This window comes from Shewanella sp. UCD-KL21, from assembly GCF_001957135.1.
Lineage (GTDB): Bacteria > Pseudomonadota > Gammaproteobacteria > Enterobacterales > Shewanellaceae > Shewanella.
Map to the genome: position 1 here is coordinate 1 of NZ_MPHK01000025.1, position 55,617 is coordinate 55,617.

General features: G+C 41.5%; 43 protein-coding genes, 3 pseudogenes and 1 other annotated feature. Of the genes and pseudogenes, 13 read left to right on the plus strand and 33 right to left on the minus strand.

The annotated features are described in order from the left end of the window. Positions 1-797 (plus strand): annotated as a pseudogene (locus tag BM739_RS17465) (group II intron maturase-specific domain-containing protein); the annotation flags it as partial. Positions 798-975: 178 nt separating this feature from the next. Here the strand turns inward: BM739_RS17465 and BM739_RS20285 are convergent. The 11 genes from BM739_RS20285 to BM739_RS17525 all read right to left on the minus strand — a co-directional run bounded on the left by BM739_RS20285 (position 976) and on the right by BM739_RS17525 (position 18,496). Continuing rightward, complete coding sequence (locus BM739_RS20285; protein WP_175609546.1) at positions 976-1,128, minus strand: hypothetical protein; 153 nt, start codon at positions 1,126-1,128, stop codon at positions 976-978. Between the two features lie 414 nt (positions 1,129-1,542). Continuing rightward, positions 1,543-2,343 (minus strand): alpha/beta fold hydrolase, encoded by an 801-nt coding sequence (locus BM739_RS17475; protein ID WP_076542935.1) that lies wholly within the window; start codon positions 2,341-2,343, stop codon positions 1,543-1,545. 1,130 nt (positions 2,344-3,473) lie between these two features. Beyond that, complete coding sequence (nagP, locus tag BM739_RS17485) at positions 3,474-4,778, minus strand: N-acetylglucosamine MFS transporter NagP (RefSeq protein ID WP_076542937.1); 1,305 nt, start codon at positions 4,776-4,778, stop codon at positions 3,474-3,476. Between the two features lie 304 nt (positions 4,779-5,082). Continuing rightward, positions 5,083-6,294: a transmembrane glucosamine N-acetyltransferase NagX gene (nagX, locus tag BM739_RS17490; RefSeq protein ID WP_076542938.1), complete on the minus strand. Its 1,212-nt coding sequence runs from the start codon at positions 6,292-6,294 to the stop codon at positions 5,083-5,085. A 3-nt stretch (positions 6,295-6,297) separates the two neighbouring features. After that, the gene (gene nagA, locus BM739_RS17495) at positions 6,298-7,458 is read right to left on the minus strand and encodes an N-acetylglucosamine-6-phosphate deacetylase (protein WP_076542939.1); all 1,161 of its coding nucleotides are present in this window, start codon (positions 7,456-7,458) and stop codon (positions 6,298-6,300) included. Positions 7,459-7,524: 66 nt separating this feature from the next. Then, entirely contained in the window at positions 7,525-8,523 is a 999-nt protein-coding gene (gene nagB-II, locus BM739_RS17500; protein ID WP_076542940.1) for a glucosamine-6-phosphate deaminase NagB-II, read from the minus strand. Between the two features lie 121 nt (positions 8,524-8,644). Continuing rightward, the gene (nagK, locus tag BM739_RS17505; RefSeq protein WP_076542941.1) at positions 8,645-9,556 is read right to left on the minus strand and encodes an N-acetylglucosamine kinase; all 912 of its coding nucleotides are present in this window, start codon (positions 9,554-9,556) and stop codon (positions 8,645-8,647) included. 286 nt (positions 9,557-9,842) lie between these two features. After that, complete coding sequence (locus tag BM739_RS17510; RefSeq protein ID WP_076542942.1) at positions 9,843-12,581, minus strand: family 20 glycosylhydrolase; 2,739 nt, start codon at positions 12,579-12,581, stop codon at positions 9,843-9,845. Positions 12,582-13,254: 673 nt separating this feature from the next. Then, positions 13,255-13,959 (minus strand): SapC family protein, encoded by a 705-nt coding sequence (locus BM739_RS17515; RefSeq protein ID WP_076542943.1) that lies wholly within the window; start codon positions 13,957-13,959, stop codon positions 13,255-13,257. Between the two features lie 284 nt (positions 13,960-14,243). Next, entirely contained in the window at positions 14,244-15,776 is a 1,533-nt protein-coding gene (locus BM739_RS17520; RefSeq protein WP_076542944.1) for a tryptophan halogenase family protein, read from the minus strand. A 122-nt stretch (positions 15,777-15,898) separates the two neighbouring features. After that, entirely contained in the window at positions 15,899-18,496 is a 2,598-nt protein-coding gene (locus BM739_RS17525; RefSeq protein ID WP_076542945.1) for a TonB-dependent receptor, read from the minus strand. A 439-nt stretch (positions 18,497-18,935) separates the two neighbouring features. Between BM739_RS17525 and BM739_RS17530 the strand changes: the two genes are divergently transcribed. After that, complete coding sequence (locus BM739_RS17530) at positions 18,936-19,946, plus strand: LacI family DNA-binding transcriptional regulator (protein WP_076542946.1); 1,011 nt, start codon at positions 18,936-18,938, stop codon at positions 19,944-19,946. Positions 19,947-20,034: 88 nt separating this feature from the next. Here BM739_RS17530 and BM739_RS17535 read toward each other — a convergent pair whose 3' ends face one another. Beyond that, a complete protein-coding gene (locus tag BM739_RS17535; RefSeq protein ID WP_076542947.1) occupies positions 20,035-20,373 on the minus strand; it encodes a P-II family nitrogen regulator in 339 nt (112 codons plus the stop codon). A 233-nt stretch (positions 20,374-20,606) separates the two neighbouring features. Here BM739_RS17535 and BM739_RS17540 point away from each other — a divergent pair, with 233 nt between their 5' ends. Together BM739_RS17540 and BM739_RS17545 are read left to right on the plus strand one after the other, a co-directional pair. Continuing rightward, complete coding sequence (locus tag BM739_RS17540) at positions 20,607-21,131, plus strand: GspH/FimT family pseudopilin (protein ID WP_076542948.1); 525 nt, start codon at positions 20,607-20,609, stop codon at positions 21,129-21,131. Between the two features lie 126 nt (positions 21,132-21,257). Beyond that, the gene (locus tag BM739_RS17545) at positions 21,258-21,755 is read left to right on the plus strand and encodes a GspH/FimT family pseudopilin (RefSeq protein WP_076542949.1); all 498 of its coding nucleotides are present in this window, start codon (positions 21,258-21,260) and stop codon (positions 21,753-21,755) included. Between the two features lie 83 nt (positions 21,756-21,838). On the opposite strand, the gene BM739_RS17550 is transcribed toward BM739_RS17545, so the two are convergent. The 12 genes from BM739_RS17550 to murJ all read right to left on the minus strand — a co-directional run bounded on the left by BM739_RS17550 (position 21,839) and on the right by murJ (position 35,644). Beyond that, positions 21,839-22,141, minus strand: a complete 303-nt coding sequence (locus BM739_RS17550) for a TapY2 family type IVa secretion system protein (protein ID WP_076542950.1) — start codon at positions 22,139-22,141, stop codon at positions 21,839-21,841. After that, positions 22,138-22,530, minus strand: a complete 393-nt coding sequence (locus BM739_RS17555) for a type IV pilin protein (RefSeq protein ID WP_076542951.1) — start codon at positions 22,528-22,530, stop codon at positions 22,138-22,140. The genes BM739_RS17550 and BM739_RS17555 overlap by 4 nt, the downstream gene beginning before the upstream one ends. Positions 22,531-22,532: 2 nt before the next feature. Continuing rightward, on the minus strand, positions 22,533-26,042 hold the full coding sequence (locus tag BM739_RS17560; protein ID WP_076542952.1) for a pilus assembly protein: 3,510 nt from the start codon (positions 26,040-26,042) through the stop codon (positions 22,533-22,535). Positions 26,043-26,101: 59 nt separating this feature from the next. Beyond that, positions 26,102-26,530 (minus strand): PilX N-terminal domain-containing pilus assembly protein, encoded by a 429-nt coding sequence (locus BM739_RS17565; RefSeq protein ID WP_076542976.1) that lies wholly within the window; start codon positions 26,528-26,530, stop codon positions 26,102-26,104. Between the two features lie 13 nt (positions 26,531-26,543). Then, complete coding sequence (locus tag BM739_RS17570) at positions 26,544-27,542, minus strand: PilW family protein (RefSeq protein WP_076542953.1); 999 nt, start codon at positions 27,540-27,542, stop codon at positions 26,544-26,546. Further along, entirely contained in the window at positions 27,543-28,061 is a 519-nt protein-coding gene (gene pilV / locus BM739_RS17575; RefSeq protein ID WP_076542954.1) for a type IV pilus modification protein PilV, read from the minus strand. A 255-nt stretch (positions 28,062-28,316) separates the two neighbouring features. Further along, entirely contained in the window at positions 28,317-29,276 is a 960-nt protein-coding gene (gene ispH, locus BM739_RS17580; RefSeq protein ID WP_076542955.1) for a 4-hydroxy-3-methylbut-2-enyl diphosphate reductase, read from the minus strand. Between the two features lies 1 nt (position 29,277). Continuing rightward, on the minus strand, positions 29,278-29,709 hold the full coding sequence (gene fkpB / locus BM739_RS17585) for an FKBP-type peptidyl-prolyl cis-trans isomerase (RefSeq protein WP_303046103.1): 432 nt from the start codon (positions 29,707-29,709) through the stop codon (positions 29,278-29,280). Positions 29,710-29,719: 10 nt separating this feature from the next. Beyond that, positions 29,720-30,217 (minus strand): signal peptidase II, encoded by a 498-nt coding sequence (lspA, locus tag BM739_RS17590; RefSeq protein ID WP_076542956.1) that lies wholly within the window; start codon positions 30,215-30,217, stop codon positions 29,720-29,722. A 12-nt stretch (positions 30,218-30,229) separates the two neighbouring features. Continuing rightward, complete coding sequence (ileS, locus tag BM739_RS17595; RefSeq protein ID WP_076542957.1) at positions 30,230-33,052, minus strand: isoleucine--tRNA ligase; 2,823 nt, start codon at positions 33,050-33,052, stop codon at positions 30,230-30,232. A 32-nt stretch (positions 33,053-33,084) separates the two neighbouring features. Next, complete coding sequence (gene ribF / locus BM739_RS17600) at positions 33,085-34,020, minus strand: bifunctional riboflavin kinase/FAD synthetase (RefSeq protein WP_076542958.1); 936 nt, start codon at positions 34,018-34,020, stop codon at positions 33,085-33,087. A gap of 64 nt (positions 34,021-34,084) precedes the next feature. Next, the gene (gene murJ, locus BM739_RS17605) at positions 34,085-35,644 is read right to left on the minus strand and encodes a murein biosynthesis integral membrane protein MurJ (RefSeq protein ID WP_076542959.1); all 1,560 of its coding nucleotides are present in this window, start codon (positions 35,642-35,644) and stop codon (positions 34,085-34,087) included. A 256-nt stretch (positions 35,645-35,900) separates the two neighbouring features. Here murJ and rpsT point away from each other — a divergent pair, with 256 nt between their 5' ends. Then, a complete protein-coding gene (gene rpsT / locus BM739_RS17610) occupies positions 35,901-36,167 on the plus strand; it encodes a 30S ribosomal protein S20 (protein ID WP_076542960.1) in 267 nt (88 codons plus the stop codon). Between the two features lie 233 nt (positions 36,168-36,400). On the opposite strand, the gene BM739_RS17615 is transcribed toward rpsT, so the two are convergent. Further along, complete coding sequence (locus tag BM739_RS17615) at positions 36,401-36,697, minus strand: metalloregulator ArsR/SmtB family transcription factor (RefSeq protein ID WP_076542961.1); 297 nt, start codon at positions 36,695-36,697, stop codon at positions 36,401-36,403. A 135-nt stretch (positions 36,698-36,832) separates the two neighbouring features. On the opposite strand from BM739_RS17615, the gene BM739_RS17620 reads away from it, so the two are divergent. Beyond that, positions 36,833-38,269: a M20/M25/M40 family metallo-hydrolase gene (locus BM739_RS17620; RefSeq protein WP_076542962.1), complete on the plus strand. Its 1,437-nt coding sequence runs from the start codon at positions 36,833-36,835 to the stop codon at positions 38,267-38,269. 80 nt (positions 38,270-38,349) lie between these two features. On the opposite strand, the gene yaaA is transcribed toward BM739_RS17620, so the two are convergent. Together yaaA and BM739_RS17630 are read right to left on the minus strand one after the other, a co-directional pair. Beyond that, the gene (yaaA, locus tag BM739_RS17625; RefSeq protein ID WP_076542963.1) at positions 38,350-39,129 is read right to left on the minus strand and encodes a peroxide stress protein YaaA; all 780 of its coding nucleotides are present in this window, start codon (positions 39,127-39,129) and stop codon (positions 38,350-38,352) included. Between the two features lie 165 nt (positions 39,130-39,294). Next, complete coding sequence (locus BM739_RS17630) at positions 39,295-40,731, minus strand: sodium:alanine symporter family protein (protein ID WP_076542978.1); 1,437 nt, start codon at positions 40,729-40,731, stop codon at positions 39,295-39,297. Between the two features lie 573 nt (positions 40,732-41,304). On the opposite strand from BM739_RS17630, the pseudogene BM739_RS17640 reads away from it, so the two are divergent. The 5 genes and pseudogenes from BM739_RS17640 to BM739_RS17660 all read left to right on the plus strand — a co-directional run. Beyond that, a pseudogene (locus BM739_RS17640) lies at positions 41,305-41,836 on the plus strand (hypothetical protein); the annotation flags it as partial. A 440-nt stretch (positions 41,837-42,276) separates the two neighbouring features. Then, positions 42,277-43,374, plus strand: coding sequence for an OmpA family protein (locus tag BM739_RS17645; protein ID WP_076542965.1), 1,098 nt, complete (start codon positions 42,277-42,279; stop codon positions 43,372-43,374). Positions 43,375-43,678: 304 nt separating this feature from the next. Next, positions 43,679-44,632 (plus strand): transaldolase, encoded by a 954-nt coding sequence (gene tal / locus BM739_RS17650; protein ID WP_076542966.1) that lies wholly within the window; start codon positions 43,679-43,681, stop codon positions 44,630-44,632. A 17-nt stretch (positions 44,633-44,649) separates the two neighbouring features. Then, complete coding sequence (gene pgi / locus BM739_RS17655) at positions 44,650-46,287, plus strand: glucose-6-phosphate isomerase (protein ID WP_076542967.1); 1,638 nt, start codon at positions 44,650-44,652, stop codon at positions 46,285-46,287. Between the two features lie 197 nt (positions 46,288-46,484). Further along, positions 46,485-46,670 carry a DUF3545 family protein gene (locus BM739_RS17660; RefSeq protein WP_076542968.1) on the plus strand — a complete coding sequence of 62 codons (186 nt, stop codon included), beginning with the start codon at positions 46,485-46,487 and terminating at the stop codon, positions 46,668-46,670. Positions 46,671-46,791: 121 nt separating this feature from the next. Here BM739_RS17660 and BM739_RS17665 read toward each other — a convergent pair whose 3' ends face one another. From BM739_RS17665 to thrA, 4 genes are all read right to left on the minus strand, one after another. Further along, the gene (locus BM739_RS17665; protein WP_254843579.1) at positions 46,792-47,346 is read right to left on the minus strand and encodes a hemerythrin domain-containing protein; all 555 of its coding nucleotides are present in this window, start codon (positions 47,344-47,346) and stop codon (positions 46,792-46,794) included. A 174-nt stretch (positions 47,347-47,520) separates the two neighbouring features. Next, positions 47,521-48,804 carry a threonine synthase gene (gene thrC / locus BM739_RS17670; RefSeq protein ID WP_076542969.1) on the minus strand — a complete coding sequence of 428 codons (1,284 nt, stop codon included), beginning with the start codon at positions 48,802-48,804 and terminating at the stop codon, positions 47,521-47,523. Positions 48,805-48,836: 32 nt separating this feature from the next. Next, on the minus strand, positions 48,837-49,793 hold the full coding sequence (gene thrB / locus BM739_RS17675; protein WP_076542970.1) for a homoserine kinase: 957 nt from the start codon (positions 49,791-49,793) through the stop codon (positions 48,837-48,839). After that, entirely contained in the window at positions 49,790-52,258 is a 2,469-nt protein-coding gene (thrA, locus tag BM739_RS17680) for a bifunctional aspartate kinase/homoserine dehydrogenase I (protein WP_076542971.1), read from the minus strand. Before thrA ends, thrB begins: the two co-directional genes overlap by 4 nt. Before the next feature lie 48 nt (positions 52,259-52,306). Next, positions 52,307-52,426, minus strand: a sequence feature (Thr leader region). 633 nt (positions 52,427-53,059) lie between these two features. Between thrA and BM739_RS17685 the strand changes: the two genes are divergently transcribed. Next, positions 53,060-53,611, plus strand: coding sequence for a peptidylprolyl isomerase (locus tag BM739_RS17685; protein WP_076542972.1), 552 nt, complete (start codon positions 53,060-53,062; stop codon positions 53,609-53,611). A gap of 696 nt (positions 53,612-54,307) precedes the next feature. Here BM739_RS17685 and trpR read toward each other — a convergent pair. After that, positions 54,308-54,586 (minus strand): trp operon repressor, encoded by a 279-nt coding sequence (gene trpR, locus BM739_RS17695; RefSeq protein ID WP_076542974.1) that lies wholly within the window; start codon positions 54,584-54,586, stop codon positions 54,308-54,310. A gap of 204 nt (positions 54,587-54,790) precedes the next feature. Here trpR and BM739_RS17700 point away from each other — a divergent pair, with 204 nt between their 5' ends. Next, positions 54,791-55,240 carry a cytochrome c gene (locus BM739_RS17700; RefSeq protein ID WP_076542975.1) on the plus strand — a complete coding sequence of 150 codons (450 nt, stop codon included), beginning with the start codon at positions 54,791-54,793 and terminating at the stop codon, positions 55,238-55,240. Positions 55,241-55,340: 100 nt separating this feature from the next. On the opposite strand, the pseudogene BM739_RS17705 reads toward BM739_RS17700, so the two are convergent. Next, a pseudogene (locus BM739_RS17705) lies at positions 55,341-55,617 on the minus strand (IS4 family transposase); the annotation flags it as partial.

Consider the following 55,617-nt stretch of genomic DNA (forward strand, 5'->3'; position numbering starts at 1 on the left):
TGATGAGGGCACGCCACAAGGAGGGGTTATATCCCCAACCTTGATGCTAATGACCCTTGCAGGACTTGAGCAGCGCATAAAGTCTACAGCACTCAAAAAGGGTGCCAGAGCCAACTTTATTGGATACGCCGACGATTTCGTCGTCACTTGCGCTTCAAAGGAAGTGCTCGAGAACGATATCAAACCGTTGATAGTTGATTTCTTAGCGGAAAGAGGCTTAACACTCTCCGAAGAGAAAACGCATATTACCCACATCAGCAAGGGTTTTGACTTCTTAGGGTTCAATCACAGGAAGTACAAAGGGAAATTACTCATTAAACCGAGTAAATCCAATACCTTGTTGTTCTTGAGTAACCTGCGCGAACTCATCAAAAAGCACGCAACCATCCCAGTTAACGATCTTATCAAACTGATAAATCCAAAACTAAGGGGTTGGGCGAATTATTATCGTCATTGCGTTGCTAAACAAGTATTCGGTTATGTTGGGCACAAACTATTCTATACGTTATGGCACTGGGCAGTAAGGCGCCATCCAACAAAGTCTAAGACTTGGGTAGCCCTTAAATACTTCATCAACCGCAAAGGCCAATGGCAATTTCACGGTTGGCAGAAGGTCAAGGATATGGATTGCCAATTCAATCTATTCCAAATAGTCAAAGTGCCCATTGAGAAACATGTAAAAAATCCGAAATGCAGCTATACCATTCGATCCTCAATACCAAGAATATTTGGCTAGGAGAAAATCGAAAAGACAAGCTCGTAATTCTTGGAATGAACCAGCTCTCACTGCTTTATAAGTTGCTGGGTATCAAACGATACCTTTGTGGAGGCTTGAGCCTAGTGCAGTGAAAGTTGCACGCTGGGTTCTTAGGAGGGCGGCACTTGGTAACAAGTGTCGTCTATCCGACATAAACGAGTTACCCGCACCAGCTTTAAAATTCATTTATATTAGCTCAGTTACAGCAGGTCATCACTTCAATCTAACCCATTGCCTGCCGCAGGCTTTCGTGCAAGCATGACTGTGACACGCTGCAAGTTCATCCCTGAAAGCTCGGCCATGACGTTCATGTCATGGACGGTCACAGCCGCGCTTACACCGGGATTTTCATCTCTTCGATTTAACTTCATCAGTAACAAAATTTAAAAGCGTGAATGTTCAATATGAATTGAGGGCATCGAGAAAAGGCCGTGAGCTTGGCATGGATGCCAAGCTAGCTTTCGTTAGGCCACGGATGGCCTATCGGAAGCGTTAGGGCTTTTCGACAATGACCGAAGCAGTCTACAAACGAAGTTAAAATCTGGATCAATCCCCATCGAAAATTATGCGATTTTCAGCATTTTTCGTCGGGGTGCTGAGGGATTGTTAAGGGGACAAGCAGTTTCCCCCTTGACTCTGGTGTGGGCGAAGCACCACGACTTTGACTTGTTCAAAATAGCAATCTAGATTTTGGCCTAAAAAAAGAGAGCCTATTGGCTAATGCCGTTCACTTAACGTGAACGGCTTTCTTTTTTATGAATTTAACAGTGACACCCATAATAAGTTTATTGCAATTTATTCATTAGCAAGAGCAGTTCATTTACGACTAATTGAGGTTCATCAAATTGAACGTAATGGCCACTTTTTTCGGTCAAAACTGTGCGACCTTTAGGAAATGTACCAGCCCAATCTTGCCAATGTTTACCCCACATATTTCTAGCTCTCTCACTAAAGAATAAGTTTGATGGGTTCTCAAATTTTTTAGTCGATACAATAACGGTGACCGGCATATCTTTGATTTGAGGGTAATTGGGTAACGGTCGTTTACTCCAGAAATCTAAATAGTTATTAGACATACCTTCAGACATATCATTTAACTTAACTTCGGCAATCTCCCGATTTGCTCGCTTCAAATCAATATCACGCATAATATCAATATCATGTTCAGATGATGGCTCAAGCATTAGTAATCCTTTAATCTGCTGAGGATAGGCTACAGCGAAGTCCCTAGCAATATTCCCTCCATAGGAATGAGCAACGATAATGACTGGTTCTTTGATATATAATTTAGCGATAAGCTCTCTAGCATAATCAGCATAGTCGAGTGAACTGAAATGCCTTTTTATGCTTGTAGACTTGCCATTGCCTACCCTAGAGTATCGAATGACTTTGGCATGTACTGAAATTTGATTAAAAATGGGGTCCCAATCAGATAACCCCGCACTCGCACCAGACTCAAGTAAAACGGTATGCTTACCATCACCTAAAATTTCGTACTCAAGTTCAAAATCACTCACTTTAACAACCCCTAATTCAGCATGAACAGAAAATGACAAAGCAACACAAGCTAACGTGAAAAGTTTCAAATTTACTCCTTTAAATATTGAAATGATTTAAGCGGCTGTATGTAGTGGTACGGTTAATTAACTATTGGGGTCAGAGTAAACATTTTAGTAGCACATCATTGTTGATTGGCTTCTTCCTTAAATGGTGCTCTCCATTTTTTGTTCGAGGTTACCCAACTCCGCCCTAAGTGGTTATACTTTAAAGTGATATATAGTTTTACTTCAATTTTTACTTCATGAATATTAACTAGGTTTTGGAAGACCATTACTTCAATCTAACCCATTGCCTTTAGCAGGTGATGTATAGGATATACGAATCTCGCGATCACATGGTCAATGATGTTCCCGACATCATAATGACATTTTCCATATCCCTATGGGTCAGATATGAAAGAGCGACCTAATGTGCAGATATAACAGCGAGACGCTGGCTGTTGATTTTAAATCTGCATCCCTGACAGCTTGGCCATGACAAATAACATCTATGTTAAACAGCCAATTCGGCATCCATGCCTCTCGCTCAGAGCGTTTCACACAGTAAAACTTCGCCATATCGTGGTCAAATTTGTTCCATACAAATTTTGACATTCCCACCATCCATGGCCATCAGTAGTCACAGCCACGCTTACACTGGAATTTGCATCTCTTCGATTTAGCTTTATATTTTGCTACAAGTAAAAGTAAAAGAAAAAGTTAGAAAACCTAAAATTTGAAAGCCTAAAAGGCTCAATATGAATTGAGGGCATCGAGAAAAGGCCGTGAGCTTGGCATGGATGCCAAGCTAGCTTTCGTTAGGCCACGGATGGCCTATCGGAAGCGTTAGGGCTTTTCGACAATGACCGAAGCAGTCTATAAACGAAGTTAAAATCTGGATCAATCCCCATCGAAAATTATGCACTTTTCAGCATTTTTCGTCGGGGGGCTGAGGGATTGTTAAGGGGGACAAGCAGTTTCCCCCTTGACTCTGGTGTGGGCGAAGCGCCACGACGTTAATCCAAACGGAGTTTGAAAACACTAAAAAAACTTGCGTACTATATCTAGTTTGAGCGAAGCACCACGACTTTAGTTGGTTCAAAATAGCAATCTAGATTTTGGCATAAAAAAAGAGAGCCTATTGGCTCTCTTGATAATCCTGAAGGGGAGTAACAGGATTATTTCCAGCTTTTCATCTTATGGCCTTTTACCGCATAAAATAAAATGAATAGATAACATGGGATCATCACTAAGTAGCCACCTTGCATCCCTAGGGAGGTCGCTGAACTGGTTAAGCCCCAGAATACTGGGCCAAAAGCGCCACCAGCAATACCCATGATAAGTAGTGCAGAACCTGTGCTGGTTAGTTTACCCATACCTGATAAGGCTAACGGCCAAACTGCTGGCCAAACAATTGCGTTAGCCAAGCCTAAAAAGGCAATTAACAGTAAGGTATCTGGCAGTTGTGCGCCGCCAAATGGCACTAATACACTGTCAGAAATAGCCGTTGAGCTGCTATCACCAAATACAATACCAAAGGACAACACCACCCCAAGTATGGCGCTGATAAGTAGCGCATTAGGCTGAGATATAAACCGTGGAATACAAATAATCCCTAAGGTGTAACCCACTACCATGCATATCATGGTGTATGAGGTCATCACCCCATAGTTTTCAACCCCTAAGGTGAGTGCATACGTACCAATGGTATCGCCAGCTATTACCTCTACAGCCACATACACAAACAAGGCCACCACGCCAAGGGCTAAGTTAGGTTTTGCTAGTGCCTGTTTAATTTGACCTTTACTGGTGCCCTCTTCAGCTTCATCTTGTTCAAGCTCTGGTAGCGGTGATTTCTTAACCGCAAAGGCTAAGATACCAATGAAGATTGCCATACCTAAATACGGCAGAATTAAGCTGTTAGCCATTTCATCAATTTGAACCTGACTTAGGGTGGTGCCGACGCGATCTTTAAAGCTATCAAGGATTAATGCGGTAAATACCATTGGGGCAATAACGCCCGCGCCTTTATTTAAAATACCCATAACACTAACACGCGCTGCAGCAGACTCTTCAGGGCCTAAGCGAACCACATAGGGGTTAACAGCGGTTTGTAGTAATGTTTGCCCAGCGCCCATAACCAGTTGCGCTAGTAAGAACAATGCAAACACTTGGGTTTTAGCGGCTGGAATAAATAGTAACCCCGCCACCATCATCACACCCATACCCAGCGCCATACCATTTTTATAACCCACTTTACGAATAAGCCAAGCTGAAGGTAGTGCGGTAAATGTTACTGCGATATAAAAAGAGAATAGAATTAACGATGCTTGAAAAGGGCTTAACTGAAGGATTTGCTTTAGATATGGCATTAACGAACCATTAAGCCAAGTCGCAAACCCTAATACGAAAAAGAGTATTGCCACAATGGCCATGGGCACTATGCTGCTTTTTTGCTGACTATTATTCATTGTTGTTTCCATAAACCCTGCTTCTTATTGTCATTGATATTTCGACACTGACTTCCTACTAGTGCCCCATATGAGTCTTATTGTTATTGAGGTTTTATCAACACTTTAACCTGTCTATGTTACTGCAGGTCATAGGCGTTGTGCGTTTCATGTTAAAACATAAACACAGCAAAGACAACGCTGTCATTTTTATTAGCAACTAAAAATCATTGATCACACTACAAGCCCCAAAATAAATCTTGCATGCAGTTCTTAGTGACAGTCCTAATAAACAGCTCTTATAAACAGTTCTTAGTGACAGCTCTTAAAACAGCCTTTAGATGCGAATAAAAATTTTACGTTGATAAAGCCACAATAAAATTAACCATTGCACTGTCAGTAAGCTCAGTACAAAGAGTAATGGTTGCCAGTCTGCTGGGGTGGCGCGAATAAAGCCGCCCAATAAACTATTGGCTAAGTATTGCCAATTAACCAGACTAGACGCGATATAGATGATGATAGCGTTGGTGCCAATCACCACAAAAACAAAGGCCCATTTGTGCCATTTAAGTACGTCGATAATGGCGTAAAAAATGGCCAGTAAGATAATGCTCCAGCCACTGGTTACCAACACAAAACTGCTGGTCCATAAGTCTTTATTTACTGGAATAACCAAGTCTGACAGCCAGCCCAATGACAATAACACCGTGCCAATTATCACCATACTAAAGACTTTTAGCCATTCACCTGTAAGCCCCCATAAGGGCGGCTTGGCTTTAACAATATAATGACCGACAAACACACCGATTAAGCCATTGATCACTGCCGGTAGTGTGGATAGTACGCCTTCAGGATCTACGGCTCTATTTTGATAAGCGCTACCTGGTAGCAGTATTGAATCCACGTAGGCGTTAATACTGTTTTCGGCGCTAAAGCGGGCAAATGTTTGCGCTGATTGATTAGCAGCTGCTTGAGCTAACTCTGGGTTTTGAACTAGCCCTGGATATAAGGTGAGATCGGGATAAGGAAGGTATAACTGAATAAGCCCATAGCCAATTAATAGACTAATAGCGACAACAATTTGGGTTGTTAAGCTGGTGTGCCACACTAATATGGCAGCAAAAAACCATGCAAAACCAATTCGGGCTAATACACTGGCATAACGCACACTGTCGGGATCTGCTGGCATACCAACGCCCCAACCATGATTATAAAGTACCCCTAAAAAAATCAGTAACCCAAGGCGCTTAATCGCATGACGATACAAGGGCAGTCGCTGCTGCAGTGGTAGTTTATCTAAGCGTTTTGGTGACAGGCCTAAAGCCACACCGGAGAGGAAAATAAACAGCGGGAATATAAGGTCATAAAAGTTAAATCCATGCCATTGACTGTGGTGCATTTGGCCGTCAAACCAATTCCACCCTGCCCAGCCGGTTAATATAAATAATCCAGCAAATAGGCCTTCGCCGCCAAGGATCCAAAACATGTCAAAACCGCGCAGGGCGTCCAATGACATTAATCTTGGCTTCAAAGCGGTTTTAGTCGACATACATTAGCCTTTATCGCATCGGCTAAAAACCACATCGCCATTGATATAAGTTTGGTTAACTTGATAACGCGAGTTATCGTTTGCATTGGCAGCTAACAACACTAAGTCTGCGCGCTGACCTACGGCTATGGTGCCAAGCTTAGCTTGCTGTAGATACTGCGCTGGATATAACGATGCCATTCTAAGGGCTTCTTCATAACTGAGGCCAAGCATGCTGACGCTATTGTTAACTGCGCCAACCATATCAAGTACGCAACCTGCCAGCTCGCCTGATTTAGCATTGAGTCTATCACCTTGACGTATGACCTCGGTGCCAAACAGTTCAAAGCTGGCATCATCATCCAGTCCCACCGGTGGCATAGCATCGGTTACTAACATGATTTTGCCTTGGGGCTTAGCTTTAAGGGCAACTTTAGCGGTCGCACTGTGAACATGGTGGCCATCAACTATCAGTCCGCACCATGCTGCATCACTTTCTAGCGCTGCCCCCACCATACCCGGTTCACGGGAGCCAAAGCCTGACATTGCATTAAACAAATGTGTAAAGCCGTTAGCGCCAGCATTTAACGCCGCCAGCACAGTGTCATAATCGGCATTTGAGTGACCTAAGCACACCTTAACGTCGTTAGCGACTAAGGTTTTTATCACCTCAACTGAAACATTTTCAGGGGCTAAGGTGACCACTTTTATACCAAGATCTTGTCGTGAAAATATCGCCAGTTCTTCATCTGAAATACTGCGAATAAACGATTGTGGATGCACGCCTTTTTTAGGCACGCTTAAATGTGGCCCTTCAAAGTGAATCCCTAACACCCCTGCAGATTGCAGCTTAATGGCCTCGGCCACGGCATCAGCGGCTTGCGCCATCACTTCAACTTTATCGGTAATAAGCGTCGGCAGAAAACCTGTAGTACCAAATTGAGCATGTGCCCGACCTATGGTCTCAATACACTCAAGGGTTGGTGCGCTATTAAACAGTGCCCCGCCGCCGCCATTGACTTGAACATCAACAAACCCTGGCACTAGCGTGCCTTGTAAACGCACCTCTTTCGCATTCGATACTGAATCTAAGGCGATGATGTGGCCGTCTTCAATAGAGATCACCGCATCTTGATGAAATTGCTGTCCATCAAAAAAACCGCCTGCTATTAGGGTTTGTCTCATAATGTTCTCTTTATATTGCGTTAATCTTTAACAGCTTACTTCTTAATGCTCACAGTCGAGTCAAACTTATAGTGTTTGGGTGACTTTTTTCAACCCTTCTGGCTGATCAGGGTCAATACCACGGGCAACAGCGACGGCGGCGACATCGATATAAAAACGTTGTAGCAATGCTAATGGCGCAACACGCGGGTGTATTTCAGATGATGTTTGATTTAAATGCACCAAGTCTGCGCCACGTTGTTGTACGTTTTCGATTTGCTCGATATGGCTTTCATAAGACTCATCATTAATGCAGGCATCGACAATAGCGAGTTTCTTTTCAACTAAAGTCACCGGCCCATGTAAAAACTCAGCGCTACTGAATGATTCAGCATGAATAGAACAAACCTCTTTCATTTTAAGGGCGATTTCTTTAGTCACGGCATAACCTAAACCACGGCCAAGTACCACAAGGTTATTAACCCCTGCTAATGACTCTGGCGTTAGTTGCGGCGCGGCGTCAACTGCGGTTTGTAATGCACTTGGCATTGAATCTACTGCGGCGGCTAACGACTCACTTTGCGTCCACTCTGCGGTTAGTTGCACAATAGCAGATAAAGTTGCTAAGTAACTCTTAGTGGCTGCTACCGCTTTTTCTTCACCTGCGCGCAGTGGCAATACCACATCGACAATATCTTTAATCGGCGCGGTTTCATCATTGACTAATGCGACACAAAAAGCGCCAGCATTTTTTGCCATTCTGGCTTGTGCCAAAATGTCTGGGCTACGGCCTGATTGTGAAATAACAATCACTAAGCCGCCTTCAAGTTGTAAGCTTTTGCCATACACACTGGCAACTGATGGCGCTGCGGCAAAAGTTGGAATGCCCACTTCTATTTCAAATAAGTATTTAGCAAATACCCCAGCGTGATCTGATGAGCCACGGCCAACAATCATTACAAACTTTGGCTTAAAGCTACGAAGTTTTTCGCCTAGTTCTTTGGTTAAACCAGCATTAGCAGCCAGTTGCTCAGCGATTTTCTGCGGTGCTGAACGTGCTTCACGTTCCATAATTGTATTTGTCATCGAGTTAACCTTTTTAAGTTCAAGTTGATCCATTGAGGTATCAAGTTACTGAGCAGTGCATGGCGATGAGTTCTACCCTTAACACTGAAAATTTTAAGCAAGTTCAAAATAAAGCGGCGAGCTAAACACCCTTGCGGTTATCTGCGGCAAATTGTTGCTGCGCAAACAAAATAGCACCGATTTCCGGCGGTGATAGCGCATCTGCCACTTTGCTAGCCACATCAATGTCTAGCCAATGTAATAATGGCTCTGCTAGGCCGCCAATCATCGAAAAACGACTCGGATGAATGGCAAATAACTTTCTGGCCATATCACTAATATAACCCGCTCCCTGTTGCACAATATCAGTGGCAACCTCATCACCATTGTCAGCGCATAACAGCACAATACGGGCTAATTTGGCGTAGGTGCTTGAAGACTGCCCAGCAAGATGCTCGACAATGCCCATGGCATCATCAACATTAAAGTGGGCTAGTAATAATTTGGTTAATGCAGTATCGGCAGCAAAACCATCTAAATTCAGCAATACATGCTCAGCGGCTTTTTGGCCTAACCATGCGCCACTGCCTTTGTCACCTAATGCAAAGCCATGGCCACCAATTAATAAACTTTGATCGCCTACATGGGCAAAGCCACACGAGCCAGTACCGGTAATGATCACCGCACCATCATCGCCATTATGGGCACCGATACAGGCAGTATGTAAATCTGTGGTGAGGTACATTTTGGCAAACGGGTGTTGCCAGTTGTTCACTTGGTCAAATAAACGCGGCACATTCACGCCAGCAAGGCCGACACCGGCGATTAACTGCTGCGCATCACTTGCTGCTAAGTTTGCGTCTGCCAAGGCAAGCTTGGTTGATTCGATAATTGAATTAAAAGTTTGTTCTAGTCCGTGAAGAGGATTAGCTCTACCCGCTACACCAGTGCCAATCACACCTTTTTGTGGGCAAAATATGCTGGCGCGGCACTTACTGCCACCACCGTCAATTCCGATATAAAGCTGTGATTCATTTTGCTGATTAACGCTCATGACATCCCTCTTGTCTCTATTACCCAAGCCTTTTATAACTGATTTTTATAGGCTCTTTTGTAAGTTAACTTTATGTTACACCACAAATGACAGCGTTGTCATTTATTTTTTAAAGCGTTTATAAAACAAACAACAAAGTAACATTTAACCTGATGATTTATATTGTTTTTAACTCAATATTTAAATTGTAAAATCTGAGTTTTTTACTGTTTTGATAATAAAAAAGACGTTAATCATTTGATTAACGTCTTTTGTTTTAAGTTAACTGCGCCGCAATAAAAGCCAGCTACAGAAATAACGAGCGCCCTTTGCGTTTTCCTGATGCGGAAATTGCTCTTATCTCAATATTACCTGATACCTTTACAGGCGCTTGATATTCAAGCCATTGCGCTGTTTCAGCAGCGTTATTGTCACTATTTCCACTGAGTTGGCGATACTCAATCTTAAGCCCAGGAAAGGCAATATTCGCATAAAGCAACCCATCTTCAATTTTTGCCCCCACTGTTGGCACGCGATATTCAATGTTAGCCATATCTAACTTAGCCAGCTCTTTATGGCCTAAGGTATTTGCAATGTCATTCCATTGCTGTTGCTGCTGCTTACGCATGTCAGCGCTAAAATAGCCTGAGTCTTTATGATACACCGCGCCTTGATACTGATACGGCACTTCCCACTTTGCTTTATGCCAAGCTTTTTCAGCTAGCATTAGCAGTCGTGGAAACATCATATATTCAGCCACTTCATCACTGCGGATGGTTTCACTCCAAATTTGCCCCTGAATACCGCTAAAGCCTTTACCTGGTTGTAATGGCGCCGAGGTGACTTTACCTTGATCATCTTTTTTAACGCTATCGTCTGCTGTAAAGGGGTTATTTTCGATGTCATTCCACTGTTCAGCATTCGCAGGTAAGTTATCTGGCATAAAACTAAACAGTTTTTGACTGTTCAGCGCGCGGGTTGCCCAATAGTAACCATGCTCTTTAGGATCAGCCTCATAGGGGAAATCAAAGTACAACACTTCAGGGTTTGAAAGCACAGTATCCCAACCTAAATTAGCTTGGCTGTGGGCTCTTTGATAACCATGGTGTGAAATGACATCCCAAATATTGGTTTGTGATTTAGCCGGCATATTGTCTGGGTTAGTATGGCTCATGCCATCGCTCCAACCTGCAGGCTCAATGCCTTTAGCGCTGACCATATTGGCAACCCGTTCAATAAAGTAAGCGCCTAAATCATCAATAGATGTAACCCCTTTGTCATTGTTAGCGACAAAGTCTAAGCATTGTGGTGATTGCTTCCACGCCCCTGCTGTTTCATCAGCGCCAATGTGATAGCGTTTTAGCGGATGCCCTGCTTGTTGGTGCAATTTAGCAATTTCATCAATGACTTTATCGACAAAGTGATAGGTGGACTCCAAGCAAACATTTAGGGTGTTATCATTATAATACTGCACCGATGAATACACAGTGGTGTCATTGGGATCTGTCAGTAAATATTCATTTGCAGCTTTATTGTCGCCACTTGCCATCAACTTACGGTAGCGGGCATCCATTGATTTTATCGCTGCACGTGAGTGACCAGGCATATCCATTGACGGAATAACCTCCACTTGGCGGGCGCTGGCATATTGCAAAATGGCGATATAATCGGCTTTGCTATAAAAACCATTCACACTGGCATCAGCAAAAGGACCACTGCCCAGCTGCGGGATTAAGCAGGTGCTTTCGGTTAAATCATGACAACGTTTACTGCCAATTTCAGTCAGCTCTGGTAAGCCATCAATTTCTAGACGCCATGCTTCATCATCTGCCATATGCAGGTGTAATTTATTCAGCTTATAAGCCGCCATTTGATCAATTAAATCAAATATCAGCTGTTTACTATGAAAGTTACGGGCGACATCAATGTGCATACCACGAAAATCATAACGCGGCGCGTCATCAACAACCATAGTATTTATACTAAGCTCTTGGGTGTCGATTAATGCGGTAAGTGACGCCAAGCCATATGAAAAACCACTGTCGGTGGCGGCGGTAATGGTAATGCCGTCAACGGCCACCTTGAGCTGATAGGCGCCATCTAACGCCTGCTCGTTTGCTGTAACCTTGCTGTTTTTAACAAACGCTAACGACAAGCCGGTATCTGATTGGTTAACCCCAAGTCTGGCTAATCTCGACAAGGCTGCGGCAACGGCTGATGAGTCCACTTGCTGGTAATTAACCTTAATGCCTTGGGATAAGTCTACCGGTGTATTACTTGATGAAACACTAATGCTGAGCGGTGTTGGAATAATGCGATTAATAGCAGCCGCGCGATTAACTTCAAGGGCATTATTGGCTTCAAATAACACCTCAGCGCGGCTCCAAGCTAAGTTATCGGTTGCGGTTCTGCGATATTGCCTTTTCTCATCTGTAAAGGCTTCAACATAGGGTCTAACTTCCATGCCTGTTTCGGCATCAATACTTAATTGAGTGCTCGCTATCACGACAGGCTCTAAACCATCCACCACAATGTAATAGTTTGGCATAGGGTCAGTTTCAGATAACTGCCATAACTCGCCTCTAAAACCAATGCGTTGGGTTACGCCTGCGCTAAAGCCATTAAATTGCTCAGTGGGGGCGATTTTATGTAAATCACCTTGTACCCGAGTAATACTAAACTGTGGATTTAACACAGCTTGCACTGGCCGCATTTGACTGAAATAAATCGCCCAGTCGCCATGGGCAATATTCACTGGACTGGTTAAATCAATTTCAGCGATAAAACATTGCTCATCAGGCTGTGTTGCAGAGCAACTTTCTTCAGGGACATTGGTCACCATGCGATAAGTGACTTTTAGATCTGCAGCAAATTGTTTTAGGCTTGCTTGAGTCCAAGCGCTATCAATCACTTGATTAGCCTTATGTTGCAGATCTGAACCATTAACTGATTGAGCATCATCAGACGTAGAAGGAGCTGAAGAATACTGGCAACCCACTACGCCTATTGATAGTAATAATGCTGATGCAAGGATGGTCTTTTTCATATATTCCTCAATTTATCCCTAAATGATCATCTGATGAGATGCCGCGCGTTGACTGACTACTGACGTTAACCTATTTTAGCGAAATTACCGCAGCTAATTTTTAACGGCAACAGTATTTAATTGATTCAATTTATTAGTGTATTTTGCCTGTTCAACATTTATGTCTCGTTAACTGCTAGGTATTACCCTTACTAAGAAACGGGCAAAAAAATAGCTGGGAACAAAAATTGTACCCAGCTTATACTCGTTTCTGGGGAGAGACTAAAAGTATAAATTAATGCTATTTCGCCCGACCGAAATAGCATTAAGGCATGGATAATAGGGACCTATAAATTATCCATGTCGACCTTAAAACAACGATTCTCACACAAGCAATGACAACGCTGTCATTTGATAATCTACCGAATATAGAACCAGATTTCTACATTTATTTTATATTTTGATACACACCCGCAACAAGCGACATTAATAACAAGTAATAACAGTGACTTAATTGCTTAAAATAAGCTTAATTGGCTTAGCGATAATCAAGAATATTGCCATCTAGTGGCAAAGACAGGATTGAAAGAAGTGAAAGGCTTTAAGCTGAAGGCGCTTATGCTAGATAAGCCACTAATAAAAAAGGCATTATTCCAATAAAGGAATAATGCCTTAATAGGGCGATGCAATAAGATTAAGCTTTAGCCATGATCTCAGTGCGCGCTAGACGGTTAACTTGGTTTAACGATGCTAAATGACCGTAGATAGGACCTAGTAAGCCGCGTTTTCTAAGCTCTAAGTAATCTTCATCAGATAACTCATTTAATTTAGCTTCATCAATTAAGTATAAGCCATTGATGTTGCGCTTCTCACCCGCTACATCAACAGTCAATGTTTGAGTTGTTAGTAACTCTTTTTCAGCCAAGAAACCAAGAATATTGCGGCTTGCTTGATCTTGCTCAAAATGCGCGATTAAGGCTTTTTTGCGGTTTTCTAGGTAAGCAGACTCTTGCTCACCTTCAAATAATGCTTGGCCTTCAGTCTTGCTTACTTCAGCAGCTGACTCGCGAATACCAATCCATACTTTGTCTTTTACTTCTGGGTTAAGTACTAATCCTAGTGGATAGTCACGAACAACAGCTGGGATATAAAGCCCCTGCCATTTGCCGTCTTTGATACTCAAGTTTTGACCAGGCTTAAGACCTAACATAGCAACAGCTTGGAATTCACCGCTATCAGTGTTTTTAACGAATACAATTGGGTATTCTGTAGCTGCACGAGCAATCTCATGCAAAGTTACTGGAACAATATGTTGATCTGCAACGTGATCAAAATTAGTTGCGGTAATTTTTAAATCACCGTGCTTTGCGTGTTCAAGTAACGTAATTTGGTTAGACATCTTGGCTCCTTCAGGCGCTTCTAATCAATAATGATATACATAAAAATAGGGATTCAAATCCCTTTTGTTGTAAACTTTTGTTAGTAGATTAAAATAAAAAATCCCAAAATCTTTAGCTGGTGACTTATTATAAAGCCCACTATCATTCAATCTGCAGCTTACGTTACCGTATCAAGCAATAAAGTACCACTAGCTATTCGCTGATATTTCACCTAAATCGTGCCAACTTTCATCTAAAAGTATAAATTTTATTCAACTGGGGTTTAAGCTTAGCAATCCTGCGGCTAAACCTTTTGTAAACCGTAGCGGTTAATTTTATCAAGCAGTGCTCGATGCTCTGGTAACTCTAGCGCCAGCTTGTGGCCTATTTGCTGTATTTTGTTTGCCTGCTGCTGGGCACTTTTAAGATACACAGTGTCGAGCGGCTGGTTTTTGGTTTGGTAGTGCATCCCGTATAAAACATACAGATAATTATCAATATTGAACACTTCATAGCGTGAGAATAGATCATCGGTTATCGGACTAAAGCTTTGCCATAATTGCAATTTTTGTTGCAAGGATTCAGGTATCGTTTCAGGCTTTTGGTTATCTAACCAAAAATCACTGTCAGTCCTATCTGAGATGCAATAATGCAACTTGGCAAACTCTACCACCCGCTCCCACGCGTAACCTATGGTGTGATTAAAACGCTCAGACAAAGCTGGCATTTGCGCCAGTGTCTGCGGTAGTCGCTTAGCTAAGTAACCTGCGGCAAAGTCAGTTAATAATATTGAGGTAGCCTCTATTGGCTCTAAAAAGCCTTGGGCTAAGCCTAATGCAACGCAGTTTTTTGCCCAAAACTGTTCGCGGTATCCAACTTTCATGGGGATTTGACGGTGTTGTAACTGATCAAGTTTTCCGCCTAAATAACGGTTAAACTTTTGCTCAGCTTGTGCGCTTGTCATGTGGTTATCTGAATACACAAAGCCAGTACCACGGCGCTCTGGCAAAGCGATATCCCAAATCCAGCCTGCTTGATGCGCGGTGGCAATAGTAAAAGGGGCAATCGCTGCTGTAATATCGGTAGGCACTTGCGCAACAATGGCTTTATTCACCAATAACTGATGGGATTTATTCACAAAGCCGACGTTAAGCTTTTTGGCTAACAAAATGGACTCAAAGCCACTGCAATCAATATAAAAGTCAAAGGCCAACTCGCCGAGCTTATCGGTTTTTAAACGGCTGATATTGCCTACATCATCGATTGCGGCATCCAATACATTAGCTTTGATATGTTCAACGGCGTATTTGCTTGTGGCGTTAGTGGCTAATAATTTAGCAAATTTTGCGGCATTTAAATGATAAGCATAGCTAACAGAGCCAGCGTATTCTGGGGTAGTGATGGCTTTAGGAGCCTTTAACGCCTCACAAATATAATGCTGAGGTGAAACCATTGCACTAAAGGGCATATCCTCAGTGGCAGTTTGGTGCCAAAAGGCGCTTAAGTCATCGCCTAATGGGCTTGGTACATCAAATAAGTGATGATAACGATTATCAGCGCCATGTTTAGTTTTATCGAGCCAGTTTCGAAATTGGATAGACTGCTTGAAGCTCACATCACACTGCTGAATAAACTCGGTTTCGCTTATGCCAAAGCTTTGTAATGACTGCCTAATCGCAGGGACTGTGCCTTCACCAACACCAATGGGCGGGATATCAGGAGACTCGATTAACGTAACCGACACATCGGCTAATGATTGCACCGCCTTACCAATATGATTTGCAGCAAGCCAACCAGCTGTGCCACCACCGATAATAACAATCTTCTGCACCTTCATATTACGCCTCTTAACTGTTAACTGTAGATAAGTCGTTAATTTGATTTTAACCGTGTTTACCACAGGTAAGTTAAAATCAAAAAGCCTAGCAAGTGCTAGGCTTTTTATGCATCTAAATCAGATTAGAAACGTAAATTTAAACCTAACTTATAACGTGCTTCACCTTCAAAGCTCCATGCTGGGTAACCACCTTTTAGCTCAGGCTTAACTTCAGCATCATCAGGTGCTACACCTAATTGAACACTGTCTTCTTCAAGTAAGTTAACTACTTCAAACGTGATACCTAAGTATTCAGTGATGTTGTAGTTAGCACTTAAATCAAGTGTACCGAAGTCTTGATGTTCACGGTTACCGTAGAAACCTGGTAACTCACGCATCATGTATTCGCTACGCCAGTTATAAGCAACACGCGCTGAGAAGTCATCCATCTCGTAGTAACCGACTAAGTTAACAGTGTGCTTAGAAGAGTCTGAGAATACGCTAACTTCATCAGGGTAGTTTTCAGCTGCTGCATCTGAATCAGCAAAAGTGTAGTTGGCTGAGTAACCAAAGCCGTTGTCAAAACCGTCTTGGATTTGCAGTTCAACACCTTGGATTTGACCGCCAGTACCGTTTTTCTTCGTTGATACAGTCCAGCTATCTTCACCTGAAACAGGGTCAATAATACCAATGCTTTGATCTAACTTTTGTTCAGAGGTAACAAACGAGCTAACATCTTTAATAAAGTAAGATACACCCATTAAACCGTCTGGGCTGAAGTACCATTCAACACCTAAATCAGCTTGAGTCGCTTTAAACGGTTCAAGGGCAATATTACCGGTATTAACCACTTCGTTTCCTGCAACGTCATCTTGGTAACCCACTAAAGCTGATGAAGCAAACATATCAGCATAGTTAGGGCGTGAAATCACTTGTGATGCAGAAGTACGGATAATGACATCTGGCGCCACATCGAATGCAACGTTGATACTTGGCAATACGTCGCTGTAACTTGCATCTTTAGTGCTCAAGTCATCAGCATAATTCCCGTCTGCTTGCAGCGCGAAGTAATCAGATGATGCGTCAGTTGAGATATAACGTAAACCGAAGTTACCGCGCATACCGTCAGCTTCAAAATTAGCCATTAAATATAAAGACAAGTTTTCTTCATTAATGGTGCCGTAACCTGCACCATAGACAAGACCTTCGGTAGCAAAACCATCAATAGCAGCTTTAGCATCACGTAACATGGCATCCATATCAGGCTTAGGTAAAGTATAACCAGCACCCGACGAGATTTGGCCATTGTAGTAGGCTGATGCATCTTTTTGTGCAATATCTGATTTAACGTTAGCAGGTATTGATAGCATGCTGACATCATGATCGGCATAACGAACACCGGTTTTGAATGAGGTAATCGCACCTAAATCAGTTGGGATGGTAAAGTCTAATTGTGCGTAAGTTTCTTCATCTGAATTTGGCTGCTTTTTAAGTGCCCAACCCGCTGGCGATAATTGCCCAGCAAAATCATCTGCGGTGAAGTTCTTGTTAGCCACATCAATTTTAATGACTTTGCCAGTTGCATCGTAAGTACCGGCGTAATCCGCTGCTGTACCTAACCAGAAACCATAGTTAGAAGTTAAATCTGTACCACCTTCAGACTTGGTATTACCCACACGACCTTCAACTTTAAACACGTCATTTTCGTAATCGAAATTGAAGTCGTAAGTATTTGAGTCCATGCTAGCTTGGCGCGCCCAAGTTTGTGCCCAACCTGGGTTTTCACCATTACCATCACGGCGATAGAAAGTACAAGTGCCTAAAGAATTACGTTGTTCACACGCTTCGTCTTTATCATCTGGGAACATCACAAATAATGAGGTATTTGCGTTGTTCGCTTTCATGTCCAGACTCATAATGTCTAAACCGAAATTTAAATTATCTGTTGGGCTGTATTGGAATGAACCGTTAATAGCAGTACGTTCACGTTCTTGCTCAAAGGTAGTAGGAACAATATCGCCCCAGCCGACTAATGACTCAATACCATTGCGTTGATAAGTGGTTTCTGAACCTGCAGCAGAAATTAAGAAGCCAAAGTTTTCGTCTTCATTTTTCCAGCTGTATAAACCTGATAATTCAGGATCTGTTTCTTCTGAAATTGTACCGTAGTCACCTTTAGCGCTAAGGAATACCGTGTTGGCATCTAAATCTAATGGCTTACGGGTTTTAACGATAACAGTACCGCCAACACCACCTTCAGGTAAATCAGCCTGAGACGATTTATATACTTCAATTCCACCGACCATTTCTGACGGAAGTAAGCTGTAGTTAAAGCTTCTGTCAATTGACTGTTGATCGTACCAACCGGTAGATGCAACTGAATGGCCGTTTAATAATGTACGAGTCAAGCTGCTAGAAGCACCACGAATCGAAACACCTTGGCCTTGACCAAATTGACGGCTCACAGCCACACCTGGTATACGCCCTAATGACTCACCCACGTCACCATCAGGAAATTTACCAATATCTTCAGCCGTTACCGCATCAACTACAGAGTTAGAAAAACGTTTATCATTAACTGAAGCCTTCATCGAGGCACGCATGCCTTTTACTTCAATTTTTTCGATATTTTCTTCTGCAGTTTCAGCATCTGCTGCAAACGCAGCAACTGAAACCATACTGCCAAGTAGGATAGCAATGTTAGTTGCTAAAACATTTTTCTTAAAATTAATAGGTCGCATCTTCATTTCCCTTCCATAACTTTATTATCGTTTTTGGATACATAACCATTCCAACCGGAATGACAACGCTGTCATGTCTAGAGCAAACATTACACAATATTTAACAGTCTTGCCACAACAAAATAACTTTATAGCGGATAAAATGTGCGAAATCTGATTGTACAAAACAGAAATAAATATTATTAAACATTAAAAATCAGTAGATTAGATGCTGTTAATGTTTGTATCAAATTAAGAACAAATTGACTTTAAACTGAACTCATCCAACCAGAAAAGTAATTCGAGATTGCCTATTCGGATAAAAATCAGCACTATTAGAGATAAATCGGCTTAGCTTTTGTTTATACCTACAATATTGATAACCTTCATTTGGGGATGATTGTTATCAATAAAAAATGCAATGCTAAGTTCATCGCCTGAGTTTAAGAGCTAACAAATAATGAAAGTAACCATAAATGATGTTGCCAAACATGCTGGCGTATCAATTAAAACCGTATCACGGGTCACCAATAACGAATCTTCAGTCAGACAAACCACAGTCGACAAGGTCAATGCAGCAATTAATGAGCTAAATTATCAACCTAACTTAGCGGCCAGAAATCTAGCAAGCACTAAATCCTATGTCATTGGTTTTATTTATGATAATCCCAATGCTTATTATATTATTGATATGCAAAACGGTATTCTTTCTGCCTGCCAAGATAAAGGTTACGAGTTACTTATTCACCCTTGTAATGCTACCTCTGACACGATTTGTGATGAACTAACCAAAATGGTCAAACACTCTCGGCTATCGGGTTTAGTGCTCACCCCGCCGATGTCAGAAGACCCAAAAATACTTAAAGCCCTAAATGACATTGATGCTAATTATGTACGTATTATCGCTGGGGATACATCAGATGATCAACATGGCCTAACAGTGTTGGTTGATGATAAACATGGCGCTTTAGAAATTACCCAGCACTTAATCGATATGGGTCATAGTGACATTGGATTTTTAAGTGGCGATCAGCAACATGAATCAACCAAAGAGCGTTTAGCTGGATATAAACATGCCCTTGAGCACAATGATCTTAAAGTGAATAACAGCTGGGTTTTGGATGGTAAATACTCTTTCGAATCTGGGGTAGAAGGTGCTAATAAACTGATTAACTTAACCAAACGACCAACGGCAATCGTCGCCTGTAACGATGAAATTGCAGCTGGAGCTTTATTTGCTGCGCGTTTAGCTGGGCTTGATATACCAAAAGATTTATCCATTGTAGGATTTGAGGATAGCCCCTTCTCCCGTCAGACGTGGCCCAAATTAACCACAGTGCACCAACCTAACGTGCAAATAGCCAAAGTCGCCACTGAACTGTTAATCGCTAACAGCAAAGAAACCACTAATAGAAAGTCTATGGTATTTACGCCAAAGCCAGTTATTCGGGACTCATCAAGCAAACCATGATGGCTATCGTGAGCTTATAATTTATCCCAAATAAAAAAGCCTCAATAAATAATTTATTGAGGCTTTTTTAATTTAATCTATTTTTAGATTAAACAGCGTCTTCGTTTTCTTCGCCAGTACGGATACGAATAACACGTTCAATATCGGTTACGAATATTTTGCCATCGCCGATTTTACCTGTACGAGCAGTATCAACAATCACTTCGATAGCTTGCTCTAATTGCTCATCTTGAATAACAAGTTCGATTTTTACTTTCGGTAAAAAATCGACCATATATTCAGCACCACGATATAATTCAGTGTGACCTTTTTGACGCCCAAAGCCTTTCACTTCAGAAACCGTCATGCCTGTTATACCTATTTCAGCTAATGTTTCACGCACATCATCTAACTTAAAAGGTTTAATAACGGCTTCTACTTTTTTCATTTATCCACTCCATTCACAGGCAATATGGTATATAAGCTAATCTACGAGTTAATAGATTTTAAGCTTTATCGTTAAAATACAATACTATTTATTATACTACGCTAAAGCGCTTTAAGTTTCTGTAGCTATTTTACGTTAATTTTAAAACGTGCTTTTCGTGCAATAAATCAATCCCTGTCTATACTCAATATGCGCTGCAGGATGCAGCACTAAATAAACAAGGATTGTTAGATATGAATATTCACTATTATCGTCGTGGCTTTACTTTAGTCGAGTTAATGACAACAGTAACTGTTGCAAGCATATTATTGGCCATTGGTGTACCTGCCTTAAAATCAGTTCAACTTCAAATTAGAGCTAAAAGTAATATCAGCACCATTCAGCACTCATTGCAATTTGCGCGAAACATGGCCATTAACTATGGGGTAAGAGTCACTGTGTGCCCATTAAACGATGGCAAATGCAGCACCGACTGGCAAGCTGGATATGCCATCTTTCTAGATACAGGTAAATCAAATCAACTTGACGCTGAAGATACCATTCTCAAACAAATAAACCCTTTCCATGGCGATGATATTATTCAATATAACCGTAAAGCGGTTCGATTTCTGCCCGATGGACTCGCCTCAGGCACTAACGGTACGTTAACTTATTGTCCTGAAGTTAATGATAGTCCCTACTCCCAAGCCATTGTCATTAATCAAGCTGGACGAGCAAGATATTCAACTAAGAAAAACATTCAATGTACCATTAATTAAACTAATAGCTATCCTGTAAGGTTTAGCCGGTTAACTACGAATTATTTAATATTGATAACCCTTTAGTTACTGAAATTGATTAGATTCTCACTTATACTAAATCAATGAGTAACAAGGATAATAATCATGTTTAGATTTCGAAATGGATTTACGCTTATCGAGCTAATGGTCACAATAGCAGTCGCGGCAATACTATTAACCGTCGGTGTACCCTCATTAATATCAGTTTATGAAGGGGTAAGAGTAAACAATAATGTCGACAAAATTCATAACATCGTTGCTTTTGCTCGAAATCAAGCAGTCAGTTATGGCGCTACCGTAAACGTTTGCCCTTTCGCTAGTGCAACGTCTTGTGGTGCGACCACAGATTGGAGTAACGGTATTCGCGTTTTTATTAACAATGCTGATGGTGATCATGAGTTAAGGGCAATTGATAACTTCAATAGTCAAGATAAAGTTAAAGGTTCAGCATTAATGCTTTCGTTCACATCTGAAGGAATGGTGAGTAGCGGTAGCGGCAACATCATATATTGTCCAGGTGGTAATGACGTAGACTCCAAAAGCGTTAATGTTAGTACTAGCGGCCTAATCTCTTATGGCGATGACGGCCTATCATGTTCGTAAATTAAATCTGTTTGTTACAAATATTTATAGACGCTAAAAAGTAAAAACCTAGAATCATTCTAGGTTTTTACGAATCGAAGAACTTACCTTAATGTCTTTTTATCAACAGCTTGTGCTTTTTCGCTAACAAAATCCTGCCCTAATGCAACACACTCTTGAACGTCCTTAATAAAATACTTTTTACCTTTACGATCGGCACGTTGTTTACCAATTAGCCCACCAGCTTTCAATTTTATATCGTCTTTAGTATTCCAGCGATAAAACACTACTTCATCACCTTTAGTGGAGCTAGTAATAAAACATTTATAATCTTGCTTAGCTGCCCATACAGGGCTTACTGCCAACATAGATAACATACAGAAAGTCGTCGTAATAACCTTTATCATTTCCAACACTCCGAAGACGGACCTTTAACACCTGCGCTTGTTAAGGTAATCGTTGTACAAGTTGAATCAAGGGTCGCTTGTCGACCTTTCGCAGTTGCTGTAATGGTAAAATTATCGGTACCAGTAGAAGCAACGCTATAATAGCCACTTTCAGAAATGAATGGATTAGCCCCTAAGCCTAGCTTAGTCATATCTGTAGCGTAAGCGCGATTGTCAAAATAAAATTGCTCTTGCAAGTTCGCCACTCGCATAACTGCAGCAACCCCTTCAGAGCGGCCGCTTTTGGTTATAAAGCTGGTATAAGATGGATATGCAATAGATGCTAATATGCCAACGATAACAACTGTGATCATTACTTCTATTAATGTAAAACCTTGCTGCTTGTGCATTTCTAATTATTCTCGTTTAAATGGTAATATATTCTGTTGGTTGTTAGACCACTTCCAAGTGCTAATGTGCCTTTACAATCAGCCCCAACACATTCACCTTTGCCAACCCCGATTATGTAAGCAATAGGCTCTTCGCCTTCTGCCGGTTTAGGTATGACGATTTGAGGTGTGTCAGGCACTCGTTCACCCAGTTCAAAATACAATTCGCTATAACTTCTTGTACCTTTATGTAAATCAAATACATATAAACGGCCTTGACCAGAAACACCACATACACCAGCATCAAGATCAACGCTTTGACCCGCTGGAGGCACAAACGAAGTGAAATACACTTTCCCATCAAATATTAATGATGATGAAAGGCTTTTTTCACCGTCCATTCCCAGGTTATAAAGCCAGCCTCTTTTGGCACCAAAACTGATATTATCCGCTTCATTTGTTGGTGCAGCATCTGTGACATTATACAAGTCAGAAATTGTTAAAGCAGCGGGTTTATCACTTGATGTAAATTGTTTAGTGTTGATATTTCTATCTTGGAAAACAAAGAACATATCATTAGTCGTACTACTTGTAGGTTTGGTTCTATTACCTGTTCCTACGGTAACTGCATCATAAGGAATGGTTTGATAACTCTTGACGCCGCTTTCACTATGAATGTTGTTAAATTGGGTTTGTGCAACTGTTGGTTCAACAAAAAACATCCGGTTGTCTGGTGCCGAGTCCGTTGAAATTGATGCAAACTTAAATATCGACCAGTCAGAAGTTGAATTTCCAGCTAAATCCATTCGCCAAACATTGCCACTGATATCTGTGGCATAAACTCTATCTGTTATTCCATCATTATCACTGTCTAATATCGCGACCTTGTTAGGCACACTTGACATACCTGAGTCAGTGAAATGATGAATATATTCCCCAGTATCTGCATTGACAAAATAGACCCCTGCCCCAGTTCCTTCTGATGAAGCCATGCCACCGCCAAGAATCAAAACTGGCCCAGGTTCACCAGGTATTGAAGTAATAACTGGTTCTGACCAAGACTGACCAAGATCTTCGAATTCTTCAGTGTCCGAATTAATCACCCATTTAAAACTTGGCGCATTTGGATTGGTTATATCCAAAGCATAGTAAGAGCTGCCGCCACGGCGCATTCCCAAATAAGCCCAAGCTTTGCTAACTTTGCCATTGTCATCTGTTTCAGTATAAGCAACCGGTGATAAATCCATCCCATACACACTATGTGTACCCGTTTGAGGGTTTTCTCTTAACGTTTGAACATTAGACCATAGCTCTTGTGGCATAAATGCCCAAGTTTCAGATACAGAGCCAATGTCATAATCATCACTGCCTTCATCTGAATCTTTAAACATATGCACCAAGCCCTGATTAGTCCCAACTAAAATCCGCACATCAAGGTTATCAGCATCCGCGCCATAATTTATCGCTAATGGCTTAGAGTGCAGCGGATCGCCCATAATATCTTCTCGAGCATCATTATTGCTGTCATCGTTATTATCGTTGTCCACATCAACGCCGTATAGCCAATTAAGAGTATCCTGGGAGTGATTTGCCACAAAACTACTGTCATCGATATCAATTAAAGCAGTACCACTGTTAGTATAAATCTTCCTTTCCGTTAACTTATCTCTTAATACTGGTAGAACGCCGCCTGCATTAACTTTATTGCCATCTACATTACCACCAGAACAAGTATTCCAATAAGTACAAGTGCTTGACGCGATATTACCATTTACATCAATGGCTTTGGCAGTGCCTCCCGGAGCAACAATCTCACCGCTGGAATTTACTTTTAGTTTCTTTAAATTACCACTCCAGCGTGGACCTTTACCGGGTAAGAACATGGCAAAATAAGCGGAGTTATAAGTTTGAGTTTTATCAAAGTTATTACTGGCAATACTTGGGGATGTAAATGATGAGTCCACTGCAAGAATAGATTTTAAAGCCCCGGTTAACGCTTCAGCTAAATCTAGACCGGTATCTGCTTGGATATAGCCTGAAGAGGTTTCACCCTCCACTCTAGGATTACCGCCGCGATGCGCAGCTTCCTCCAATAAAGCTGCTGCAGCTGTAGCTCCAGCAGAAAAACCTATGGTATATAATCTCACATTTTGTTTGTTGTCTATACCGGTTGAATCAGTAACTCCTGTAACTAAGTCATTGTTATACATATACGATGCTAACGCAGGCATATAACTTGTTTCATCATCACCATTAGCGTTGGTGAATTTAAACTCCCCGTAGTCACCAGCTTCTACTGCAGAATCAGTTAACGATTTTATGGCATCATCGGCATTATGGTCCAATGTTGGAGCACCATCGGTGATATAAATAATATATGCGGTGTCTGAACATTTTTTAAACGGGCTGGTATAATTTCCCGAACTGATAATACTGGGCGGAGTATTGGGCTCATAATCATCAATCTTCTGGTTACCCTTGCCATTGTTATCATCATTACCAAATGTAACAGGGCCACCACTAAGATATAGATAGGATTCATATAGAGTTTCACAAAGAGGTGTATTAGTCTGGGCTGACAAACTGTTAGTTAATGAAATAAAAGCACTTTGATTAACATCATTCATTTCATTTAAGCCATAAACTATTCTGCCGCCGTCAGCATTTCCTTCACTAGGATAGTTTAAATTAAATATGGCTAAGCCCGCATCAATAGGAGTAATTAACTTTAACTCATCCAAAGCAAAGGATAACGCAGATTTAGCTGACTCAAGACGGGTACCTGTTCCACCACTGTTTTGCCCTTCCTCAGTCGTCGTTACCCACTTATACCAAACGAGATAATGTGCAGTATAAAGAGTCACTGGAGTTCCGGTGCCAAAAGCACTACCGTCAAGACTCTCTTGGCGAGCATCTTCATCGCTATCATCAGTATATTGTTCTTTGGTATCTATTGGGTAGCCGGGGTCGAAATCCTTGCCTTTATCAAAACCAGGATTATTAGGATCTTTTAGATAAATATCTTCATAACACTCAACCACTTGATTTTGGTTAAAACCATTATTTTCGGCTAACAGAGTCCATTCTCCGGTATTTCCGCTGGACTTAAACTCACGTAAAAAACCGGTAAATCGACCTTTTTCAGCTAGTACTGAAACTGAAGTATTACAATTATTGTTATCAGCATAAAAGCGGCGAGAATCATTAGGGGAATCAGGGGTTGGCCTGCTACTACTATTATCAATGCCGCCGGCATTCCAATAGATGCCCTTATCATTAATATAACCTGAATAGCCTGCTAAATAGTCATCAAAAGCCTCTGGGTATTCACAAGCATCACCACAATAAGGGCTAACGACATTTTGATCTTCGGTTGACATACTGCCAGAGTTATCAAAGATAAATAATACTTGCGGTCGTTTACCCGAGCTCACCGAGGAGTCAATTAAATACAGTTCAGTATCGTCAGCAAAGCTCATGGCCGACATAAAAATCAATGCCATGGTGGTACTACATAAAAGTTTATTAAACATGATATTCGTTCCCTATAAGCTTTATAATGCTCGACACTTTGTAATCTGTTGTTATTCGTCTAAGGAAGTACTTGCTGCTCGACTCCAGAGGCGACTGTCAAAGATCCTAAGCCAGCTCGTCCATATGAAACAGTGCTGGTAATCTGTACTCTGCGGCAACTAATTAAATTAGCCCCTGAAGCTCTTGAAGTACGTTGACAAGCGACATCTTTAACTGCTCCTTCAGGTAGCGGAGTAAGTTCCTGTGCAGCTTGAAATTCAGCTTCCTCTGTTGGGGTAAGTAAGTTGGCAAAAGGCGCTCCTGAATAATTATCAATTACTTGTGCCAAACCGCCATCGGCAATAGCCTTAGCTTCTATTCGCTCTGCCCCCGCTCCAGCCATACGTAATGACTGGGTTGAATTAACGGCTAGTGCCACCCCTATCACAGTCATAATAATTAACACTATAAGCGAAAAAAATAGTACGACCCCTTGCTGTTTTTTTATCACAAGATTTCACCTAATTACGAATGAGTACTGGATTTTCCAATACCACGGTTGTTGACATGACTTTACGTCTAAAATTATCGTTCGGAGCGGCTATCTCTTTATCCCCTAGTTGATAAGTTGTTTCATTGGTATAACTTCTATCCGCCTGAATAGAGCGAACTAGAATAAAAATTTTCACAGCTACTAAGCGCTGAAAAGATTCGTTATCCCACATATTTGATAGTACAGCAGATTCTGCTAAGTAAGAATCTGGAGTGCTATCACCATCATCATCAAAGCCATATAAGAAACGGATATTCTCAATTCCTTCAACTAGTTGTTCTTGGTTAGTCATACCATTTTCTGTAAGCGTCACTCTTCGCAATAATGGTATACTATCGGCATCATCAGCTACATAATAAACGTGGTGCTGATATTGCCACTCTCGAGCGTTAGTTAATGTTTTAGCTGGAGCCGCTCCTTTATAAAATACGGCTTCACTGGCATTGGCAGAAACATATATATCACCTTGCTCAGCAGCTGCAAGAGGGATATTGATATCTGGACCTACAAAGCGTTTAATCTGAATAACATCAGTATCAATTTTAACATTGGCACTGCCAAGGCAAGTTAACGTCTCTGTCGCACTTGATGTATGTTCATATCCCCATAAGCGTCTAAAATGAGACGGTTGATTATTAGGTAATGTAGCATTATTTAAACCGCCGCCTTCGCAATCAGTTATGGCAGCCAAACCTTCAATAGTTGTATTAACATCAAGGATAAAATCAGTTCCGGTTAAATCCCCCATAAAGCCCAATTGGGAAATATCACGCTCTAAAATGGCTAATGCAATACGACCATTCTCTTGAAGCTGATTAAACTGACTGGTTGTCGTTACATTAGAAGACGACATGCTAAACATGGTAAAAATACCCAGCGAAAGAAACAAACTGATTACCATAGCAATCATTAGCTCTACTAACGACATACCTATCTGGTTCTGTTTTAATATATTTTTTTGATTCATTTAGATAATCACTGTTTCAACTGAGTAAAGGCGACGTCTATCATTGGCTGTACCGCAATCCTCATTATTACCCGCATCGGAAGTTTCACGTATACCTTTCCATGACATGATCACATTAACAGTATTGTTATTCACTATGACGCAAGCCGTTGCTGTATCCAAACCACCCACATTTTGAGTGCCAACGACTTCATCTGCGCCATTAAAAGATGCCCGCCATTCATAAAGGTCCCAAGCAAGCATTTCACCAGAATTACAAGTCGCAGTAGTACAATTAGGAGAAGGCTCCGTTGGAGTACCACTATAGGTTCCTGCATAATTTGCCAATTGACTTGGGTTTAATTTCATCCGGTTGATCATATCGTTGGCATAATAAGAGGCTTGTGTTTGTTGAAATGATTCAAAACTGCCTCTTTTGGAAATAATATGCAGATTAAAAATGCCAATTAACCCTACGGTGAGAATCACCAGAGAAACCATAACTTCTATTAAAGAAAATCCATTCCTTTGAGCAGGCATGCGTGTCAAATCCCCATTATTCGCCAAATTTTTGACGAAGTTAAATCACTATCTTTTTTAAAATCCATAACTTAGCTGCTAATAGTATCTGTTTACTAATCCTTGAGCAAGATGTAATCAAAAGGTAGCTTTATTGTTTATTAGATAAAGGTAAATCACTAATTTAGGTTATCTTAAGAGTATAGTCCATTAGTTGCAGATATAAAAAAACCGTAAATCCTACGGAGTTACGGTTTCTTTTAAGCAGGTTAAGCGTTAGCGTAATTCAGCAGGCACCGCAAAGACGGTATCTTCTTTACGACCTTCAACCTCAGTAACTACTGATGGCTCAAACTTGGCAATCGCGTCAACAACTTGTTGAACCAAGACTTCAGGCGCTGAAGCCCCTGCCGTCACTGCCACTTTTTTTACATTTTTAAACCAAGCTTCATCAACATCAGCTGCGGTATCAACTAAATATGCTTCAGTACCGGTTTTTTCAGCCAGTTCGCGCAGCCGATTAGAGTTAGAACTATTTTTAGAACCCACTACAATCATTAAGTCTGCTTCTGATGACATGTTACGCACTGCATCTTGACGATTTTGAGTGGCATAGCAAATATCATCTTTACGAGGCCCTTCAATAGAAGGAAAACGTTGCTGCAAGGCTGCAATGATATCTAACGTGTCATCAACTGATAATGTGGTCTGCGTGACAAAGCAAAGGTTTTCAGGATTATTAACCTGAAGTGACATTACATCTTCAGGGGATTCAATCAAATAAACCCCACCTTCAGGGTTATCATATTGCCCCATAGTACCTTCGACTTCTGGATGACCTTCATGGCCAATCAGAATACACTCAACCCCTTTACGGCTTGCTCGGGTAACCTGCAAGTGAACTTTAGTGACTAAAGGGCAAGTGGCATCAAATACTTTTAAACCACGGGTTTTAGCTTCCTTACGAACAGCCTGAGAAACACCATGGGCACTAAATATCACAATGCTGTTATCTGGTACTTGCTCTAACTCGTCAACAAATATAGCACCGCGATCTTTTAAGTTTTGAACCACATAACGGTTATGTACCACTTCATGGCGTACATAAATAGGTGGTTCAAATAACTCTAAAGCGCGCTCGACAATGCTAATGGCACGATCAACGCCTGCACAAAAACCGCGCGGGTTTGCTAGTAAGATATTTAGTTCTGGCGATGTAGGATCAACTTTAAGCATTTTAAAGTACCTCTACCACTTCAAGTTCAAAGGTTAACTTTTGCCCTGCAAGTGGGTGATTCAAATCAATCGTCACTGAATCACCAGCAACTTCACGAACCATACCCGGAATTTCACTGCCGCCTGGACCACCGAAACTAACAATGACGCCAGGTTCTAATGCCATATCAGCAGGGAATTTACTTCTGTCCATATGATGAACAGCATCTGGATTAGACTCACCAAAAGTGTCAATCGCTTCTAAGGTAAAGCTATGCTTATCACCTTTGTTGAGGCTTGAAATTTCTGATTCAAATGCAGGGCTTAAGCTCTCATCACCAACATTAAAACGCGCTGGTTTTCCTGATGCTTTGGTGCTCTCTGCCGTTGAGCCATCTTCTAAAATGATATTCATATGGCACACAATGGAACGTGCAAGTTGTTGCTCAGACAAAATAGACTCCCTAACTTTCTGCCGCTTGGGTTTCGGGTTTAAACGCTTCCCAAATAATCAATGCTGCACCGATAAAAATAGCTGAATCAGCAATATTAAATGCTGGGTAATGGCTGGTTTTCCAGTAGAAATCGATAAAGTCCACTACGTAACCATGCATTAAACGATCAACTAAATTACCAATAGCGCCACCAATAATGAGCGTATACGCAAGATTGGTACGCCACAGTGACGCTGATTGTTTACGTAGCCATATGGTCAGCAATGTACTAAAACCAACGGCTATGATGGTAAAAAACCAGCGTTGCCAGCCACCGGCTTCACTTAAAAAGCTAAACGCGGCGCCGTAATTACGCACATAGGTGAAATTAAAAATAGGTAACAGCTGTATTGATTCATACAGCTCAAAATTGGCTAACACCCATTGTTTAGATAGCTGATCGGCAATAAATACCAATACAGCTACCCAATACCAACGAATGCCGCTTTCTTTCCATGTTAGTGGCATCAAGCAAGTCCTTTATGCAAAGTCGCGATGTTCGCCATCGCCTTCGATGTTTGTTACGCAGCGGCCACATAGTGTCGTATGAGACTCGACAGTGCCTACATCTTCGCTGTAGTGCCAGCAACGCTCACACTTCTGCGCTTCACTTGCTGCAACAACAAGCTTTAATGCAGCAAGCTCTGTTTCAATTGCATCAGCAGGCGCTTCACTTAATGGGGCAACAATCGCTTTAGATGTTAACAATACAAAGCGCAGCTCATCATTCACTTGAGCCAGTTTTGCCGCTAACTCTTCATCAGCATATAACGTCGCTTCAGCTTGCAGTGAGCCACCAATGCGCTTATCACGACGGGCTTGCTCTAATACTTTGTTAACTTCGTTACGAACCGCTAACAGTTGCTGCCAGTATTCATCATTTAAATCGTCAGCTAAAGTCACTGACTCTAGGCCTTGGTACCACTCTTGAGTAAACACGTATTGCTCACGTTCACCAGGAAGTAGCTGCCAGATTTCGTCAGCGGTAAAGCTTAAAATTGGCGCTATCCAACGTACCATTGCTTCAGCAATATGGTACAAAGCAGTTTGACAACTACGACGAGCGTGGCCATCTGATTTAGCTGTGTATTGGCGATCTTTAATGATATCTAAGTAGAAGCTACCAAGCTCAACAGAACAGAACTGCATTAGCTTTTGGGTTACTAAGTGGAAATTATATTGCTCGTAAGCTTCAATAATTTCTTCTTGTAATGCTGCTGCGCGGCGTACAGCCCAGCGATCCAACGACACCATATCTTCAGTTGCAATCATATCCGTTTCAGGATTAAAGCCACTTAAGTTAGCCAGTAAGAAACGCGCAGTGTTACGAATACGGCGATATGAGTCAGCGCTGCGATTTAAGATTTCATCAGAAACCGTCATCTCACCACTGTAATCTGTTGCTGCAACCCATAAGCGTAAGATGTCAGCGCCAAGTTTATTAATCACTTGTAACGGTGCAATCACGTTGCCTACAGACTTCGACATCTTACGGCCTTTACCATCAACGGTGAAACCGTGTGTTAGTACTTGCTTGTAAGGTGCTTTACCATTCATTGCCGTTGAAATCATCAATGAAGACATGAACCACCCGCGATGCTGATCGCTACCTTCAAGATATAAGTCAATCTCGTGGCCTTGGAATTCAGGGCGTGATGCAACAACTGATGAGAAAGTAGAACCTGAGTCATACCAAACATCTAAAGTATCAGTCACTTTACGGTATTGATCAGCTTCATCGCCGATCAGTTCACTGATCTCAAGATCCCACCAAGCTTGAATACCTTGTTGCTCGATGCGGTGCGCAACACGCTCCATGATAGAAACACTATCTGGGTGTAATTCTTCAGTATCACGATTAACTAATAAGGTGATTGGTACGCCCCAAGTACGTTGGCGTGAAATACACCAGTCTGGACGGTTCTCAACCATTTTTTCAATACGGCTTTGGCCCCAATCAGGGATCCACTGCGTTTGTTCAATTTCAGATAACGCCTGCTTACGCAAGCCATGGTTATCCATTGAGATAAACCATTGTGGCGTTGCACGGAAGATAATCGGCGTTTTGTGTCTCCAGCAATGTGGGTAACTGTGACGATATGCCACATGACACAATAACTGACCTTTTTCTTCTAACAGCTCAACAACACTTTTATTGGCTTTGAATACGTGTTGACCAGCAAAAAACTCAGTGTCAGCTTTATAAACACCATTGTCACCAACAGGGTTTGCGACTTCTAAGCCGTATTTTTGACCAACCACGAAATCGTCTTGACCATGACCTGGTGCAGTATGAACTACGCCAGTACCAGCATCAGTAGTCACATGATCGCCAAGAATGGCAGGCACATCAAATGCTGACAGAGGATGCTTAAAACGCATTAGCTCAAGCTCAGCGCCTTTTGTGGTGCCGATAACCTGATGTGACTCAGCTTCAAAGCGGGTTAAACAGCCTTCAACTAGTACTTCAGCTAGAATAACGGTTTTCGTTACGCCATCTTTAACGAACTCAACCAAGCTGTAGTCAAGCTCTGGGCTTAATGATAATGCGCGGTTAGCCGGTAATGTCCAAGGTGTCGTGGTCCAAATAACTGCTGAAACCGTGTTTGTGTAACCTTCAACGCCAAATTTGGCTGCAACCGCTGCGCTATCAACGGCATCAAATGCAACATCAATAGCTGGTGAGGTTTTATCTTCGTATTCAACTTCAGCTTCTGCTAGTGCTGAACCACAGTCAGTACACCAATGAACAGGCTTAACACCTTTGTGCAGGTGACCGCTTTCAATCACTTTAGATAAAGAACGCACGATGTTCGCTTCAGTGCTGTAATCCATCGTTAAGTAAGGATTGTGCCAATCACCAAATACACCTAGACGAATAAAGTCTTCACGTTGACCGTCAACTTGCTTAGCGGCGTATTTACGACATTCTTCACGAAACTCTGCAGCAGAAATCTTTTGACCTGGTTTGCCAACTTTTTTCTCTACCATTAATTCAATTGGTAAGCCGTGACAATCCCAACCAGGAATATATGGCGCATCAAAACCTGCCATTGTTTTAGACTTAACAATGATATCTTTTAATATTTTGTTTACCGAGTGACCAATATGGATATTGCCATTCGCATACGGAGGGCCGTCATGCAAAATAAACGGTTTGCGACCAATTCGACTGTCACGAATTTTTTGATAAAGTTCGTCTTGAGTCCAACGGTCTAACATAGCTGGCTCACGATTAGCCAGATTACCGCGCATCGGAAAATCGGTTTCCGGCAAATTCAAAGTAGATTTATAGTCGGTCATTGATCCTATACCATTATTTGGGCTGATTAATCTCAACCTGCATCATTGCTAAATAAAGCTTTTGCTTCATTTACATCATTCAAAATTTGTTTTTTTAACGCATCCAGTGACTCGAACGGATGTTCATCACGGATTTTTGCCACCAATTCAACTTCCACTCTTTTACCGTATAAGTCACCAGAGTAGTCGAATAAGTGCACTTCTAATTGACAGACTTGCCCATCTACGGTTGGCCTAAAACCAACATTGGCAACGCCTTCATAAATATCACTACCATCCCAGTACATTTTCACCGCAAACACCCCTCTAACAGGTGATACTTTACGCTTTAATGCAATGTTGGCAGTTGGAAAACCAATGGTTCGCCCAATTTTTTGGCCGTGAGCGACTTTACCTGACAGTAACACTGGGTGCCCGAGTAAGCGCCTTGCTTGCTCTAAGTTACCTAATGCTAACTGCTCACGAACCGCAGTGGAGCTCACTCTGGTCGAACCTAAAATAAAGCTTTGGGTACTGACCACAGTAAAACCGAACTTTTTACCTGCTTCAAGTAACATATCAAAGGTGCCAGTTCTGTTTTTACCAAAACAAAAATCATCACCAACCACTAGATACTTCACCCCTAATTTATTGACTAATAAATCTTCAATAAATTGCTCTGCCGGTTGATTAGCAAAACGAGTATTAAAATTAGCACACAGAAGACGATCAATATTGAGCTCTTCTAGCAAACTAATTTTATCTCTTAATAAGCTAATTCTTGCAGGGGCATCTTGTTGGCGAAATAACTCTTGCGGCTGTGGCTCGAAGGTCATTACTACAGCAGGTAGCTGAAAGTGTTTAGCTTTATTAACTAAATTATTAATCACTTGCGCATGACCACGATGCACACCATCAAAGTTACCAATAGTGAGCACGCATCCATTATGCGAAGGTAAAATATTATGTATACCGCGAATTAGTTCCATTACGCCAAACAACTGCTACTGTAAATCGGCTGATTATATACTAGATAGAATGGATAATCAGCATTCATGATCGACGTTTCATTGTCCAAGGTTTTAGCCCCATTAGCACTAAGCTGAATAAATAGGCTAATGCGCCTAATACGATGAGTTTTAACAGGCTGTAAACCTTAACTTGCATTGCCATATCTAACCACATTTGCTGCTCTGGTAATAAGTAAACTAATAGCACTGCCATCACGAGTGTCGCAATGACCACTTTAGCGCAAAATATCAAGGTTGCTCGCGTTACTTTATAGACACCAGCAAGGTGTAAGCCGCGATATAACAGCCCAGCATTGAGAAAAGCAGACATAGAAGTGGCAATGGCAAGCCCTACATAGCCAAACGGAATGGCAAAAATGATATTGAACACCATATTACTAACCATGGCGATAATACCGAATTTAACTGGGGTTTTAGTATCTTGGCGTGAGTAATAGCCTGGCGCCAATACTTTAATCATCATAAAACTCAGTAAACCACAGCCATAAGCCACTAAACTGTACGATGCCATTTCAACATCAGATACTGTAAATGCGCCGCGCATAAACAGCACCATTAACATCGGCTGGGCAAGAATGATTAATCCCAGCATGGCTGGCATACCCAGTAATAGAATGGCCCTGACTCCCCAGTCCATGGTGTCACTAAAACCACTGCCTTTATCATCAATATGCTTTCTTGATAACGCTGGCAAAATAACCGTCGCAATGGCAATACCAAACAATCCTAAAGGGAATTCAAGCAAGCGATCTGAGTAATAAAGCCAACTAATAGAGCCTGTCATTAAAAAACTGGCAATAAAGGTATCGAACAATAAATTGATTTGTGAAACAGAAACGCCAAATAATGCTGGGATCATTAAGGTTCTAATTTTCACGACTCCACTGTGGTTCCAGCCCCATGACGGTTTTACTAAAGCATTTTCACGTAGCAAAAACGGAATTTGAAACAAAAACTGCACTAAACCGCCAAAAAACACCCCTAAAGCCAAAGCGATTTCAGGTTGTTCCATCTTGGGGGCAAACACTAAAGCGGCAATAATAATGGTTATATTCAAAAATACCGGCGTAAAGGCAGAAACCGCAAACTTACCGCGAGTATTTAAAATCGAGCCCGCCAGTGCCGTTAAGGTGATAAACCATAAATAAGGGAAGGTAATTTTGAGCATCATAGAAGCAAGTTCAAACTTTGCCGCATCCGGCCCATCGTTTATCCAATCATAAAACCAGCCACCGGCAAATAATGCAGCAAGTATCGGTGAGCCTATCACACCAATTAGGGTTACAACTGTCACTATGCCGCCCAAAGTACCGGCCACTTTACCTAATAGCTCACGGGTTTCAGCGGGTGTTTTGTTTTGTTGGTATTCAGTCAACACCGGCACGAATGCCTGTGCGAAAGCACCTTCAGCAAATAGTCGACGTAAAAAATTGGGGATTTTATTGGCAAAGATAAACACATCGGCACTACTACCTGCGCCCATTAAATTGGCAATGACGACATCTCTCACCAAGCCAAGCACCCGAGATATCAAGGTCATAACACTGACGATAGCACCTGATTTTAATAACGATTTACTCAAGCATCACTCCAAAGCCGCACACAAGCGTTTAAATTAAGTCTGATATATCTCAAATTTTCGATTCTAATGCTGTCTATGGGGTATAAGAACTGATAGAATTGCGCCACATCTTACACGAGTTGGGTTGAAGATAACCGAGCCAGGTAGTTTTATTTGTCTTTTCGACGTTATTTCTATCATATTCATTGACAAAATGAATAAAAGCAGGCATATTCCTCGCCCTCAAAGTATTAAACCCAGTTTTAGGAGTTGCACCTTGGCTAATAGCAAGTCTGCAAAGAAGCGCGCGCTTCAGTCTGAAAAACGTCGTCAGCATAACGCTAGTCGTCGTTCAATGTTACGTACATACGTTAAAAGAGTTATCGCTGCTATCCAGAGCGGTGACCACAAAGCGGCTACCGAAGCATTCGCAGCAGCACAACCAATTGTTGACCGTATGGCGACTAAAGGCCTTATTCATAAGAATAAAGCTGCTCGTCAAAAGGCACGTATAAACGCAAAAATCAAAGCACTAGCTGCTTAATTTTAGCGATTTATATTACAAAAACCGACTTAGGTCGGTTTTTTTATATCTGCAATAAAATAACTCACAAAAAATACTCTCTCCACTTGCCCAGCCTACAAGCTTTTACAGGCATTTCGTTAGCGCTAAATATCAAATCCAAATTTAAGACATAAAAAAACGCCTTAACTTAATCTCACTGTCATCAAGAGCAAGATATGATTAAGACGTTTCAGCTGATAGCGCAAATGCCATTAATGGCAATATAAATTATCCAATACTTTAATCAACTCACGTACTTCATCACTTTTAAGTGAGTAAAAAACGGTTTGCGCTTCCTTACGTGTACAGACAAGATTGTCTTTTCTTAGCCAAGCTAAATGCTGCGACAACGCAGATTGGCTTAAGCCTAGTTTTTTGTTCATCTCGCCGACACACATTTCGCCTTCATTCAGCAAATGGCACAAAATAAATAAACGGCGTTCATTTGCCAGTGCCTTTAGCATTACTACAGCATGATCTGCTCGTTGCTGCATCATTTCTATATTCATCACGCGTTGGCTCTCCTTAATCATCACTGAGGACTAATATAGCCTTCCCTATCCAATCGGGCAGCGACATGAAGCACACTTTTTGGTAGATTGTTTTTAAAAATGAGACTTAGCTAATAAAAATGAAGGAAACTCATGAAAAACTATAAGAAATCAATTTTAACAGGGATAGTTTTGGCCTCTATATCGGGCTGCCAAAGTCAATCAAATGATACCCAAGTAACACAAACATCACAGTCTGCTAACGATGTAATTAGCCAGCAACTGGCCACAAAGGCATTATCGTCGACTTTAGGTTATGACATTGTTGAATCATTGACAGTGGAAGTCGGTCCTCGACTTGCCGGTTCGGAGAAAGATCTCATCGCAGTCGAATGGGCGATGAATAAACTCAAAAGCTTAGGTTTTGATAAGGTCTATAAGGAATCTGTTCAAGTTCCCGCTTGGTCACGAGGCCATGCTCATGCATCAATCGTCTCACCGTTTGAGCAGCCGCTGGTTATTAGTGCGCTAGGTGGCAGCGTGGCAACGCCTGAATCAGGTTTACAGGCCCCCATTGTGCGCTTTGACACCCTTGCAGCACTGCAAGACGCCGATCCCGCTTTAGTCGAAGGCAAAATTGTCTTTATTGATCATAAAACCGAACGCCACATTAGCGGTAAAGGTTATGGTCAATCAGTCGGTGGGCGCTCAAGAGGTGCGGTTGCTGCTGCAGAGAAAGGCGCTATCGCAGTGGTTATTCGTTCAATTGGCACCGACCATGACCGCATGGCCCATACTGGCATGATGCGTTACAAAGATGGGGTGGCAAAAATTCCAGCTGCTGCCTTGTCGGCACCAGATGCTGATATGATCAATGCCATGTTAAAACGTGATGACAATATCACTTTGTCACTTAACCTATCGTCTAAAAACTTAGGGGTCGCGACATCCTACAATGTTATAGCCGAGGTAACAGGCACGACAAAGGCTGAAGAAGTGGTACTGATTGGCGCCCACCTTGACTCATGGGATGAAGGCACTGGTGCAATTGATGATGGTGCAGGTGTTGCGATTGTGACTGCGGCGGCAAAACTGATTCAAGATTTACCCCAAAAACCAGCCAGAACCATCCGAGTAGTGCTATATGCAGCTGAAGAAGTGGGATTAGTGGGCGGTAAAGCTTATGTGAAACAACATGCTGATGAGCTAGTAAACCATTATATTGCCGCAGAATCTGATTTTGGTGCAGGCAAGATTTACCAAATTGATTTCAACGTTAATCCAAACGTATTTGAGCAAGTGCAAGCTGAGCACAGTTCGATGACAATCAATGGCGTTAAACTAGGTAACAATAATGCCTCTGGTGGCCCTGATGTGTCTATGATGCCTTCTCTAGGGGTACCTGTGGCATCACTTAGGCAAGATGGTACTGATTACTTTGATTATCACCACACCCCAAATGATACCCTAGATAAAATTGACCCAGCGGCGTTAGCGCAAAATGTCGCCGCTTATGCGCAATTTGCTTATCTCATGGCGCAATCAGAACTGAACTTACGTCCATTAGCCAAAAAGGCTGATAAAAAATAATCTATCAGCCTTTTAGGTTTAATATAAAAGCAGTTAAAGGCCTAGACTTTAACTGCTTTTTCTTTGTAAGGTTTACAGCGCTATTTAATTTGCTCTTCTCTTAAAAACACTGGCGCTGCAGGAGTCGATAAGTCTTCACTGTAATAATAGCCATCTAAGTCAAATTGCTGCAATTGTGCCAATGACGTCACATCGTTTTGGATAATGTAACGCGCCATCAAGCCGCGGGCTCTTTTGGCATAAAAACTGATCACCTTGTATTGACCATTTTTACGGTCTTTAAATACCGGGGTGATTAAACTGGCCTTAAGTAGTTTGGGTTTAACCGCTTTAAAATACTCATTTGAGGCTAAGTTAACCACCATATCATCGCTTTGATTGGCAACAGCTGCATTAACTTCAGTAGTGATTTTCTCGCCCCAAAATGCATAAAGACTTTTACCTGCGGGGTTTACCAAGCTGGTGCCCATTTCTAAACGGTAGGCTTGCATCAAATCCAGCGGCTTCAGTAAGCCATACAAACCAGATAAAATTCGCAGGTGCTTTTGCGCCTTATCGATTTCAATATCAGACAGTGAGTCAGCATCAAGGCCGGTATACACATCACCCCTAAAGGCAAACATCGCTTGCTTGGCATTATCTAGGGTAAAGCTTGGCTGCCACTGTGCAAATCGAGCCGCATTCAAACCTGCTATTTTATCGCTCACTTTCATTAAAGAGGCAATATCCATTGGCGTCAATTCACGACATACGTCAATCAATTGTTGGCTGTAATCAAGCAAAGTCGGTTGAGTAAACTTCTTGGTTGATGCCGGTGTTTCAAAATCGAGTGTTTTGGCAGGAGAAACTAATACTAGCATTGCTGATAATCCTATTTTATAAAATGGACTCTAATTCATGCTATCTATCATACTGAGCTTCATAAAAAAAACCATGCAATTACTGCATGGTTTTTTAGATTGTGCTAAATGCTTTTCTCAGATTTGATTAATCTGCAATTAACATTCGCGATTAAGTAAAGTGAGTTACTTGGTCACTTCAACTTCTTTATTGATCCAAATCCCATCTTCTATCTGACCTTCAAGCTCTGGGAACTTAGTCGTATCAAATACAGGATCTTCACCCTTATTAACTTGTTGGCGGTAATCATTAATAATTCTCACCGCTAAACCTGACAATAACAGCAGGGCAATCATATTAACTAACGCCATCAAGCCCATAGAAACGTCCGCTAAATCCCAAACGATGCCTATCTTAGCCACGGCGCCAAACATAACCATACCTAATACTGCGATACGGAAAATTGGTAGTGCACCTTTCTTATTACCAGATAGGAACATCACGTTAGTTTCTGCATACGAATAGTTAGCAATAATTGACGTGAAACAGAAAAGTAAAATAGCAAAGGCAATAAATGCCCCACCCCAGTCACCCACATGATGCGTTAATGCATTAATTGTTCTTGCAATACCATCACCAGAGCCACCACCATCACCAGACAATAAGATAATTGCCGCAGTTGCAGTACAGATAACGATAGTGTCCACAAATACACCCATCATTTGCACAAAACCTTGTGACGCTGGGTGATTAGGATTCGGTGAAGCACTTGCCGCGATATTGGCTGCACTACCCATACCTGCTTCATTAGAGAACAAGCCGCGAGCAATACCCGCCTGCATTGCTTGAGCAACACTGTATGCCACACCACCAGCAGCGGCCTCTTGCCAGCCAAACGCACTGTTAATCACCAACATAAATACGGCAGGTAATTGCTCAACATTCATTAGAACAACAACCAAGGCAATCGCAATGTAGGCTAATGCCATAATCGGAACGATAATTTCTGACACTCTAGCGACCTTTTTAAGACCGCCCATAATCACGAGGCCACTCAACAGCGCAATCCCAAGACCGACATAAATTGGATTTAAATCAAATACGGCAGTCATTGCACCAGAGATCGTATTTGCTTGAACAGCATTAAATACTAAGCCAAAACAAATAATCAGTAGGATTGAAAATAGAATGCCCATCCAGCGTTGGCCAAGGCCTTTTTCCATATAATATGAAGGCCCACCACGATACTGTCCGTCAACGTCTTTAACTTTATAAACTTGTGCTAACGTTGACTCGATCATTGCAGTCGCCATACCGAGCATGGCAATGGCCCACATCCAAAATACGGCCCCTGGACCTGCGGCACCGATTGCAACCGCAACACCAGCCATATTACCGGCTCCGACACGGGCAGCCATACTGGTACAAAAAACTTGAAATGAAGATAAGCCATGCTTACCAGGACGGCGGCTAATCGCTAATACTTTAACGCCGTGTACGAAATGAGTAATTTGAATACAGCCAAGACGAACAGTAAAAAAGATACCTGCGCCAACCAGCCCATAAACTAACAATTTACCCCAGAGTAAATTGTTCATGAAACCAACAATTGTTTCTAACATTGCCATTTGCTTAATCTATTCCTTGGAATAACTTTATTTTGTAAAAATATGCTTAAACCGAGCGACACCTTCAGACAAAATAAAATTATCGAATTATTATAATGAGCTCATCAAAATCTAAGTACGCAGCCTCAGCATGCATTCGTAAATAGCCAAACTGTTACTGTTTATTAAATTCAGTGAGCGAATATATTAGTTAATTATTATTTAGCATTATTCAAGTTAACTTTACTGACTTTAACCACTAAAGCCCAGCAAACATTACCATTCTTTACCACTTATAGCTTAGTTATAGGTGTTCTCAAAAAAATGCGAGAAAAAACTAGCATAGAAGAACTTCAAACATAGGTGACAGTGATCACATTTATTTAAATAGCCGCCTAAAGCCCCATCTAGAATAACAATTGCAAATCGCCTAACACCAAGTGGGTCAACAATTTCTTAACCTAAAATCATTTTATTAATGATTTTTTTAATACAAAGTTAGATCAAGAGTACACAACTAGCCCAAGTTAAGAATACTGTGTTCTCACTAATAGCCTAACTAACCTTATCTTTCATAATGATGCCACTATGACACAGCAAAATGAAATCACTGCTCTTGAAAAATATGTTAGAGCAACTAACTTCCTCGCTACCTCACAAATCTATCTTAAGCAAAATGTGCTTTTTAAAAGAGAGCTACAACATACAGACATTAAACCACGCCTTTTAGGGCATTAGGGTACCTGTACTGGTATTAATTTTGTGTATGCAAACGTCAACCGATTAATCGTTAAGCATGAAGAGCATTCATATATTTGCTGGGCCTAGTCTCGGCTTCCTAGCAGTTCAAGCTAACCTGTTTATTGGAGGGTCTTTAAGGCATTTTTATTCAGAAACCATCCCCTATAACGAATCAGATATTGAAGATATCTGTAAAAAGTTCTCAGCAGCATATGGCTACCCTTCTCATGCAAACCCTGAAGCCCCCGGCCAAATTCTAGAAGGTGGCGAAGATGTTTGTAAGCCTCGCTGGCCGGTTAATCTGTTGCGTACAGCTAAAGGCTGCACAGGTACATCTGAATTTGGCGGTAAGAAGCGAGCAGGTAACTACAGTTCTCATCATGGTCATCGTTATGCTCGGTTTAGAGATCTGATGAAAGTCCAGATACAAGGACTTTTAGCGGCAACGGCATAAAATATAAAGAAAATGGCGTTACTCCTCGATGAAAATTGATTGATCAGTAAAGTACTCGATATTAGGTCTATAAAGAAGATATTAAGCCGATTAACCAACAGGTCGGATTGAAACTTGTTTTTATGCAGTGAGCGACAAACGTGAATAAGAAAACTAATCCCGCAACATCTCAAAGTAATCCGTTAGCAATTTGTTGCCAGATATTTAAAAATATCCGTTACTACTATGGAAAACCATTGAATTTAAGACGATAATTAGCCTGCCAGCTAAATCATAATAGGAACGCCAAATAAGTGCTGGTGACACTTAAGGTAAACAATCGGTTTACATGTGTTTTGGTGACATAAAATAACAATGGACTATATATGATGAAAAACACCTTAAAAGTAGTATTACTCACCTCAATGTTGCCTTTTGCCGCTGTCGCAGAACAAGAGCTAACGCCATGGTATGTCGGTGGTGGTTTAGGGATTAATAATTACGAACCACATTGCGACCTTAAAACAATGACCCAATGTGAAGATGACGACCCTTATGCTTGGGATGTCTTCGGTGGTTACTTATTTAATGACTATTTTGGTATTGAACTCGGTTATAGAGACTTAGGTCGTATTCAATGGACCGATTTCAGTAATAAACGTAATGATGTCGGCGCTAGAGGCATGGCATTAGGTTTAGTCGGTTTTTATCCTTTCGCTGACAAGTGGAGTTTATCTGCTGAAGCTGGCGGGATGAACTACCTTTTAAAGAACATAAAAAATTATGGCACTGAGTATTACAGTGACAGCGGTATTGCACCCTATATCGGTGCTGGTATCGGTTATAATTTTACCGAAAACTTAAAGCTGCAAGCTAAATATCGTCGCTACGAAAACTTAGACGATGATAAATATAATACCCTTGAAATGGAAAGTAACTATTGGGGCTTAGAGTTAAGCTACCGCTTTGGTAAAGCGAAAGCTGCTGCCCCTGTTGTTGCGGCTGCACCAATTGATTCCGACAATGATGGCGTAATGGATGGTCAAGATAGCTGTCCTGATACACCTGCAACTCACAAAGTTGATGCCAAAGGTTGTACTGTCTACGAATTTGTAACAGACAAACATGACTTAGGTGGCATTTTATTTGATAACAACTCTTCTGTTATTAAGTCTGCTTCTTATGCTGACATTGAAAAGTTGGCTAATTACTTAAAGAAAAATCCTGAGCATACCGTATCAATCGAAGGTCACGCTTCAAATGTCGGCAAGCCTGCATATAATATGACCCTTTCTGAGAGTCGTGCAACATCTGTCGCTGAAGCTTTAGCCACTAAATACGATATTGACGCAAGTCGTATTCAAGCTATTGGCTATGGTATAACTAAACCTATCATGGAAGGCAATACCGCTGAAGCCCATAAGCAAAATCGTCGTATTGAAGCTATCGTAACTGGCACAGAAAAACGTGCGGTTCTAAAATAATCAACTAATTAAGCTGGTAATAAAAAGTCGCTGCTTGCAGCGACTTTTTTGTTTTTGTAGCCCTCAGCTAAAAAATAAAACCCTTACCAACAAAGAGATGTTATCGGTAACAATTTTATTTCAACAATAAAAACAACTTAAACAACTAATAAATCAGGCATTAAATTACACAATTAGTTGCTTATGAGCTCATTTCACGTTTATTTGCGTAATTTTTTTACAAATGTTGTTGGAAAATACAGTAAGATCGCATTTAATAACTGTATTGAACAAAATAACTTTGTTACTTGAGAGGGAAATTTCCATGGCGAACACGTTAGCTCAACTAAAAGCACTAACCACAATCGTTGCTGATACCGGCGACATTGAAGCAATTAAACGCTACCAACCAGAAGACGCAACCACCAACCCTTCTCTAATTTTAAAAGCGGCGCAAATTCCTGAATATGCCCCATTAATTGATGATGCTATCGCTTGGGCAAAACAGCAGTCAAATGACACCACTCAGCAAGTTGAAGACGCAGGTGATAAATTAGCGGTCAACATCGGTGTAGAAATTCTTAAGATTGTTCCAGGCCGCATCTCAACAGAAGTCGATGCCAGACTTTCTTTTGATAAAGCAGGCTCTATCGAAAAAGCCCATAAGCTAATTAACCTATATCAAGCAGCTGGCATTGATAAATCTCGCATTCTGATCAAGTTAGCATCTACTTGGGAAGGGATCTGCGCAGCAAAAGAGCTTGAGCAACAAGGCATCAACTGTAACCTAACGCTATTATTTAGCTTTGCTCAAGCTAGAGCTTGTGCTGAAGCAGGTGTTTACCTTATTTCGCCATTTGTTGGCCGTATTTTAGATTGGTATAAGAAAGACACAGGCCTTGATTACACTGCACAAACCGATCCTGGTGTGGTATCAGTAACCGATATCTATAACTACTATAAGCTTCACGGCTATAACACAGTAGTTATGGGTGCAAGTTTCCGTAACACTGGCGAAATTATCGAGCTTGCAGGCTGTGACCGCCTAACGATTGGCCCTGCGCTATTAGAAGAGTTAGCCAATAGCGATACTGTTATTAGCCAAAAGCTAACACCTGCAACAACAACGGTTGCCGCACCAACACCATTAACCGAAGCGCAGTTCCGTTGGGAATATAACCAAGACCCAATGGCTGTAGATAAACTTGCTGAAGGCATTCGCAACTTTGCCATCGACCAAGGTAAACTTGAGGTTATGCTAAACGCAAAACTTAGCTAATCAACGGAGTGATTTGCATGACTAATTTAACTCAGAGTAATACTTGGCAGCAGCTAAAGAAAAATGCAGCAGCGCTTCCGCATATGCGGGAGCTATTTGCTAATGACCCTGACCGTTTTGAGAAAATGAGCCTTAAAAGCTGCGGTTTATTATTAGATTACTCTAAAAACCGTATCGACAAGGAAGGCTTAGAATTATTGTTTGCATTAGCTGAAGAAACCAATTTATCAGCTAAGATTTCTGCCATGTTTAATGGCGATATTATCAATAACACCGAAGGCCGTGCAGTATTACACACAGCCCTGAGAAGTAAGCCTGAGCAAGTGATTATGGCAGAAGGGGGGAATATCGTCCCTGAAGTGCAGCAAACACTGGCAAAGATGACTCAGTTTGTTGCGTCTGTATCTCAAGGTGAATGGAAAGGTTACACCGGAAAAACCATTACTGATATTGTCAGTATCGGCATTGGTGGCTCTTTCCTTGGGCCTAAAATTGTCTCTCAAGCATTAAGGCCTTATTGGCAAAAAGGCCTTAATTGCCATTTTGTGGCTAACGTTGATGCAAGCTCTATTTGCGAAAAGCTTAAAAACTTAGATGCTGAAACAACCTTATTTGTTATGTCATCTAAGTCATTTGGCACCCAAGAAACACTGACCAATACCCTAAGCGCTAAAGACTGGTTCCTGAAGCAAGGTGGTAGCCAAGCCGATGTCGCCAAGCACTTTGTCGCGGTGACATCAAACGTTACTAAAGCGACTGAGTTTGGTATTGATGCTGAAAATATTTTCCCGATGTGGGATTGGGTGGGCGGACGTTATTCATTATGGTCAGCCATTGGCTTACCAATAGCGTTATTAGTGGGTATGGATAACTTCAAGCAACTGCTTGATGGTGCTCAGCAAATGGATCAACATTTTGCCCAAGCGCCACTTGAGCAAAATATGCCTGTGATTATGGGCATGTTATCAGTGCTTTATAGCAATTTTCATGATGCACAATCCCATGTAGTTTTGACCTATGATCATTATTTACGTGGTTTACCCGCTTACTTCCAGCAACTTGATATGGAAAGTAATGGTAAGTCGGTCATGCTTGATGGAACTCAGGTCGATTTCAATACCGGCCCGGTGATCTGGGGTGGTGAAGGCACCAATGGCCAACATGCATATCACCAGTTGCTACATCAAGGTACTGCACTTATCCCTGCTGACTTTATTATGCCACTGCAAAGTCACAATCCATTAGGTGAACATCATAACCAGCTTGCTTCAAACTGCTTTGGCCAAACCCAAGCATTGATGCAAGGTCGCACTTATGAAGAAGCTTTAGCGGAATTAGCAGGCAAAGATACGCCTGATGCTGATAAAGCCCTTATTGCTAAGCACAAGACAATGGCAGGTAATAAGCCAAGCAATACCTTATTAATGGATAAGCTGACTCCAACGACCTTAGGTTCGTTAATTGCCTTATATGAACACCGCACTTTTGTGCAAGGTGCAATATGGCAAATTAACTCTTTTGACCAATGGGGTGTTGAATTAGGTAAAGTCCTTGGCAACGATGTTCTAGACCGCATCGGCGCCGAAAATGATGCTACAGAGCTTGATAGCTCCAGTAATTCATTAATTAATTTATACCGCCAAGGTCAGATTTAAACACTAACAAGCCAGCGTCAGCTGGCTTTTTTATATACAGTTAGCCTACCTTTCAGCACAAGCCTCTAAATACACTGATCAAACTTCATCAAAGCGTCAAGCCCCGTTAACATAAATGAAACATAGTTGTTGCATTCTAGTGACAGAATATGATATTTATTTGAATAGAGACATCATAATAACAAGGGAGGTTTACCATGGATCGTTTAGACTATGGTGGTGCGCTAGACCAAGTTGTTGAAAGACCAACTCGCTCAAAAAGCTCAAATAAAAAACGTAAATGGCGAGAAATAGAGGCGTTAAAGGATAAACAGCGCTTACTTAAGGAACTTCAAGACATTGACACAAGTTTCGATTTTGATTTCGATGCCATGCCATTGTAAGCAAGATAACTAACTGAATAGTTATTCAAAGGTCTATCTATAAAAAGAGCGCTTATAGCGCTCTTTTTAATGCTGCTAACTCGCTATCATTCACCCTTTAGGCGAGATAACACAGAGTCAGCTACTGTGGTTCAACTTCGGCAATATGCTCTTTGAGCTCTTCAAAGATATTATCATCACTGTCGTTAAATAACGGATCATCAACTAAACGCTGCTCACATTGTTGCCATATATTATCCCAATCACTGGCCTGCATTTGCTTAGCAAACAGAGGAAATAACTCTTTTTCTTCATATTGCATATGTGCCGTTTGGATTTCAACATAGGCTTTTAAGTCGGAAACCAACTTTTCTCGGGAAATCACCACATCTGAAAGGATCAAATTCAGACTATACATCAATGCACCAGATGACTCTGCGAGACCGCTATGTTCATCATGAAGTCTGGTCGTGCTAGGGCTAGGAAAGTGCTTAACAAAGTAGTCAAAGGTAATATCTTCTACCGGGTGGTGACTATGCTCAGCATATACCTGCATATATTCGACAACATCACGAATAAGCGCAAAATTAACTGATTCACCCTGGGAAAGTTTGTGATTTTTCTTGGCTAGAATATTCAATAATATGGCTATGTGTTTGTGATCATTCATTAGCCTTTTAAGTATCATCTTCTCCATTACCACAATTCCTTCATGTCTAAAAAGTTAAAACGACTAGTATTATCAATCTACACTATGGATTGCACAGATGTTATGACCGAGATCATAAAATACAAATTTGAAACATTCGGATGAGTTTAAATAACAAAAAAGCACCCTAAGGTGCTTTAGTAAGCTGATATTAAAGCTTTATTATTTAAGAATGTTAAATAAGTGCTCTTTAAGCTGGGTAAAATCAGCGCTCAGCTCTGCTGATAAAATCGGCTTATTCACTACAGCTTCAAGCTCTGGGGGTAATGGTAAATCGATTTGTAATTGCACATCGACCACATCTTTAAATTTCGCTGGATGTGCCGTTCCTAAGAAAATACCGGTTTCGCCACTTTTAAGCTCATCAGATAAAGCTTGTGCGGCAATCGCGGCATGGGGCTCAGATTGATAACCGAGCTGATATAACTCTTTTAACGCCGCAGTTGTTTGCGCTTCATTAAGCGCCACCCCTGTAATAGACGATAACGGCCAATTTAACGCCTCGCAAATGGCTTCGACTCTTGGCCAGTTTGATGGCTCAGACACATCCATCGCATTAGACATAGTCGCCACTGTAGTATTTGGAGCCCAATCACCTGCAGCAAGGTAACGTGGCACAGTATCATTTGAGTTAGTCGCCGCAATAAAGCGCTTAATAGGTAAGCCCATAGCCTTGGCAAATAAACCTGCGGTTAAATTACCAAAGTTACCGCTAGGCACTGACAGCACAATCTCAGCGCTGCTGGTTTGCTTCATTTGCGCTACCGCTTCAAAATAGTAACAAATTTGCGCCAATAACCGACTAATATTGATTGAGTTCGCCGAGTTTAAGTGCAGCCCATCACGGACATCACTATCATCAAAGGCCTGCTTAACCAGTGTTTGGCAAGCATCAAAATCTGACGTGACTGCAACAGTATGAATATTCTTACCTAGAGTGGTAAACATCTTCTCTTGTAGCTCACTGATTTTTCCTTTGGGGTACATCACCACCACTTGCACAGCGTCAAGGCCAAAGAAAGCATCTGCCACCGCCGCGCCAGTATCCCCAGAGGTCGCCGTCAAAATAGTGAGCTTTTCATCTCCTGCTAGCAAGTTAACGCACTGCGCCATAAAGCGCGCGCCAAAATCTTTAAAAGCTAATGTCGGGCCGTGAAATAACTCTAGGCAAGCGCGTGTTTCATCGGCTTTAACTAAAGGCACATCAAAAGTGAATGCTGCATTAACTAACTCATTAACTTTATCTTGACCAATTTCATCAGCAAGCCAAGCCCCTAAAATACGCTGACTTCTTGCAACAAAAGGTAACGCGAGTAGCTCATCGATATTATCAAGCACAGGAATAGATTTTGGAAAGAACAACCCTCTATCTTTACCTAAACCTAATTTTACCGCTTCACTAAAACTGACCACTTGTGATGGGTGCTTTAAATTATATAATTCCATTTCTAAATGCCTTTAAAATTAAAATGTGGTGACTAAACTCGACGCGTACCTTGCTCATCAAGTTGACAGACATGGGCAAACCCACCAGCCTGTGATAAATAATGCTGCTCTAACCATGCTTTAGCAGCTTCAGCAGTTTCTAGATTATCGGTTACAGAAAACAGCGTTGGGCCACTTCCTGATATGCCGGTGGTTAACATGCCTAACGTTTCAAGCTCTGCGCGCGCATGGCTATAACCGGGAATCGCATCGGCGCGATAAGGCTCAGCCATCACATCCTTTAACACGCTAATAGCAAGCTTTGGATCTTGCTGATAGCTTGCATGCACAAATGCACTTAAATGACGGCCAAAATCGATGGCTACCGCTTTATCATATTGCGGTGGTAATAAGTCGCGCATCTTGGCCGTTGACAGTGAAATCCCCGGGTAGGCCACCACCCAATACCATTGTTTAAACGTAGGAATACTAGCGCACACCTTATTGGGTGTATTTAGCATCAACTGCATGCCGCCTAAATAACAAGGGGCAACATTATCAAAATGGACACTGCCTGAAATCTTACCTTCAAACTCACCCATTAAGAGCAATAACGCTTGCTCATCAAAAGGTTGCTCGAAGTGCTCATTTAGCGCATAAAGTGCGGCAACCACTGAGCTTGCACTAGACCCAAGCCCGCTGCCAACAGGCAAGTTTTTCTCTAAACAAATCGCCACACCTTGTTTCGCATTGAGTTTTTCAACAAAAAACACAGCACATTGATAGACGATATTCTGTTTACCATCTTCTGGTAGCTTATGCGCCCATGGGCCCGTTTGAGAATAATGAACGCCAGCATCAGCTGCTTCAATCATCACTCTGTCACCCAGTAAACTGCCATCAATTGGCGCAAGCGCAGCGCCGAGTAAATCAAACCCAACACCGACATTACCCATTGAAGCAGGCGCATAAACAGTTATCGCTTTATCTGAAGTGACTTGTTTGCTCATAGCCCCACCTCACGAGTCCAGTTTAATGTTCTTAATACATCCGCAAACGCGCCAGCTGCCGTCACATCAGTCCCTGCGCCATAACCCCTTAATACAAAAGGAATAGGCTGATAATAACGGCTGTAAAATGCCAGCGCATTCTCACCGCCTTTTACGCTGTATAACGGATCTGATGAATCAACCTCTACAATACGCACATGACACTTACCCGCTTCAATCTGGCCCACATAACGCAGTACTTTACCTTCAGCTTTTGCCGATTCAACTCGCGCACTGACTTGTGCATCAAGTTGCGGTAAACGATTCATAAAGGTGTCTACATCGCCTGAATCATCAAACGAGCTTGGCAGAACAGATTCAACATTAATATCATCAAGCTCTAATGGCATGCCCACTTCACGAGCAAGAATTAGTACTTTTCGCGCCACATCCAAACCACTTAAATCTTCACGAGGATCTGGCTCTGTAAAACACTTATCACGAGCGATTGAGGTGGCCTCTGATAAGCTCATACCTTCATCTAACATACCGAATATATAAGATAATGAACCAGATAAGATCCCATTAAATCGCTGTAACTTATCACCTGCATATAGCAGTTTCTTTAAGTTATCAATTACTGGCAGGCCAGCACCTACGGTTGTTTCATACAAGAATTGTCTGCGCTGCAATAACGCCGTGCTGCGCAATTGTTGGTAGTAAGCATAATCACGGGTATTGGCTTTCTTATTCGGGGTGACGACATGGTAGCCAGCATTCATTACATCAAGATAACGATCTGAAACCAACTCACTTGAAGTACAGTCAACCAACACCGGATTTAGTAATTGTTGCTCTTTACCCCATGCCAGCATCTTTGCAAGATCATAGCTTGTGTCGCTATCAGCCAATAAAGCCTGCCAATTATTTAAATCTAGCCCTGCACTGCTTAGAAGCATTTTACGAGAATTGGCAATGCCACATACTCGCATCGTGATATGTTGCTCTTTTAACATCGATGCTTGTTGTTTGATTTGCTCTAATAAACCTGCGCCGACATTACCGCTACCCACTAAAAACACATCTAAATACTGCTGAACATCAAAAAAGGCTTGATGACAGGCGGCAATGGCGTGCTTGGTTTTACGCTGCTCAATCACAGTAGAAATTGAACGTTCAGATGAGCCTTGGGCAATTGCGATAATATTAACGCTAGCTTTAGCTAATGCACTGAAAAACTTAGCCGCGGCGCCTTTATGGGTTTTCATGCCATCACCGATAAGTGACACAATCGCTAAATCTTGTCTTAATTCGATAGACTCGAGTAATTCTGATTGGATTTCTAATTCAAATTCAACTTCTAATGCGTGTTTTGCTTTATAAGCTTCATCAGAGTTAACACAAAAGCTAATACTGTATTCAGACGAGCTTTGAGTGATTAATGAAACTGAAATGCCGCTTCGGGAAATCGCTTCTAGAGTTCGACTCGCCATGCCCACCATCCCCTTCATGCCAGGGCCTGAAATGTTGAACATCGTTTGCTCGTCAAGGTTAGAAATAGCCTTAACTTGTAAGCCAGTTTTGTCAGGTTGATTAGACACTAATGTGCCAGGTGCTGAAGGGTTAAAGCTATTTTTGATATAGCAAGGTATATGATATTGAGCAATTGGGGCAATTGTTTTGGGATGCAGTACCTTAGCCCCAAAGTATGAAAGCTCCATGGCTTCTTGATAGCTCAGTTGCTCCAGTAATTTAGCATCTAACACCACTCGTGGATCAGTGTTATACACCCCATCAACATCGGTCCAGATTTCACAGCTTGATGCATCAAGACAAGCCGCTAAAACCGCTGCAGAGTAATCAGAGCCATTTCGCCCTAAAGTCACTGTTTTACCTTGCTCATTAGCAGCAGTAAAACCTGGCATAATCCATACCCGTGCTTCATTTAATGCAACCGCAGCAAAACGCGGCTTGCTTTCATTGATATCAACAATAGATTCAAGTGGCTTACCATGGGCTAAGAATAATTTTCTTGGGTCAAACTGCGCAGCGGTAAGTGATTTTGCCAGCATCACTTGTTCCATTAAGGCAGCCGACAAACGCTCCCCAGAGACGATAACCTGCGCTTGAACATGATCGGGGCATTCGTTAAGCAACTTTATTCCAGTGACCTTGTCATTCCAGTCAGCTAATTGCAGCGCCAGCTTTTGATCCAGTAGCGCTTTTTGCTGCGGTGAAATTAACGCTTGTTCAGCGTCACTAAAAAGACCACTAAAAACCGACTCAATATGGGCTAATACCGCTGCGTAGTCTTGATTGGTTTGTGCCAGACTCACTAACTCTAACAAGGCGTTGGTAACAGTTGCAGGCGCTGATAACACAGTCGCAATAGCCTCTTCAGCAGCAGCCTGTTCAATAATGTCTGCTGCCATCAAAAAACGTTGCCAATTGGCTAACGAGGTTCCACCAAATTTCATCACTTTCATATTCTTCTCCCTTAACTCGCTAGCACTAAATATTAATTTTAAATCTGAAAACAAAAAGCCCGCTTCTTTGTGGGAAGCGGGCTTTTCGTTATAAATCTTTAGGGTGTAATCAGCCCGCCCCCACAATGTTAATTGTGGTGGTTGTAATAATGGTAACTACAACATGGTTAACGGATTTCATCATTACACTCGATTTAATATGTGTTTGTTTTGAATTGATAACAGAATTGCTTTTTTTAAGGTAAGTTGTCAACCCCTAATTGGTGGTTTATTTTTAAGCACTCGATTGATAACAAGCAAAATCACTGCTGAAATCACAATATTCGCAGCTCTCACACTATAAAATGCCTCCAAAACAGCTTTTAAAGTATGTTAACGTAAACGTAACCCACAATAGGTAAGAAATTATAAAAGCTTATAACTCATGAGCTTACTACTATTTTGATTTTTAGGTGGTTATTCAAAAGCGCCAAAAACCTTCTTGCATTAAATTTCAGTGCCTAAGCACTAAAAATAGCATTTTAATAAACATGGCAGCGCAAACCACCATGAAAATGATTCATCTAATCTATTTAAAAACAATGGCCTGTGTACTGCGCGTAAATTTAGTCACAGCAACAATAGCAAAAACATCCTTTGCAAAAGGATAAGTAACCGGATGCGCCGCGAGTTAAAGCAAATGTCAGCCAGCGAGATACTTGATTTAAAAACATGTGATTGAATAAGCAAAAGCTGATACAAATTATCGCGACTTTGTAAAAACAATAGTATTATGCCGCCACATTCAGAATTGGAGTCGTTATGAAAATCACAAAACATGCAGCAGTAACTATTCACTACAGTTTAACCGATCAAGAAGGTCGTTTAATCGAAAGCTCATTTGAAGCTGAACCTATGGTTTATCTACACGGAACTGAAGGCTTAATTCCAGGCTTAGAAACTGAGCTAGAAGGTAAAGTTGTTGGTGACAAATTTGACGCGAATATTCCAACTGAACAAGCATATGGTGAATACCATGACGGCCTAAAACAAGAAGTCCCTCTTGAAGCATTTGGCGATATCGAAGACATAGTGCCAGGTATGCGTTTTATCGCTGAAACTGAAATGGGTCAACGCCCAGTTCAAGTTACTGAAGTAAAAGATACTGTAGTGGTTGTTGATGGCAACCACCCTTTAGCAGGTCAAGCATTAAACTTCAGTGTTGAAGTGATGGATGTACGAGAAGCTACTGCTGAAGAAATTGCCCATGGTCATATTCACGCTGCTGGTGGTTGTGGCAGCGAGCACGCCCATGAAGCTTGTGATACTGACAAGCCGGGTTGTGATGGCAATGGCGGTTGTGGCTGCCACTAAAGTCTAATAAACAAATTTTGTCCTAGACATTGATTCAACAACTTAGACTGGATTAACTCAATCTAAAGATTGAATTATTAAATACGTTAGCCTTTTTTAGGTTGACGTATTTTTTTTACGTTATTATTAATCTTAGATAAATTGTCAGCGAAACTTAACCACAAGCATTGCTGAGCACAGGTTTTGATTGTTTCTCTGTGCTTTAGTAACGAGAAAGCAGCTGGTTTAAAGGTTATAGAGTTAACCTTTGTTGCTGTTTGAAAATTAATTTAAAGCGAAGGAGTGCTTATGTTAATTAAACCGCTATACGAAATTTTACCTTACACCTATATGATTGTCGGCGCAGCTAGCGTACCTTTCATTGAACAACCCTATATTGTTGTTGCTTCAATATTAGTCTTTTTTTACGGCGCTCATGTCTGGAACCTACGCTCTAGAAACCGCCGAACGGACAAGAAAAGAAAACGAGTCGAGGGTTACCTACCCGATTCAATATATGGCTTTATGCCATTCATATACATTATTTCGGCCGTAATCACCTTTCGTTTTTTCCCTCAAGATTCAGCACAGTTATTGTCGATAGGGCTTTTTACATACGGAGGCTATATATTACTGCGCCGTATCAGCTATCGATGCCATAAGCATCCCTCAAGGAACATTAAAGCTAAATTTAGATAGCTAGCGCGGCATAAGTCACTAGTCCAGTATCAGCTGCTGGACTTTGTCTTTTTGCGCTTGAGGCATATTTTTTAAATAGTTTGAACAGCGGGTAATGGTCGCAATGCTCACTTGATATTCTGCAGATATTTGACGCTGACTTAGCTCACCTTGCAATAAAAGTTGAAAAACCTTTAACCTACCAGCAACTGCACTACGCTCTTCTTCTGTCATTAATAACTGAAATAAAATGCCTAATTCATCAGAATTTGGATAGCTTAATATCTTTTCTACAACTGAATCCCAATTAGCTCGCATAACGCTCTCTTTTAGTAATGCCTTAACAGTACAAAGTGTAGCAATAATTCTGCGGATACAGAAATCATATCGCCATAATTAGCCTGATAATTATTGTAAAAATCAAATTTACAATTAAACACAAAACTAGACTCGCACTTGGTTCAAATTTATGCTTAAAATGTGACAAACACCTATAAATCAATAAATAAAAAGAGACCTGTCATGAAAAATAAAATATTGGCCTTAGCTGTCAGCGCATTGCTTATTCCAACTGTCAACGCACATAACTTTGAAGATGCCAATGACGCTATCGATTATCGTAAAGCTGGTTTTAGCTTGATCCGCTACCAATTTGGCGATATGGCTGCAATGATGAAAGGCAAAAAAGAGTTTGAATTAACTGTATTTCAAACTCGCGCAGCTAATTTAGCCGCATTAGCTAAAATACCTCATGAAGGTTTTATTGCAGGCTCTGATAAAGGCGATACAGAAGCTTTAGCAAAGATTTGGTCAAACAAAGCAGACTTTGATACTAAGATGACCACATTCCAAGAAAATGCGGTTAAATTAGACTTAGCAGCCCAAACGGGTGATAAAAAGCAAATCAAGCAAGCATTTGGTAATACAGGCAAAAGCTGTAAAGGCTGCCATGACATGTACAAGAAAGACTAACGATAAAAGCATTGTTAAAAATTCAGCGCCTTAAATATGATCAGCAAATTTAAGGCCGCTAATAAAGCCCACTTGAAGTGTAATGCCGTTCGGATAAGCATTACTGTTTAAACCTAAGTGGATAGCGGCTAGGTATATAAAGCACTGAACGTGGATACGTTCGGTGCTTTCTTTTATCAGGCAAGATAAAGTGTTTTATATCGGCACGCATTTGCTTCAATTTAGCGGGCAACTTTCCATCAGGTGATAGAGCCTGCCACCTCAATTGGGTATCTATCAGACTTATTGCTGCCGTAAAACTAATTCGAGTGGGTGCAACCTCTGCCTCTTTTGCTATCGCCACCATCTCTAAACGGACGAGATTATAAGCGGTAAGC

Coding starts and splice junctions, on each gene's coding strand:
- BM739_RS17570 (WP_076542953.1), bottom strand. CDS start 27,542: ATGAATCAAAAAAATATATTAAAACAGAACCAGATAGGTATGTCGTTA.
- trpR (WP_076542974.1), bottom strand. CDS start 54,586: ATGCGAGCTAATTGGGATTCAGTTGTAGAAAAGATATTAAGCTATCCA.
- BM739_RS17545 (WP_076542949.1), top strand. CDS start 21,258: ATGTTTAGATTTCGAAATGGATTTACGCTTATCGAGCTAATGGTCACA.
- ispH (WP_076542955.1), bottom strand. CDS start 29,276: ATGCTTAAAGTTGATCCTACATCGCCAGAACTAAATATCTTACTAGCA.
- BM739_RS17510 (WP_076542942.1), bottom strand. CDS start 12,581: ATGAAAAAGACCATCCTTGCATCAGCATTATTACTATCAATAGGCGTA.
- thrC (WP_076542969.1), bottom strand. CDS start 48,804: ATGGAATTATATAATTTAAAGCACCCATCACAAGTGGTCAGTTTTAGT.
- BM739_RS17645 (WP_076542965.1), top strand. CDS start 42,277: ATGATGAAAAACACCTTAAAAGTAGTATTACTCACCTCAATGTTGCCT.
- BM739_RS20285 (WP_175609546.1), bottom strand. CDS start 1,128: ATGAAGTTAAATCGAAGAGATGAAAATCCCGGTGTAAGCGCGGCTGTG.
- BM739_RS17630 (WP_076542978.1), bottom strand. CDS start 40,731: ATGTTAGAAACAATTGTTGGTTTCATGAACAATTTACTCTGGGGTAAA.
- ribF (WP_076542958.1), bottom strand. CDS start 34,020: ATGGAACTAATTCGCGGTATACATAATATTTTACCTTCGCATAATGGA.
- yaaA (WP_076542963.1), bottom strand. CDS start 39,129: ATGCTAGTATTAGTTTCTCCTGCCAAAACACTCGATTTTGAAACACCG.
- BM739_RS17685 (WP_076542972.1), top strand. CDS start 53,060: ATGAAAATCACAAAACATGCAGCAGTAACTATTCACTACAGTTTAACC.
- nagX (WP_076542938.1), bottom strand. CDS start 6,294: ATGTCGACTAAAACCGCTTTGAAGCCAAGATTAATGTCATTGGACGCC.
- BM739_RS17525 (WP_076542945.1), bottom strand. CDS start 18,496: ATGCGACCTATTAATTTTAAGAAAAATGTTTTAGCAACTAACATTGCT.
- BM739_RS17540 (WP_076542948.1), top strand. CDS start 20,607: ATGAATATTCACTATTATCGTCGTGGCTTTACTTTAGTCGAGTTAATG.
- BM739_RS17700 (WP_076542975.1), top strand. CDS start 54,791: ATGAAAAATAAAATATTGGCCTTAGCTGTCAGCGCATTGCTTATTCCA.
- lspA (WP_076542956.1), bottom strand. CDS start 30,217: ATGCCACTAACATGGAAAGAAAGCGGCATTCGTTGGTATTGGGTAGCT.
- BM739_RS17615 (WP_076542961.1), bottom strand. CDS start 36,697: ATGAATATAGAAATGATGCAGCAACGAGCAGATCATGCTGTAGTAATG.
- BM739_RS17560 (WP_076542952.1), bottom strand. CDS start 26,042: ATGTTTAATAAACTTTTATGTAGTACCACCATGGCATTGATTTTTATG.
- BM739_RS17520 (WP_076542944.1), bottom strand. CDS start 15,776: ATGAAGGTGCAGAAGATTGTTATTATCGGTGGTGGCACAGCTGGTTGG.
- BM739_RS17550 (WP_076542950.1), bottom strand. CDS start 22,141: ATGATAAAGGTTATTACGACGACTTTCTGTATGTTATCTATGTTGGCA.
- BM739_RS17535 (WP_076542947.1), bottom strand. CDS start 20,373: ATGAAAAAAGTAGAAGCCGTTATTAAACCTTTTAAGTTAGATGATGTG.
- BM739_RS17530 (WP_076542946.1), top strand. CDS start 18,936: ATGAAAGTAACCATAAATGATGTTGCCAAACATGCTGGCGTATCAATT.
- BM739_RS17515 (WP_076542943.1), bottom strand. CDS start 13,959: ATGTCTAACCAAATTACGTTACTTGAACACGCAAAGCACGGTGATTTA.
- thrA (WP_076542971.1), bottom strand. CDS start 52,258: ATGAAAGTGATGAAATTTGGTGGAACCTCGTTAGCCAATTGGCAACGT.
- nagP (WP_076542937.1), bottom strand. CDS start 4,778: ATGGAAACAACAATGAATAATAGTCAGCAAAAAAGCAGCATAGTGCCC.
- nagK (WP_076542941.1), bottom strand. CDS start 9,556: ATGAGCGTTAATCAGCAAAATGAATCACAGCTTTATATCGGAATTGAC.
- BM739_RS17665 (WP_254843579.1), bottom strand. CDS start 47,346: ATGGAGAAGATGATACTTAAAAGGCTAATGAATGATCACAAACACATA.
- BM739_RS17555 (WP_076542951.1), bottom strand. CDS start 22,530: ATGCACAAGCAGCAAGGTTTTACATTAATAGAAGTAATGATCACAGTT.
- tal (WP_076542966.1), top strand. CDS start 43,679: ATGGCGAACACGTTAGCTCAACTAAAAGCACTAACCACAATCGTTGCT.
- thrB (WP_076542970.1), bottom strand. CDS start 49,793: ATGAGCAAACAAGTCACTTCAGATAAAGCGATAACTGTTTATGCGCCT.
- ileS (WP_076542957.1), bottom strand. CDS start 33,052: ATGACCGACTATAAATCTACTTTGAATTTGCCGGAAACCGATTTTCCG.
- BM739_RS17620 (WP_076542962.1), top strand. CDS start 36,833: ATGAAAAACTATAAGAAATCAATTTTAACAGGGATAGTTTTGGCCTCT.
- nagA (WP_076542939.1), bottom strand. CDS start 7,458: ATGAGACAAACCCTAATAGCAGGCGGTTTTTTTGATGGACAGCAATTT.
- pgi (WP_076542967.1), top strand. CDS start 44,650: ATGACTAATTTAACTCAGAGTAATACTTGGCAGCAGCTAAAGAAAAAT.
- pilV (WP_076542954.1), bottom strand. CDS start 28,061: ATGCCTGCTCAAAGGAATGGATTTTCTTTAATAGAAGTTATGGTTTCT.
- nagB-II (WP_076542940.1), bottom strand. CDS start 8,523: ATGACAAATACAATTATGGAACGTGAAGCACGTTCAGCACCGCAGAAA.
- BM739_RS17660 (WP_076542968.1), top strand. CDS start 46,485: ATGGATCGTTTAGACTATGGTGGTGCGCTAGACCAAGTTGTTGAAAGA.